We start from the raw sequence: 55339 nt of genomic DNA, 5'->3' as shown, positions 1-55339 counted from the left end.
GTCGAGGCGGCGTTCGGCAAGACGGCGATCCTCTATGTGACCGACGAGGCGGCGCAAGCCTATGCCGGGCAGCTAGCCGGCCGCCCGCGCTGGCTGCGTTCGCTGGCGCTGCGGCCGGACCATGACGACTGGATCTACTGGCAGTACCACAACCGGGGCCGCGTCGACGGCATCAGCGGCGACGTCGACCTGAACGTTCTCCAGGGCGGACCTGCGACGCTGGCCGCGTTGTTTGCCGCGGCGCCTGTAGCGATGTCGTCGAATTGACGCTATTCCTGTCCAACGAGAGCACCCTCGATGGCACGAAGACAGAGCGACGAAGCCTTCCCATGTAGCTATTCATATCGCGGGCGGCGCCGTACTAAGTGCATTTGATGCCGGAGCGCCCCTCATCAACCAATGACAGCAACGCCCCGCCTGCTGCGACGGACGGCGGCGACCCCCGCCTGGCATTTGTCTATGCGGAGGCGGTGGTGGCCTCCAACACCAGCAGGGCGTGGTTGAAAGTCTCAATGCGCGCGCCGGCAATCTGATCTTCGCAACCGCGTTCGCGAGTTCTCTCCTTGGAGGCAGGGCGCTCCTGGATGGCGTAGGGCCTTGGGACTGGCTGGCGCTGACATTGCTTCTTCTTATCGGACTGCTGGTCGCGATTATGGTGTGGCCATATTATAACTATACGTTCCGTTTCGATCCAGAGAAGCTGCTCCAGGACTTCGTCGATCAGCACCCTCCCGCAACCATGGAGGGATGCACCGAGCGCTTGCGCTGCGCATCAAATCCGACATGGCCAGCAATTGGCGGATCATCCAACGCCTGCGCGTTGCGCTGCAGCTTGCACTGTTTCTGTGGTTGCTGGACATCCTGGCCTGGTTGTTCGCGATTGCCCGAATCTAGGGCTTGCCGGCGGGCCTCATCCGACTCTATGTCTTCAGAAAAGTTTCTATCTGACTGAAGACATTGACGAACATCGCTTCCGTCAACACGCCGGTATTGGTGTTGTAGCGCGAGCAATGATAGCTGGAAAACAGCGTGATGCCATTGGCCTGCTGCTGCCCACCATGCCGGAACGGAAAGGCGGCGACGCGCTGGCCGAGCGCCCGCACGGTCGACTGGTGCGCGATCGAGCCCAGCGCCAGCACAGCGCGCAGGTTTGGAAACCGCGCAATCGTCGGTACCAGGAACGTCCGGCAGGTCGCTATCTCGGCGCCAACCGGCTTGTTATCCGGCGGCACGCAGCGCACCGCATTGGTAATCGCCGTACCGACAAGCTCCAGCCCGTCATCTGGTCGCGCTTTGAATTCGCCGCGCGCAAAGCCGTGCGCGATCAGTGTGTTGTAGAGCAGGTCGCCGGCAAAATCGCCGGTGAAGGGGCGCCCCGTCCGGTTCGCGCCGCGCAGGCCAGGCGCTAGCCCGACGATCAGCAGACGCACCGCATCCTCGCCTTCCGGCGGCAAAAAAGTCGGCACCGGCGCGTTGAACCAGGACGGCTCACGCCGCCGCCACTCGGCGATGAAGTCGTGCAGCCGCGGGCAGAGCGGGCAATCGCGATCGGGTTCGGGCGAGACGACCAGGGGCGCGGTCAAGGCAACGACCGTCAATAGTCTTCCTCGTCGACTTCGGCCGGCTCGGGCCGACGCACCGGCCGCTCCGACGGATCGCGGCCGACTTCATTCTTGAGCGTCATCAAGTCGATGAAATGGTCGGCCTGACGGCGCAGATCGTCGGAGATCATCGGCGGCTGCGAGGCCATGGTCGAGACGATCGACACCTTGCGCCCGCGCCGCTGTAGCGCCTCGACCAGCGTGCGGAAATCGCCGTCGCCCGAAAAGATTACATAATGGTCGACGACATCGGCAAGCTCGAGCGCATCGACGGTCAGCTCGATATCCATATTGCCCTTGATCTTGCGCCGGCCGGTCGAGTCGGTGAATTCCTTGGCCGGTTTGGTCACCACCTTGAAGCCGTTATAGTCGAGCCAGTCGATCAGCGGCCGTATCGAGGAGTATTCCTGATCCTCGACCAGCGCGGTGTAGTAATAAGCGCGCAGCAGATAGCCGCGTTTCTGGAAGCTCGCCAGAAGTTTGCGGTAATCGATGTCGAAGCCCAGCGCGCGCGAGGTGGCGTAGAGATTGGCACCGTCGATAAAGAGAGCGATTTTTTCACGAGGATCGAACATGGAAAAATGTCCTTTTTCGAAATAAGCGGTCGTCTAAATGCGTGGCGACTATCGGCCGGTCTGATAATAGACCTGTTGGCCTTCATCGTTCGAGATAACGCCAGTTTTACGGCAATCCAAGGCACCATGCCGCACCGCAAGCAATTGTGATCGGCGCTGTGTCGTCGCAGGCGGCCCGCGTCAGAGCTGCGCACCGCCATAAAAGCTTGTATTTTGGCGGCGTTCGGGTTATGGACCGCGCCTGTTTTCCATCAAATCCAGGCATGAAAGGGGCAACTCATGGCCCGCGTAACCGTTGAAGATTGCATCGACAAGGTCGACAACCGCTTCGAGCTGGTGCTCCTGGCCGGCCACCGCGCCCGTCAGATCAGCCAGGGCGCGCAGATCACCGTACCGCGCGACAACGACAAGAACCCGGTCGTTGCGCTCCGCGAAATCGCCGAAGAGACGCTGTCGCCGGACGACCTCAAGGAAGATCTCATCCATTCGCTGCAGAAGCATGTCGAGGTCGATGAGCCGGAAGCCGATGGCGAGGCGATTGCCGACCAGACCGGCAGCGCCGTTGCGGCCACCGATGCCGACGACGCCGAGGACAACGTCACCTTCGATCGCATGACCGAAGAAGACCTGTTGGCCGGCATCGAGGGCCTGGTGCCACCGGAAAAAAGCGACGATTATTGATCTTAGCGACAACTGCCGACACTTTCGCGTCGGCAGTTTCGTGGCTATCTATGACATGCGCCGTACGTCAGTGCGGCGCATGATTCATTTCAGCATTGCGAGATCCCGCCCATGATGCGGCAGTATGAGCTTGTCGAGCGCGTGCAGCGCTACAAGCCTGACGTCAACGAGGCGCTGCTCAACAAGGCGTATGTCTACGCCATGCAGAAGCATGGCCACCAGAAGCGCGCTTCCGGCGATCCCTATTTCTCGCATCCGCTCGAAGTCGCCGCCATCCTCACCGAAATGCACATGGACGAGGCGACGATTGCTGTTGCCTTGCTGCACGACACGATCGAGGACACCACGGCGACCAGGGCCGAGATCGACGAATTGTTCGGCCCGGAAATGGGCAAGCTGGTCGAAGGCTTGACCAAGCTGAAGAAGCTCGACCTCGTCTCGAAAAAGGCCGAGCAGGCGGAGAACCTGCGCAAGCTGTTGCTGGCGATCTCGGAAGACGTGCGCGTGCTTCTGGTCAAGCTCGCCGACCGCCTGCACAATATGCGCACCCTCGACCATGTGCCGGAAGCCAAGCGCCTGCGCATTGCCGAAGAGACGATGGACATCTATGCGCCGCTGGCCGGCCGCATGGGCATGCAAGGCATGCGCGAGGAGCTGGAGGAGATCGCCTTCCGCTTCATCAATCCCGAAGCTTATCGCGCCGTCACCGCACGGCTCGCCGAAATCTTCGAGCGCAACAAGGGCGTGCTGTCCGAAATCGAGAAGGCGCTCTCCACGCTGTTCGACAAGTATTCGATCAAGGCCGAGGTCAAGAGCCGGCAGAAGAAGCCGTGGTCGGTGTTCCGCAAGATGGAGGCCAAGGCGCTGTCGTTTGAGCAGCTGTCCGACATTTTCGGCTTCCGCGTCGTTGTCGAGACGGTCGAGGACTGTTACCGCGCGCTCGGCGCCATCCACACCACCTGGTCGATGGTGCCCGGCCGCTTCAAGGATTACATCTCGACGCCGAAGCAGAACGACTACCGCTCGATCCACACCACCATCGTCGGCCCGTCGCGCCAGCGCGTCGAATTGCAGATCCGCACCTACCAGATGAACAAGATCGCCGAATACGGCGTCGCCGCTCACTCGATCTATAAGGATACCGGCGGCAAGATGAACGGCGCCGCCCATGCGATCTCGAAGGAGACCAATGCCTATGCGTGGCTGCGCCGCACCATCGAGCAGCTTGCCGAAGGCGACAATCCCGAGGACTTCCTCGAAAACACCAAGCTGGAACTGTTCCAGGACCAGGTATTCTGCTTTACGCCGAAGGGCATGCTGATCGCGCTGCCGCGCGGCGCCACGCCGATCGACTTTGCCTATGCCGTCCACACCGATGTCGGCGACACTTGCGTCGGCGCCAAGGTCAATGGCCGCATCATGCCGCTGATGACGGAGCTGAAGAACGGCGATGAGGTCGAGATCATCCGCTCAAAGGCGCAGGTGCCGCCGGCGGCGTGGGAATCGGTGGTCGTTACCGGCAAGGCGCGCTCGGCCATCCGCCGCGCCACCAAGAACGCTATCCGCAAGCAATATTCGGGTCTCGGTATCCGAATTCTGGAGCGCGCCTTCGAACGGTCCGGCAAGACCTTTACCAAGGAAAATCTGAAGCCGGTGCTGCACCGGCTGGCGCGCAAGGATATCGAGGATGTGCTGGCCTCGGTCGGCCGTGGCGAACTTGCCTCCACCGATGTCATGAAGGCGGTGTTTCCCGACTACAAGGACGAGCGCGTCACGCTGGTCGCGCCCAAGCAGCGCGAGGAGGGTTGGTCGAAGATCCGCAACGCCGCCGGCATGCTGTTCCAGATTCCGGGCCGCGCCGCGCGCAAGGACAAGAACCAGCCGCGCGACGACGCGGTGCCGATCCGCGGCGTGCGCGGCGATCTGCCGGTGCGCTTCGCGCCGGAAGGGGCAGTGCCTGGCGACCGCATTGTCGGCATCGTGCAGCCGGGAACCGGTATCACCATCTATCCGATCCAGTCGCCGGCGCTGCAGGCCTTTGACGACCAGCCCGAGCGCTGGATCGACGTGCGCTGGGATATTGACGAGCGCACCAAGGAGCGGTTCCCGGCGCGCGTCTCTGTCACCGCCATCAACGCACCGGGTTCGCTCGCCGACATTGCACAAGTCGTCGCATCCAACGACGCCAATATCCACACGTTGTCGATGGTGCGCACGGCGCCCGATTTCACCGAAATGCTTATCGATCTCGAAGTGTGGGACCTCAAGCACTTGAACCGGCTGCTGTCGCAGCTAAAGGACAATTCGAGCGTCAGCGATGCAAGGCGCGTGAATGGGTGAATAGTGAATAGTGAATAGTGAATAGTGAATAGTGAATAGTTAAAGAGGGTGCTCTCACTACCATTCACCATTCACCATTCACCATGGACATGGGGCGAACCATGAATACCGACGAAGTGCTGGGCATTTTCCGCGAGGCCGGCGCCGTTCTCGAAGGGCATTTCATCCTGACGTCGGGCCTGCGCAGCCCGGTCTTCCTGCAAAAGGCGCGCGTTTTCATGCATGCCGACAAGACCGAGCGCTTGTGCAAGGCGCTGGCCGAAAAGATTCGCGCTGGCGTGCCCGGCAGGATCGACTACGTCGTCGGTCCGGCAATCGGCGGGCTGATCCCGGCCTATGAGACCTCGCGCCATCTTGGTGTGCCCGCGATCTGGGTCGAGCGGGAAGGGGGCGAATTCAGGCTGCGTCGTTTCGAGATCCCCAAGGGATCGCGCGTTGTCATTGTCGAGGACATCGTCACCACCGGCCTGTCGATCCGCGAGACCATCGACTGCCTGCGCGGCCTTGGCGCCGAGGTCGTTGCCGCCGCATGCATCATCGACCGCTCGGCCGGCAAGACCGATGTCGGCGTGCCGCTGATCGCGCTCGCCGAATATGAAGTTCCGGCCTATCCGGCCGACAGGCTGCCGCCCGAACTCGCCGCCATACCGGCGATCAAGCCCGGCAGCCGCAATATATGACGGAGGCGCTGCCGTGATTGCCGGCATCGATCATTTCGTGCTGACAGTTCGTTCGGTGGACGATACCTGCGCCTTCTATCAGCGCGTGCTTGGCTTCGAGCGCCTCGACGAGCCGGACCGACCAACGGCGCTGCTGTTTGGAACGCAAAAGGTCAATGTGCATCAGGTCGGGCGTACCTTCGAGCCGAAGGCCAAGGCGCCGACGCCGGGTTCCGGAGATTTCTGCTTGATTGCTGCCCGTCCGCTCGCCGAGATATGTGCCAGCCTCGCCGCCAATGGCGTGGTGATAGAAGTCGGCCCGGTCGAGCGTGCCGGCGCTCGTGGCGCGATGATATCGGTCTATTTCCGCGACCCGGACGGCAACCTCGTCGAGGTCAGCGAATATCGATCCTAAGCGGCGCTCCTTAAATTCGCCGCGATCATACCCTGTTCAGAACGGCGATACCCAGGGCTGGCGCGACCGGCCACCGAGCGGATGCCCTCGGCCTCGTTGTTCTTCGGCCAGCGCATCGCTATATCAACGTCGTAGTTGCTTTTCGGCGACCGCAGAGCGCAGCATGGGCTGTCGCGCCTGGCTGGAAAAGCCGGCGTGAAGCCATCGATGGAACTAGGAACAGGAACAGAGTGCTTTTTCGACGGCGCAAGCCTGATGCTTTTTTCGAGCGGGTGCGTACTTATTTGTGGCCGCGCCGCTCGTTCTCGCGCTCGCTGCGGTATTTTTCCAAGCGCATCCTGCGGCTTAGGGCCACGCCGCACGCAGTGGCCGCTGGTGTTGCGGCGGGCGTATTCGCGTCGTTTTTCCCGCTTGGCTTCCACTTCATCATTGCTGCCATCCTGTGCTGGCTGATCGCCGGCAATCTGGTCGCGGCAGCACTCGGCACGGTCTTCGGTAATCCCCTGACGTTTCCGCTGCTATGGGCCGCCTCCTGGGAGGTCGGCAAGCTGATCCTGCATGAACACCTGCCGGCGCATGGCCCGCCCGCGCATCTCGGCGACATGCTGCATAATCTTTCCTTTGCGCAGTTGTGGGGACCGGTGCTGAAGCCGATGACAATCGGCGCAATACCGCTCGGCCTGGCTTTCGGCCTGCTGTTTTACGGCATCACCCGCTGGGGCATGGTCACTTTCCAGGAGCAGCGCCGCAAGCGTCTGGCCGAAAGAGCGGCAAAGGCTGGAAAAGCCGGGCCGGAAGTTCCCGCCGAATGATTATCGGTATCGGCAGCGACCTCATCGACATCAGACGCATCGAGAAGTCGCTGGAACGCCATGGCCAGCGCTTCATCCAGCGCATCTACACCGAGATCGAACAGGCGCGCTCCGAAAACCGCGCGGCGCGTGCGGCCTCCTACGCCAAGCGTTTCGCTGCCAAGGAAGCCTGCGCCAAGGCATTGGGCACCGGTCTGGCGCAGGGTGTGTTCTGGCGTGACATGGGGGTCGTCAACCTGGCCAGCGGCAAGCCGACCATGGCGCTGACCAACGGGGCGGCAGCGCGGCTGGACGAAATCCTGCCTGAAGGGCACCGTGCCGTAATCCACCTCACCATCACCGATGATTTTCCGCTCGCTCAAGCCTTTGTGATCATTGAAGCGTTGCCGGTCGAAGAAGCGCCACATTGATTGCATCTGACCACCGGCATGACGTTGCCCAGCGCGCGCCGAGACTCTATACCATCCAACGCACAATCGAGGACGACATGAGCGTGGCTGAAAAAACCCAGAAGAAATCCGGCGGACTTGGCGAAACCGTCAGCGTCATCGTCCAGGCCCTGCTGCTTGCGCTGGTCATCCGCACGCTCCTGTTCCAGCCGTTCTCGATCCCGTCCGGCTCGATGCGGCCAACTTTGCTCGAAGGCGACTATCTCTTCGTCACCAAATGGTCCTACGGCTTCTCCCGCTATTCGCTGCCGTTCGGGCCGAACATCTTTTCGGGCCGCATCTGGGGCTCCGAGCCGAAGCGCGGCGATGTGGTGGTGTTCAAGTTTCCGCCGGATCCTTCCGTGGACTATATCAAGCGCGTCGTCGGCCTGCCGGGCGACAAGATCCAGGTCAAGGATGGCCAGCTCTTCATCAATGACGTAGGCGTGCCGCGCGTCAAGGTCGGGCAGATCGACAACCGCGACATCACCGAGGAGAATGGGCCGGTCGATGTCTATCGCGAGACGCTGCCGAACGGCGTCACTTACGACACGCTCGACCTGACGCAGGCTTCGATCGGCGACAATACCAAGGAGTTCAAGGTGCCGCCCGGTCACTATTTCATGATGGGCGACAATCGCGACAACTCGTCGGACAGCCGCTTCACCGTCGGCTTCGTGCCGGACGAGAATTTGGTCGGCCGCGCCAACCTCATTTTCTTCTCGATCGGCGGCAGCGCCAGCCCGCTCGAAATCTGGAAATGGCCGTCACTGATGCGCGCCTCGCGCCTGTTCCATTTCGTCAATTAGGGCCATGGCGGCGACGAAACGGCTGACCGCCGATGCGCTCGCCGAGGCGCTCAGGGAGCGCACTGGCCACAGTTTTGGCGACCATCAGCGCCTGCAGCGGGCGCTGACCCATGCCAGCGCTCGCGGCAGTCATGCCGGCATCGACTACGAACGTTTCGAATTCCTGGGCGACCGCGTTCTCGGCCTTGTCGTTGCCGATATGCTGCTGGCGGCATTTCCCGACGCCGCCGAGGGTGAGCTGTCGCTGAGATTGAATGCGCTGGTCAACGCGGAGGCCCTGGCGGATATCGCTGAGGAGATTGGCCTGCCGGAACTTATTCGCGCCGGTTCGGACGTACGCGGCCTCGATGGGCGCAAGCGCGTCAATCTGCGCGCCGATGCATTGGAATCGCTGATCGCCGTGCTCTATCTCGACGGCGGGTTGGAAGCGGCCCGTGCTTTCATCCACAAATACTGGCAGCCGCGTTCGCAAGCCATTGACGCCGCCCGTCGCGATGCGAAAACCGAACTCCAGGAATGGGCGCATCAGGCGGCAGGTGCAGTGCCGGTTTACATAATCGACAGCCGCGAGGGACCGGACCACGATCCGCTGTTCACCGTCAGCGTCAAGGTCGGCGCCTATCCGCCGGCGACCGGCAGCGGGCGCTCCAAGCGCGAGGCGGAGCAGGCTGCAGCCGCGGCACTTCTGCAGCGGGAAGGCGTCTGGCTCAATCAAGGGAGTGCCGCATGACCGCCACCGAAGCTCCGGCAACAGAAGCTCTCGCTACCCGCTCCGGCTTCGTCGCGCTGATCGGTGCGCCCAATGCGGGGAAATCGACGCTGGTCAACCAATTGGTCGGCGCCAAGGTGTCGATCGTGACGCACAAGGTGCAGACCACGCGCGCCATCGTGCGTGGCATTGCCACCCACAACAACGCGCAGATCGTCTTCGTCGACACGCCGGGCATATTCAAGCCGAAGCGCCGGCTGGACACCGCGATGGTGACCACAGCCTGGGGCGGTGCCAAGGACGCCGATGTCGTGCTGCTCTTGATCGACGCCGAGCGCGGCATCCGGGGCGATGCCGACGCCATCCTCGAGCGGCTGAAGGATGTCCGGCAGCCGATGGTGTTGATCCTCAACAAGGTCGATCGGGTCAAGCACGAGACGTTGCTGGCATTGTCGGCGGCAGCCAACGAAAGGGTGCCGTTCAAGCGCACCTTCATGGTTTCGGCGCTGACCGGGTCCGGCTGCAAGGACCTGCTCGACTATCTCGCCGAGACCTTGCCGGCCGGCCCCTGGTACTATCCGGAGGACCAGATCTCCGACCTGCCGATGCGCCAGCTCGCGGCCGAGATCACCCGCGAAAAGCTCTATCTCAGGCTGCATCAGGAACTGCCTTATTCGTCCCACATCGAGACCGAGAAATGGGAAGAGAAGAAGGACGGCTCGGTGCGCATCGACCAGACAATCTATGTCGAGCGCGACAGCCAGAAGAAGATCGTGCTCGGCCATAAGGGCGAGACGATCCGCGCCATCGGCCAGGCCGCGCGCATGGAGATCGCAGGCATACTCGAGCAAAAGGTGCACCTCTTCCTGTTCGTCAAGGTGCGCGAGAACTGGGGCGACGATCCCGAGCGCTACCGGGAAATGGGGCTCGAATTTCCGCACTGAGCCTGTTTGGGCGATCCGCCGAGCGGCCTGTTGGCCGCCTCAGGATGTTGAGCGATACCCAAGGGCCAGTGACACGCCGTCGACAAGATGTTCGGCGTCGGAGACGTTTTCGAACGGGATGCCCGTTCTTGCATAGTCGAGCGGCGAGAAATCGGAGCCGTCGGCGTTGATCAGCGCAGCCTGGCGCCTTGCCGCCTGCATGTCGCCCAGCTGAGCGTAACAGGCGGCAAGCCGGGTGCGGATCCACGGCGTCGGTCGCGTCGCCAGCTCCAGCGCCTCGGCAGCCGTGCGGTATTCGCCCAGCATGTATAGCGCGAGCGCGCGATCGTACTGACACCAATGGGGATGCAGCGGGTTGATGCGGCTGGCGCGCGCCAGCCAGGCCAGCGCGTCGAGCGGCCGGCCACGCATCGTCAACAGATGCCCCATCTGCTCGATACAGTCAGCGTCGCCAGGATTGAGCTCGAGCGCCATGCGTAAATGATGCTCGGCCGCCTCGTGGTCGCGCATATTGAGCCGCACCAGCGACTGGATGCGGTGTGCCGTTGCCTGATCCGGCGACAATGCGATGCCCCGGTCGGCCAGGTCGCGGGCCTTCGTCAGAACGGCGTCGCTGATAGGCCCGAATTCGCTGTTAAGCACATGCGACAGCGCCAGGTAGGTGTAAGCAAGGCCATAGGCCGGATCCCTGACGATCGCCGCCTCGAAAAACGCCGCCGCTTCTTTCAGTTCGCTTTGCGCTGGATCGCGCAGCAAGGCGACGCCGCGCAGCACCAGTTCATGGGCGGCGAGGCTGGCTACCGGCTGCCGCGAGGCACGTTGCAGGCCGGCATTGTTCACCCGAACCATCAGCCGGCCGACGATCTTTTCGACGATCTCCTGCTGGATGGCGGACAGCCCGGCGTAATTGGCCTGGTAGCGATCGCCCCAGAGCTGGGCAGCGCTGGCTGCGTCAACCAGATTGACCGCACAGACGATGCTATCTGCCTGCCGCCGCACCGAACCCTCGACGAGATAGTCGGCGCCGATGCGCGAGCGCACGACAGGCCATTCGCTGGGCGAATATGAGGCAAACGAGAAGCTCGAATTGCGCGCCAGGACCGTCAGCGTGCCGAAGCGGGCGAGGCCGTTGATAATGTCTTCGGCAATACCGTCGACGATCGCTTCGTCGGCCGGATCGGCGCCGTCATTGCGAAACCTGAGCACCGCCACGATCGGCTGTGCGCCGGGTTCGGGCACCGGTTCGATTTCAGGGATCAGCATGTAGCCGCGCTTCGATACGGTCCGTATCGTTTCCTCGCCGAGCACCTTGCGGATCTCGCGAATCGACTGTGTCAGCGAGTCCTCGGTGACGAAAACACCCGGCCAGACCGCATCCATCAATTCCGACTTCGGCACCACACGGCCGATATGGCGGGCGAGATGCGTCAGCAATGCGTAGGCTTTCGGCCGAAGGAAGGCCGGCTGTTCGGCCCGGCCGAGCGTACCTTTGCCCAGATCGAGTGTGAAACCGCCGAACTGAAAAACCTGATCAGTGGCCGAAACCGCCATCGAAACGGCCCGCTCCCTGAAGCCGTGCCTGTATTGGCCTACGGCTGGAGGGCTGGGTCAAGGTCTGTCGCCGCCGAAAGCGGTGTTTTGGATTTGGGCGCCGCAAATTAGACGGCGCCAGCGAGGGCGCGCTGCGGTGCCGACCTGCGGACGAAGCTCTCGGTGCCGTAGACGGCAACGATGGCTACCGCAGCCACCGCCCAGATCGCAACACCGATCCATTGCTGCTGCACATGGTCGGCGTCGATGAACACCTTGCCCAGAAAGCGTACGCTGTTCTGATGGGTGACATGCATCAGAATGGCGACAAGCACACTGCCGGTGTTCTGATAGAGCCAGGTGAACACCACTGCCGCTAGTAGGACGTTAATCGTGCCGTAGACGCTGAGGTCGCCGATCAGGCCGAGCGGAAAATGCCAGATCGCCCAGATCGCGCCGAGGATCAGGCTTCCGGCCAGCGCCGAATGCTTGCCAAGCAGACGCGGTGTTGCAAAGCCGCGCCATCCCGGCTCTTCGCCAAGTGGACCGCTGAAGACCGCATACAGCGCGATGATCGGCAGTATCTCAGTGACGGCTGGAATGTTGCTCCAGGCCGGCGTCGCCGAGCCGAACAGCGGATTGACCAGGATCGAGGCCAGCTGTGTGCCAAATGGCAGGCCGAATGCCACCAGATACCATAGTGGAGATACCCGCCACTTCACCATGGAAGCGAGAATACCCCTGACCGAAGTCCAGCCTCCGGAAACGGCTGCGACAACGAATCCGGACAGCATCGGGCCGAAGGTAAACCAGGGAATGCTATCGCCATTCGACAAGAAGAACGGGATGAAGGCAAACCAGGTCAGGACAAGCGTCAACGAAAAGAAGGCGGCCAACTGATGCTGCCGCACCAGGAGCAGGAAAGAAGTCATGTCGGGCCTCTCACGGGCAGATGACAATGAGAGGTCGCCGGGCTGCCCAATCGGTCGACTTGCATCTTGAACAGCCGGCCGAATCGTTCCGGGAGGCCATGCGCCGACCACCTCGGTCGACCGGTTTCTTATTGGCACCGGCGCGCCCCGAAATCCTGAGCGGGTTCTGAGAAATTTCCGATATTTCATGCAGAACCGGCCAGTCAGACCGGCTGGAGCACCTGCCGACACTGCGGTCGTCCAGCGTTCCCGTTTGTCGTCTCTCCGTCACACACCCTGCCTATAGGCTGTGCGAAAGACCCGCTTCCGAGCAAACCGGAACCGGCGGGCAAGCAGCCAGATCAGGACATGACCAGGACTTGGAATCGCTTCGACCCCATCCGTCAAATCGAGTTTGCAAACGTCGTCGCTGTTGAGGTCGAGCAGGCGCTGGCGCGGCAAAATGGGGTGACGAACAGCGATGCGATCCTTGCAGCGGGTAGGGTCGCCGGCGCCGTTGCCGCCGCCGTCGCCCTGCTTGCGCCGACCGACATCAGAGCGATCGACACCATGCAGGAAAGATTGCCCGGCATGGCTTCGCGGTTCGTGCGGATATTGGCGGCCGAAGCTGCGGAACGCAGTGCCCGGACGCGTCTGTCGAGCGCACACGGAGGCCAAGGGACGGACGTCCAACCGGCTGGAAGCGGCGACCTCGATGCGATGCGGGTCGAGGACTGGGCCGGTCGGGTCGCCGGATCGACGTTCCTGGAGCAAAATCTCGGCATATCGCGCTCGACCCTGCATCGCTGGCAGCGGAGCGGCACGGTCGTTGCGTTGCGCACCGGTGGCCGCAAACATGTATTTCCCCTGGCCCAGTTCGTCGACGGCAGGCCGGCTCCGGGTATCAAGGAAGTCTTGTCCGCGATGCCCGAGCCACGGCATGCCTGGGCGTGGCTGATCGGCCCCGCGCCCGGCCTCGCCGGACGTACTCCCATTGAAATGCTCAAGCAGGATCTGGTGGCGGAAGTCGTTCTTGCCGCACAGAACGCAGCGATGGCGAAGTTGGCTTGATCTCGCTGCCAACGTTAGAAGTCCATTCCAAAAAAAAGAACACGTAAAAGGAATGTCTGTCGGATTCCGATCGGTTTGCCGGCTAATGGTACAAGTATATTTTCGTACAATTGTGACGATGTCTCGTTTGTGCCGGGAGCGATTATGAAGAAAATATGAAGTGATATTTGTGCAACGTGGATTTCCTCTTTTATGAAAACATTGATTATTTTTATAATCGTCATTGAGACTGGAATGCCGATGAGTATGTTCGCCGCCTGAAGAGGGGGTGCGGTGCGCGCCTTTTTCGACGTGGGTGAGGCGTTCAGCCGTTCAACCATGGGTTCAAAGCCATTTTAACTTTGACTGGAGAGGTCAGAAAATGAATATCAAGAGCCTTCTTCTCGGCTCAGCCGCGGCATTCGTCGCGGTCTCCGGCGCGCGCGCCGCCGACGCTGTTGTGGTCGCCGAGCCGGAACCCGCCGAATACGTCAAGATTTGTGACGTCTACGGCGCCGGCTACTACTACATCCCCGGCACCGAGACCTGCCTGCGCATCGGCGGATATGTCCGCTATGACGCCAGCTTCGGCGACGGTGGCCGCGTTTTCGACGGCGCGACGACACACGACCTTATGGACGGTGACGAACAGCAGACCTGGAACAAGAATGCGCGCTTCAATTTGAAGACGTGGACAGGCCAGGAAACCGAGCTCGGCACTTTGAAGACCTACACCGAGACCCGTTTCAACTTCGGCAATACCAAACGCACCGTGAGCGGTGTTGATTTCAGCGTGCAGGACAACAAGGCGGTTACCCTGAACTTCGCCTGGATCCAGCTTGGAGGTTTCCGCGTCGGCAAGGATGAAACTGTCTATGATTCGTTCATCGGCTACGCCGGCAGCGTCGTCCAGGACACTATCATTCCTTACGGCACCAAGGACACCAACCTGATCAGTTACTATTTCGACGGCGGTAATGGCTTTACGGCAGTCGCCTCGGTCGAAACGGGCTCCGGCGCTGACCAGTCGATCGACAGCTACGTTCCGTTTGTCGTCGGCGGCGTGAAATACAAGGGTGACTGGGGTGCGATCACCGCGGTCGGCGCCTATAACAGCACGTCGGAAGAATGGGCCGGCAAAGCCCGCCTCGACGTCAAGCCGATTACTGACCTGACCCTGTTCGTGATGGCGGGCTACGGCAGCGACGACAACGTCGCAAAGAACTTCTACAAACCGTGGACTGGCAACTTTGCCGTCTGGGGCGGGGGCAGCTATGCCGTCAACAAGAAGACCGCTTTGAACGCCCAGGTCTCCTATACCGACGACAAAGACTTCGCCGTTGCGGCCAACGTCGCCTACACGATCGTTCCTGGTTACACGATCACCGCCGAAGTCGACTATTTCGACAATTTCGATGCCGACGATGCCGACGCAATCGGCGGCATCTTCCGCTTCCAGCGCTCGTTCTGATCAAACGACGATCTCGCCGAAACGGCCCGTAGCGATACGCTACGGGCCGTTTCGGTTTGCAGCGGATAGGTCGCTCATCTTGATTTCGCCATCGAACCGGTGACAAGCTCTCGTCATGGAATGGCGCGACGAGGGAATCATTCTCGGCACCCGCAAGCATGGCGAAACCAGCGCCATTCTCGAGGTGATGACACGTGCGCATGGCCGCCATCTCGGTCTCGTGCGCGGTGGCCGTTCGCGCAAGCAGCAGCCTGTCTTGCAGCCCGGCAACCGCGTCGACCTGTTGTGGCGGGCGCGGCTCGACGAGCATCTCGGCACCTTCCAGGTCGAGGCCATCGAGATGAACGCCGCCCGGCTGATGGACAGCGCCGTTGCCGTCTACGGCCTGCAGACGATGGCCGCGCATTTGCGTCTTCTGCCTGAGCGCGACGCCCATGGCGGTCTCTATGAGACGCTTGCGGTGATGATCGCTCATCTCGACGATGCCGATGCCGCCGGCGAGCTGGTGGCCCGCTTCGAGCTGCTGGTACTCGACGAACTCGGTTTCGGCCTCGATCTCAGCCAGTGTGCGGCGACCGGCACGAGGCAGGATCTTGCCTATGTCTCGCCGAAATCCGGCCGCGCCGTGTCGCGGGCGGCGGGCGCGCCGTGGCGCGACAAGATGCTGGCGCTGCCTGCCTTCCTGCAGCGCGGTTCGGGCCTGCGCGCCGATCCGGCGGCAATCGAGGACGCCTTCCGGCTCACCGGCTTCTTTTTGACCCGCCATGTCTACGAACCACGCGGCATCGAACCTCCCGGCGCCCGCGCCGGCTTCCTCGCCGCGTTGCGCAGGCACCATCCGCCCGGCCATGAATCCGGCAAGCCGAGCGCCGCAGAAACCGCCGCCGGGGAGACCACCAGATGAGCGACGTTGAACCTTATCCCGGCAACGTTTCGCCGCTCGGCCTTGGCACAAGGGCCGCACGCTGGCCGTTTCGGAAGCGGCGCTGAAGGACGCCAACGGCAAGCTGCTGGCTTTCGGCACCGAAATATGCTCGATCTTTCCGGCGGCCAATCTGGCGGCACGTTGAATGGACCGGCCGTTTGGCCGCCGCATTTGAATGTCACTGAAGATTGAATGTCAGTGACAACTGGCCTGGTTTGGGGGAACCGCCATGTTCGAAAGCCTGATCGGCCTGGTCGCCATCATCGCGCTGTTCGTGATCATTTCACGCCAGCAGAGCCGCATCGGCCTGATCGAGCGCGAGCTTGGCGCCTTGCGCAGCCTTGTGCTCTCAGGCGCGCCTGTGCTGCCGCCGCAAGCCAAGGAACCGGCTGCAAACGACAGCAAACCGACGGATGCCGTAATGCCGTCGGCGGCCGACATGGCCGTATCGCCAGGGACCGCAGCGGTAGCATCAGCCACAGAACCCGATGCCGATACAACGGCGCCGTCCGCACCGGAGCCGGCGCAACCGGCGGCAGCCGCGAAGGCCGCCCGCCAGTCCGACGTCGAAACGGCTCTCGGTACCCGCTGGGCGGTCTGGGTCGGCGGCATCGCGCTGGCGTTGGGTGGGTTGTTCCTGATCCGCTACACCATCGAGGCCGGCATTTTCGGGCCACGCGTGCGGCTTGCCATGGCGGCGGCACTCGGGCTGGTGCTGGTCGCCGGCGGCGAGTTCATCCGGCGCACCGGCTTCAGGGTGCCGGTGCAAGGTGCCGCCGGCGCCTATATCCCGGCGATCCTGACGGCGGCCGGCGCCTTCATCCTGTTCGGTACCGTCTACGCCGCGTACAGCATTTACGGCTTCATCGGCCCGACGCTCGCTTTCACGCTGCTCGGCGCCATCGGCGTGGCGACGATCGCGGCAAGCCTGGTCCATGGTCAGGCGCTGGCCGGCGTCGGCCTGCTCGGCGCCATGGTGACGCCGCTACTGGTCGCCTCGCAGGCGCCCAATCCGTGGGCGCTGTTTGGCTATCTGGCGATCGTGCTCGCCGCCACCGGCGTCATTGCCCGCATCCGCGACTGGAGGCTTTTGATGGCCGCAGCCTTCGTCGCCACGGGCATCTGGACCATCTTCTACATGACCGACGCGCCGGGGGCGAACCTTGCGGTCATCCTCTTTATCGACGGGACGACACTGGCCGTGCTCGCCTTCGTCTGGCTCGGCCGCCGCGGCGAAGCGGTCGCCGGCAGCAGCTTCGACTGGCCGTCGATCGCGCCGGGCTTCTTCGTCGCGCTTTCGGCGCTAGCCCTGTTCGTCGATCCGGTCTTTGCCGCCGCCGGCGATGCCTTGCAGGGCGCAGCCCTTGTCGCAGCCCTGGTGGCGGTGGCGCTCTACCGGCCGCGGGCGGTTGCACTGCTGCACGCCGCCGGGCTGGCGACTGTACTGGTCTATCTCGGCATCATTCCGCCGACCACGATCGCTTCCGATTTTTCGAGTGGCGCTCTCGGCGTCGACGGCATGCCGGTCGTGGCGTCCGATGCCTTGATGCTCAGGGTCGGCATCGCGCTGGGCCTGGTCTTCATCGGCGCTGGTTTTTGGGCGGCGCGCCGTTTTGCGGCCTCTGGCTGGCTGCGCGCCGCCACATGGGCGGCCTGGAGCGCTGTCGCGCCACTGGTCATCCTGCTGGCGCTCTGGTCTACCTTCGGCAATCTCGACCGTGACCTTGCTTATGCGGCGGTCGCAGCCGTTTTGGTCGGCGTCTTCGTCGCCGGCGGCGAATGGATAGCGCGCGGCGAAGCGCCGCCGCTGACCGGCGGCGCTGCCGTCTCCTTCGCGCTCGGCGGGGCGGCGATTGCCGGCCTGCTGATGCTGCACATGGCCTTTGGTTCGGGCTGGGAAACCATCCTGCTCGGGGCAGCCGCCGTCGCGCCGGCGCTGGCGACGCGCTGGCGTAACTATCCGGTGCTTGGCTGGATTTCCGTTGGTACGGTGATTGCAGTGCTCGGCCGCGTTGCCTTCGACCCGACCATCGTCGGTGCCGAGTTCCTGTCGAAGACGCCGGTGTTCAACTGGCTGCTGCTTCGATATGGCGTGCCGGCGCTCGCTTTCGGTTTTGCCGCCTGGCAGCTTGCCCGAACCACCAATGGCCGACCGCGCCTCGCCATGGAGGCCGGCGCCGCGCTGTTTTGCCTGCTCACCGTCGCCATGCTGGTGCGCCATGCCATGCATGGCGGCGTCATCGATACGGCTGCTGCGACGCTTGCCGAACAGGCGATCTACACGCTGATCGCCATCGGTGCCGGTGCCATCCTGGTCGCCATCGACATGCGCTCGCCAAGTTCGGTGCTGCGCTACGGCTCGATTGCAGCGGGCGTGGTCTCGGTCGCGTTCATCGTCCTCCAGCATTTTCTGGCGCTGAACCCGCTGCTGACGGATGAATCGACCGGCAGCATTCCAGTGTTCAACCTTCTGTTCCTCGCCTACCTCTTGCCGGCGGTTGCGGCAGGCGCACTGGCGCTTTATGCCCGCGACAAACGGCCGAAATGGTATGCGGCGATGCTGGCGGTGGCGGCGGCGGTGCTCGGCTTCGCCTATGCCACGCTGTCGGTCAGGCGCCTGTTCAAGGGCGAGTTCATTGGGCTGTGGAGCGGTCTCGGCCAGCTTGAGACCTATACTTATTCGGCACTGTGGCTGGTCATTGGCGTGGTGCTGCTCATCGCCGGTGTCTGGCTGAAGTCGCAGGTGCTGCGCATAGCGTCGGCGGCGCTGATCTCGATCGCCGTGCTCAAAGTCTTCATCTTCGACATGTCGGAGCTGGAAGGCGTGTTGCGGGCGCTGTCCTTCATCGGCCTCGGCGCGGTGCTCATCGGCATCGGCTTGTTCTATCAGCGGCTGCTGACAAGGGCGGCGAAAGCAAAGCTCGAGACGAGCAATAGCTGACGATTTCAATTTGGCCGGGAATAAACCTGCCACTGGCGGCGTTACTTAGTTGCTTGGGTGACCGGGGCGGCGGACCGCTTCGCGCTGGCCGCTTGCGCCGCGCTGCAAAGGCGCGTTCAATCACCACGGACAGGGGCCCCAGAACCAGCGGTCATGGACGAAAAGAAGGCAGCAATCCTTGGCGAAATACCGCGTCTGCGCCGCTATGCACGCTCGCTGTTGCGCGACCGTGATTCCGCTGACGATCTCGTCCAGGATTGTCTCGAGCGCGCACTTGTGCGGCTCGACAATTGGCAGACAGGAGAAAGCCCCAGGAGGTGGCTGTTTACGATCATGCACCATTTGTTCATCGACCAGATGCGCAAGGTGAACCGGCGCGGCGAGGCGGCGATGCTGCCGCTCGAGGCAAGCGAGGCGCAGGCAGCACCCGCCGAGCAGGTCGAGAGCATCGCCTCGCGCGAGATCGTCGACGCGCTGCAGGCGATCAGCCCTGACCGGCGGGCGGCACTTGTGATGGTCGCCATCGAAGGGTTTTCCTATGCCGAAGCCGCCAACATCCTTGGGGTTCCCGCCGGCACTTTGATGTCGCGCATCGCGCGCGGGCGTGAGGAACTGCGCGCGCTGCTGGATGATACCGCGCGCCGCCGCTCGATAAGGATCGTCTAGAAATGAGCCGGCGCGATTTCTCCGAACGCGATATCCACCTGGCTCTCGATGGCGAGTTGCCGGGCGACGAGCGGACGGCCTATGAGGCATGGCTCGAGGCCAATGCCGAGATGAAGGCCAAGAGCGCACGCTACGCCGCCGACCGGGCAGCATTGCGCGCAGCCTTTAACGGCGTGCTGGACGAACCCGTCCCGGTGCGGCTGAGCAAGGTGGTGCTTGGCGAGGCGCCAGCGGTCAGGGTGTCGCCGTCGCGCTCGCGTTGGTGGCTTGCGGCCGCCGCTGCCGTCATTCTGATGATTGGCGGCGCTGGCGGCTACCTTGCCGGCATCGGCCGCCTTGGCCTGGAAAATACGGCCGAGGACCAGCTTGCCGAAGAGGCGATCGCCGCCCACGTCATCTATGCCGCCGAAAAGCGGCATGCGGTGGAAGTGCCGGCAAGCGACAAGGATCATTTGCAGAGCTGGTTGTCGAACCAGGTGGGTTTGAAGCTGGTCGCGCCGGATCTGGCGGCGCAAGGGTTCCAACTGGTCGGTGGCCGGCTGCTGCCTGCAGGCCAGGGCAAGGCCGCGATGCTGCTTTATGAGGACGTCAAGGGTGAACGCATATCGCTCTTCGTCATCGCCGAATCAGCGGCCAAGGCCAAGGGCACCTATGGGTCTGAGGAAGATGGTCCTGAGGCCGTCTATTGGCTGGACAAGGGTTATGGCTGCGCCGTCGTCGGCTCGCTGCCGCGCGAGCAATTGGCCGCGGTGGCCAAGAGCGCCTATGGCCAGCTTCTGGCGGGCTTGCAAAGCTGAGCAGGCTCTCGTTTTCCGGAGCCGCGCCGATGCAGAAACACAGAGGTCGCTCAAAGCCTGTGCGCGACCTGCCTGCCGTCAAAACTGTCACAATTCGGCCCTAATCGAGGTGCGATAGCGCTTGCTGAATGCTGGCACTTCGGCTGGTGTGACCGATGTTTAGTCTAGGGCCTTTTCCACAACCCAATCGAGGTTTTCTGAGCCCGCATGCCTGCCGAGATTCGCAAGGCCCGCGCGTCCGACGTCGATGACCTCGCCGCCATCGAAAAAGCCGTTTTCTCGAGCGATCGCATTTCTCGCCGCTCCTTTCGCCAACTGATCGACCGCGACACCGCCGAACTGCTGGTTGGCGAAAACGATGGCCGAGTCGCCGGCTATGCAGTCGTGCTGTTTCGCAAGGGCAGCGGGGTCGCGCGGCTTTATTCGATCGCCGTCGGTCCATTTTTCGGCGGCCGCGGCGTTGGCCGCCTGCTGCTGGAACAGGCCGAGGCCGCCGCTTTCGAGCACGGCCGCATGATGCTTCGTTTGGAAGTCCGCGAGGACAACCCGCGCGCGATCCAGATCTACGAGCAGAGCGGCTACCGCAAGATCGGCCGCGAACCGGACTATTACGAGGATGGCGCCACGGCGCTGCGCTATGAAAAGACCTTGCGCGGCGACATTCCGGTCGCCACCGAAGTGCCGTTTTATCAGCAGACTTGCGAATTCACCTGCGGACCATGCTGTCTGATGATGGCGATGGCTTACTTCGGCCCCGGATTCGTGCCGGACCCGGTGATGGAAATCCGGCTGTGGCGTGAGGCGACGACCGTTTTCATGATGTCGGGGCCGGGCGGCTGCGAACCGTTCGGGCTGGCCGTCGCCGGCTATGAGAGCGGGCTTGCTGCTGAGATCTATGTGTCTTTCTACGGAGCGCTGTTCCTGCAGTCGGTGCGCAGCGAGGACAAGCGCCGGGTCATGGAGCTGGCGCAGGTCGACTTTCGCCGCCGCGCGGAACTTTACGGCATCCCGGTGAATTACCGTCCATTCGGGCTTGACGACATTCGTACCGCGATCGCAGAGGGAAAACTGGTGCTGGTCCTGATCAGCGGCTTCCTGATGTTCGGCAAGAAGGTTCCGCACTGGGTATTGGCCATCGGTGACGACGGCGACCATATCCTGATCCACGACCCCTGGGTCGAGGACGAGCGGCAGGAGACAATCCTCGATGCTGCCAATATTCCCGTGCCTTACGGCATCTTCATGAACATGGCGCAATTCGGCCGCGACGGATTGCGCGCCGCCATCACTCTCGGAAAGCGCGACAGCCAATGACCTGGGTCATCCTTACCGGCCGGCAGAACGATCTCGACCAGGTGGCGACGCCGCACAAGATCATCACCAATCGCGACTACCTTGCCCATCCGGCACTGTTTCGCGGTCAGCGGCCGAAGGTCATCAACCTGTCGAACAATTACGGCTACCAGAGCCGCGGCTATTACGCCTCGCTGCTTGCCGGTTCGCGCGGCCATAAGGTCATCCCGACGGTCGAAACGATGATCGACCTGTCGGAGCGCAAGCTCTATGAGCACGCGTTACCGGAACTCGAACTCGCACTCAACAAGTGCCGCAAGGACCTGGGCGGCGCCTTCCCGCAGAAGGTCTGCATCTTCTTCGGCATCGGACCGTCCAGGATCTGGGACCGCTTCGCCAAGCTGCTGTTCGACTGGTTTCGTGCCCCGGCGCTCGAGGTCCACATCAGGGACAGCGCCGAATGGGCCTCGATCCGCAAGATAGGCTTCCATCCCCTGGCCAGGATGACCGAGGACGAGGAAACGCACTTTCTCCAGTGCCTGGAAACCTACACCAACCGCGAGTGGCGCGACACCAAGGGACGTACGCCGGCGCGCTACACTTTCGCCACGCTGGTCGATCCGCATGAGGAACTGCCGCCGTCGGAGATTTCGTCGCTGCGCCACTGGGCCAAGATCGCTGAAAAGATGGGTGTCGAAATCGAGCCGATCACCAAGCGGGATCTGGCCAAGCTCGCCAATTACGACGCGCTGTTCATCCGCGAGACCACCTCGATCTCCAACCACACCTACCGCTTTGCCCGCCGCGCCCAGCAGGAAGGCATGCCGGTCATCGACGACCCGCTGTCGATGATCCGCTGCACCAACAAGGTCTATCTCAACGAGCTGATGACCTACAACAAGGTACCGGTGCCGCCGACGGTGATGATAGCCGGCATCTCGGATTTGGAAGTTGCGGCGCAGACACTGGGCTTCCCCCTGGTGCTGAAGATCCCGGACTCCTCGTTTTCGCGCGGCGTCAAGAAATGCGGCACCTTCGAAGAGTTGAAGACGCTCGCAACCGAATGGCTGGAAGATTCCGACCTCCTGATTGCGCAAAAATTCATTCCGACGGAATATGACTGGCGCGTCGGTGTCCTCGGCGGCCAACCTTTGTTTGCCGTCCACTATCTGATGGCCAAGAAACATTGGCAGATCGTCAATCATAAGGCCAACGGCAAGCCCGACCAGGGCGGCATCAAGACCTTCACCCTGAAGGAAGCGCCGGCGCATGTCGTCGAGACGGCGGTGAGCGCGGCGCGCTGCATTGGCGACGGCCTCTACGGCGTCGACCTCAAAGAAACCAGGGACGGCGTTTTCGTCATTGAGGTCAACGATAACCCCAACCTCGACCACGGCTGGGAAGACTCCGGCGAGAAAGACGAGGTCTGGGTGCGGCTAACGCAGTGGTTCCTGGAGCGGCTGGACCGGCCGGGGCGATAATATCCGAACTGAGGGCAAAAAAGATGCTGTTCTTCGTAACCGAGGATTTTCGCGGCTGCGACCGCAAGGAGATCTACCGCCGTTTCCGCGACCAGGGCCGCCTGAAGCCGGACGCGCTTGTCGTGCACCACAGCTGGATCGCGGCGGATATGAGCCGCTGCTTCCTCCTCGTGGAGGCCGCTGACGTCACGCTCCTGCAGCGGTGGGTCATCGAATGGGCGGATCTGGTCGAATTCGAGATCGTTCCCGTGGCGACGAACAAGGATATGGTGGAGGCATTGAGCGGGCACCTCTGACCCGCGCGCTTCGACGAGTAATATCCGGAAATTGTATTGATGGCAGAGCCGCCGGCTCGCCAGGCCGCCGTACTCAGCCGGATTGCCTGATCGTCGCGCTCGACCTCAGCAGCCGGTTGATGTCCGACGCCTTTGACGGCATGCCGATCAAATAGCCTTGAGCCTCGACACAGCCCTCCTTTTGCAGGAATTCAAACTGCGCCTCGGTCTCGACACCTTCGGCGGTGACGGTGATGCCCAGCTGTGCGCCAAGCCCGATGATGGTGCGCACGATCGCCGCGGTATCGCGGCTGTCGATATCGCTGATGAAGGAACGATCGATCTTGATCTTGTCGACGGGAAAGCGCCTGAGGTAGCCCAGCGAGGAATAGCCGGTGCCGAAATCGTCCAGCGCGATGCGGACACCCAGATCGCGTAGCTGCCTGAGTGTCTTGAGCACCAGATCGCTCTCGTCCATCAGCACCGTTTCGGTGATTTCCAGTTCAAGCCGGTTGGCCGGCACGCCCGAGAACGCCAGTGCCGAAATGACGCTGCGGGCAAAGGTACCGCTTTTGATCTGCACGGCGGAGACATTGACTGCGATGCGCCAAGACGCCCAGCCTGCCGCGGTCGTGCAGGCTTTTCGCAGCGCCCATTCTCCAAGCGGCACGATCAGCCCGGTCTCCTCGGCGGCCGGAATGAAGTCGTCCGGCCGTACCAGGCCGCGCACCGGCGAACGCCAGCGCATCAACGCTTCGGCACCGACGATCTCGCCGGAGGCGATGTTCATGATCGGCTGGAAATCCAGCTCGAATTCGCGGCGCGACAACGCTGCCCTGAGATCGATTTCGAGCGCCCGGCGTGCCCGCACCATCGCGTCCATGGCTGGTTCGAAGAAGCGGTAGAGGTTGCGCCCTTCGCTCTTTGCCCGATAGAGCGCCATATCGGCGTTTTTCAGCAACGTGTCGGCGTCCTTGCCGTCATTCGGAAACAGCGCGATGCCGAGACTGATGCCGACGCGCATGTCGTGTCTTTTGTCGCGAAACGGCTTTCCAATGATCTCGACGATGCGTTTGGCCAGCTTTTCCGCGTCGCCCGGGCTTTTGAGATTGAACTGGATTATGACGAATTCGTCGCCGCCGAAGCGGGAGACAACGTCCGTTTCATTGCGCAGGCACCGTTGCAGCCGTTCCGCCACGCATTTCAGCAGCCAGTCGCCGGCGGGGTGTCCCCAACTATCGTTGACTGCCTTGAAGTGATCGAGGTCGAGCGAGAATATCGCCAGCGATCCGTCGCTCGTCTCGCTCAGGGCTTGGTCGAGCCTTTCGCGAAGCATCGAGCGATTGGGCAGGTTGGTCAGTGTGTCGTGGTGCGCTAGATGGGTCATGCGCTCTTCGACGCGCCTGCGCTCGGTGACGTCGTCGAACGTCGCGACCCAGCCGCCGCCGCTCATCGGCCGGCGTGCAACCAGCAGCGTCCTGCCGTCGGCGAGATGGCGATGCGTTACGTGTGTTTTCCCCGCCCGCAGGCAGGCTTCGATTTGCGAGATTTCGCTGTCGGGGTCGAGCTTTGTGTAAATGCCCAGTTCCAGCAGCCGCTTGAACGCATCGTGGTGACTCATGCCAAGCGGGAAGTCGGCCGGCCTGACATGATAAAGCTCCAGGAAACGTTCGTTGCGCACGATCAGCTTGCCGTCCGCATCGTACATCAAAAGGCCTTGCGACATGTTGGCAAGTGCGGCGTCGAAACGGCGGTGCTGCTCCTTCAACTCCTGCTCGGCGCGCCGTTGCTCGGTGATGTCCTCGTAGATCGAGACCCAACCACCTGACGCCAGCGGCCGGTGCGAAATGTTGACGATGCGCCCGTCCGCAAGCGTTTCCTCATAGGTGGAAGGTTTTGCCTGGTCGATATAGGGCTTGCGGATCGCATAGAGTTGCTCGGCGCTTTGCGAGGCGATGCCGATATCCACGCTATGCTGGAGGATGTCGAAAAACCGGATGCCGGGCCGCACCACTTCGGCGTCGAGGCGAAAGATGCTGATGTAGTTCCTGTTGCAGATGATCATCCGTTCATCGGCATCGAACATGCACAGGCCATGCGACATGTTCTCGACCGCTGCCGAAAAACGCTCGTTCTGTTCGCGCAGCTCGTCTTCAATGGGTTGCGGCAGACCAACGCCTTTGGCCCTCCGTCGGCGGACGGACGAACCAGCCTTGATACCGGCAACGGGCATGAGGGCAGCCTATGGACCATGGTTAACCACGGCACTGTTGTCCCTGCCGGTTAATTTACCGTTTTCAGCCGGCTGGAACGGCAGTCTGGCGTCGCGACCTTTCGATGGCCGCAAAGCGCTTGAGAAAGGCATTCTGCGCCCAGGTCACCGAGCGGGGCGTGACATCGAAGCGCTCGGCGTTGAAGCCGCGCGGCCTGCCGAAGAACTCGGTCGCCTCTGCCGTCGAAAAACCTGCAAGCAGCGTCGCTTCGAAATAAGCGGCGATCTGATCCGCTCGCTTGATTTCCTTGCGCAGCCCCGCGTCGAGTTCCGCCGGCAGTGAGAAGCGCAGATGGATGGCGCGCTGCAGCCTGATCTCGCAATCCCTGTAGCTGCCGCCCATCACGGACTTGAATGGCGAGATCATATCGCCGATGACATATTCCGGCGCGTCGTGCAGCAGCGCCGCCAACCGCGCGTCGGCGTCGGCATCCGGCATCAGTTCGCCGACAAGCGTTTCGACCAGCAGCGAATGCTGGGCGACCGAAAAGGCGTGATCGCCTCTGGTCTGGCCATTCCAGCGTGCGACGCGGGCAAGGCCATGGGCAATATCGGAGATCTCGATGTCGAGCGGCGAGGGGTCGAGCAGGTCGAGCCGGCGGCCAGACAGCATGCGCTGCCAGGCGCGCGGCGGCGCCCCGGCGCGATCGGCAGCCATCAGGCGTCCTCCGCGCCGACGGCTTCCTGCGGAAAGCTGAATTTCGCCCAGGACGGGATAGCGAGCGACACGGCGACGTCCTCCGCCAGGATCGGCTGGCCGGCGTCGAGCGCTGCCTTAACCCGGTCGATGCGGGCAATGGCAAGGCCTGTCCTGCCGGCGGTCGAGCCAAGCGTGCCGACCGGTCGCCCCTCCACCGTCAACTCTGCGCGCGAAGTAGGCAGGGGGCGTTCGGCCGAGACAATCAACACCCGGCGCCTGGCAGTGCCGCGATGCTGCATGCGCGAGACGACCTCCTGGCCGACGTAGCAGCCTTTCTTGAAGCCGACACCGCCGATCTCGTCGAGCAGCACGTCATGCGGAAACGCGTCGCCGAGATGATAGTCGCTGCCGCTTTCGGCAATGCCATGGGCGATGCGAAAGGCTTGCCATGCGGCAAGGTCGCCGCCATCTGCGGCGCCACCATAGAAGCGCTTGACGGCAGTATCGACAAACCGCGCATCGGCAAACGGTGCTGATTCAAATTGCGAAGTGGTTGAATCGCCTCCCCATGCGACGGCCACAACCGGCTGATCCAGCTTGGCAATTTCGACTTTGGCGCGCAATTTGTAGAGCGTCAGCCGGCGCATGAAATCATCGGCGGTCTCGGTACGGCATTCAAGTCGGAAAGCATTTTCGCCGGCGCGCGAGATCAGGAAGTCGAAAAGGATCTTGCCTTGCGGCGTTAGCAGCGCGCCTGGCTTTGCTTCGCTGCTGCCGAGCACGTCTAGGTCGGTGGTCAAGATGTTCTGTAAAAAGTGCTCGGCATCCGGCCCGGACACGGAAACGAGTGCGCGATCTCTGAGCGAGGCAAAGGGCATGGTGGGAAACGAGCCTGATCTTGCAAAACTATCGGCCATTACGTAAGCCCCTGGCACTTCCCCCGCAAGAGACCGGACCCGCATGGCCCCCATCTACGATCTCATCCTGACAGGCGGCATCGTGATCAACCATGACGGCGAGGGTTTTCGCGACGTTGGCATCAATGGTGGGCGCATCGCTGCCATCGGCGACCTCCGCCAGGCGTCGGCCGGTGAGACGATCGACTGCCGCGGGCTGCACATCCTGCCGGGCGTCGTCGACAGCCAGGTGCATTTCCGCGAGCCGGGCCTGGAGCACAAGGAAGATCTCGAGACGGGCTCGCGGGCAGCGGTGCTCGGCGGCGTCACCGCCGTCTTCGAGATGCCGAACACCAATCCGCTGACCACCAGCGAGGCAACCCTTGCCGACAAGGTGCGGCGTGCCACCGGCCGCATGCATTGCGACTTTGCCTTCTGGGTCGGCGGCACCCGCGACAATGCGAAAGACGCCGGCGATCTCGAGCGGCTGCCGGGTGCGGCCGGCATAAAAGTGTTCATGGGCTCGTCCACCGGCGACCTGCTGGTCGAGGACGACGAAGGCGTTGCCTCGATCCTGAGGAACACACGCCGCCGCGCCGCCTTTCACTCCGAGGACGAATTCCGGCTGCGCGAGCGGCTTGGCGAGCGCATCGCGGGCGATCCGTCTTCACATCCGGTGTGGCGCGACGAGATCGCTGCGTTGCGCTGCACGGAGCGCCTTGTGCGAATCGCGCGCCAGGTCCGCGCCCGGATCCATGTGCTGCACATCTCGACCGCCGAGGAGATAGGCTTCCTCGAACAGCACAAGGATGTCGCGACCTGCGAGGCGACGCCGCATCATCTGACGCTGAGCGCCGATGATTATGCGCAGTTGGGCACCCTGATCCAGATGAACCCGCCGGTGCGCGCCACGCGCCATCGCGACGGGGTCTGGCACGGTGTTGCCCAAGGCATCGTTGATGTGCTCGGCTCCGACCATGCGCCGCACACGCTGGCCGAGAAGGCAAAGCCTTATCCGGCGTCGCCGTCCGGCATGACCGGGGTGCAGACTTTGGTGCCGATCATGTTGGACCATGTCAACGCCGGCCGGCTGACGTTGCAGCGCTTTGTCGACCTGACCAGCCACGGCCCGCAGCGTATTTTCGGCATCGCCAGGAAAGGCCGTATTGCCGCCGGCTACGACGCCGATCTGACCATCGTCGATCTGAAGCGCCGCGAGACCATCGCCAACGCCCAGCAAGGCTCCAAGGCCGGCTGGACGCCTTATGACGGCAGGCAGGTGACCGGCTGGCCGGTCGGCACCATCGTTCGCGGCCGGCGCGTGATGTGGGAAGGCGAGATCGTCGCGCCGGGCCAGGGTAGGGCGGTGGAGTTTTCCGAGGCGTTGGCGGGCTAAGCTCCCTGCCTCGATAAGGGACAGGCTAAAACCACTCAATCCCCAGCGACGAAGAACGTCCATTGTCCGGTCGGCGTGATGCCGACTCGGTAGAAGATGTACGCACCGAACTGCTTCATATCGTCATAGTCGCTGGCGGTGACGATCTTGAACAACTCGACCCGCTGCTTGGCATCGAGCTTGTCCAGCGGCAGGGCGAAGAAATAGGGCCAGACATAGAGATCCTGCGGAGTGCCTGCATCGACGTGGACATAGCCGGCATTGAGCACCTCTTCCAGGATGGCGAGGATTTCCTGGCCCTCCGAGTCGCCGGAAAGGCCTTTCAGGAAGGCGATCGGGTCGCCCTCCATGTCGCCCAGCGACAATTGGGTCATCATGTTACCCGTGCCGATCAGCGGCCGCAGTCTTTCGATGTCGCCGCTTTTGCAGGCCTCGACGATCAGATCGTGCATGCGCCTGACCGGTTCCGGCAACTTGGCAAGGTCGTAGACGACTTCGGGCACAGGCGCATCCGGATCGACATGCGGATTGGCCATGCCACCATCGTCCGCTGGCCCTTTCGGCTCGGTTTGCTCCGGCCCGTCGGACGGAGTCGGCTGGCTGGCTGCAGGTGGCGTCGTGCCGAGCGGGCCGGGCATCGGCACTGTACTTCCAGGCGGCGACATGTCGCCGTCGGGCGGAGGCGTGACCGGCGAGGGCAGGTCTTCGCGCTTGATCTCGCTGAGGGCGTGAGCGGGACTGCTCGCAAGTAGCAGTGCAAGGGGAATTGTGGCGCAGGAAGCAGTAAGCCAAATGCTGAGGACCAGGCCGCGCGGCTTGCCTGATATCGAAAAATTCACCGCCTGCTACTCCCTGGTTCCAGCCCATCCATGTGCCCGGACATGATGTCCGGCGGCGCGCCGTCGTCAAAGAACCGGGGTCAGTGCCGCAGTCTTTCGGGCTCGAAGGCCCCGGCAATCACCTTTTCACGCATGCGATCCAGCAGGGCAAGCGCCGAGGTCTCGCCATTGGTGCGCAGCATTTCGCCGAATGCCGTTTCGAGGGCTGCCTCGGCGATGATTTCCGGCTCGATCCCTGCCGACAATCCTTCTGCCCAGGCTTCGCTGTGGCTTTCCACGGCGGTCAGGCGCTTTTCTTCCCTGACCAGCGCGTCGATGTCGTTGACGCCATGTTCCATTGCGATGTCCACCCTTTCAAGCGGTGATCCGTTGGATAGGGATCAAGCTTGAGTTGTCCCTTTTACACGCAGGCGCAGTAAGTATTTGTAAATACGACATTTTTTTGGTCGTCTTCTACAAATTCCGTCGCGTCCAGCAAACCTGCGTCCGATCCGTTTCAAACTTAGCCGATTAGGCCGGCCAAGGGGACGGAAACCTTCAGTTTGAGTTAATTTCACATCTGCGCGCTAATGTTTCGTTAACATAGTTGCAAAAGTGCAACATCAGGTTTGCACCAAGACCTCACCCGAGGCAAGCGGAGAAGTGTCGAATGCGTCCGCCGCCCACAGCGCCGGCGCTTGATGCCGGTTTGCCGGAACGGCAGCTGCCGCCGTCAGTTTCCGTAGCGAGAGGCTATGTCGCGAGACAGCGTCTCGCCTTCCTTCATGTAGCGGCTGATGGCTTCCGTCGCCGAGGCCGTGCATTGCGTATAAGTGCCGCCGAACGACCGGTAGCCGCGGTTGAAGCTGGCGATGAAGCGGGCGCGCCGCTCCGGGTTCGGATTTTCCGATGCGATCAGTTTTTCCATCTCGGCTCGCCACCGGTCTCCCTTCTCGCCGCACAGATTGCGCAGGAAATGCAGTGAGCCGAGCACTTCCGCCAGCCGCATCAGCCCGGGCTCGAACGGGGCTTCGGCGGCAATCGCCGGGCGCGCGCCGACAACCACACTGACGGCGAGGCATGCGGCGAGAAACGAAGACGTGCGGCTCATGAGTCCTTGTGCTGAAACAATTTGTCGCCTGCAAGGCGATTCTCTGGCTCAGGTCTCGCCGTCTTTGTTGGGACCGAGTAGATCGTCGGCAATTTCAAACACCGCATCGGCGAGCGGCATCGCTGTCATTTCGGCCAGCGTATAGAAAGCCGCGGTTTCGGCGTCGTCGCTGGCAACCGCCTCGCCGCCGGCATAATCGGCCCCAAACACCGTCAGCCAGTAGTCGACCGGATGCCCGTCGCCGCTGCCGTCGATGTGGATTTCCCGCAGCGGCCGGTAGCTGCGCGCCTGCAATCCGGTCTCTTCCAGCAATTCGCGCCGTGCTGCCTGTGCCAGCGTCTCGCCGGCTTCGACCTTGCCGCCGGGAAAGGCATAGAGGCCTTGCGAGGGCGGCCTGGCCCGCTTGACCAGCAGCACCGTGTTCTCGCGCACGACGCAGACCGAGACTGCCGGAATGATCTTGCGTGCTTCCATGGGCTCCGGATCGCTCGATTGGCATAGCCCGTTGTGGACCGGCCGTCGGCGAACAGCTTTAGCGGTTGCGAAAGGCGGGTTCCATGGCCACTTTCACATGCCACCAATTCGAGAGCTGAATTCATGTGCGGACGCTTTGCTTTGACGGCCACTCCGGACCAGACCACCGCCTTTCTCGGCCTGGCGGAACTTGAGGGGTTTCCTGCCCGCTACAACATCGCGCCGACGCAGCCGGTGCTGATGGCGCTCGCCGGATTGCCGCGGGCGCCGGGCTCGAACCTGCCCGACCGCCGCTCGATGCTGGTGCGATGGGGCCTGATCCCGGCCTGGGTCAAGGATACGCGCAACTTCCCGCTGCTGTTCAACGCGCGTTCCGAGGGGGCTTTGGAAAAGGCATCATTTCGCGCTGCCATGCGCCATCGCCGCGCCCTGGTACCGGCTTCGGGATTCTACGAATGGCACCAAACCGGTGGCAGAAGAGGGCAGCCCTATTGGGTGCGGCCAAGGCGTGGCGGGCTTGTCGCCTTCGCCGGGCTGATTGAGACCTATGCCGAGCCGGGCGGCTCGGAAATGGACACCGGCGCCATTCTGACCGCCCACGCCAATGCCGATACTGCCCATATCCACGACCGCATGCCGGTAGTGATCCATCCCGAGGACTTCGCGCGCTGGCTGGATTGCCGCACGCTCGAGCCGCGCGATGTGGCCGATCTGCTGAGACCCGCCCAGTCCGATTTCTTCGAAGCGATCCCGGTTTCCGACCTCGTCAACAAGGTCGTCAATACTGGGCCGGAGATTCAGGAGAAGGGCGTCGTCGAGCCTGAGCCCGAGAAGGTCAAGCGCCAGAAGTCCGGCGCAAACGACAGGCAGATGAGTTTATTTTAGCAAAAGCTACTATTTCTGGTTCGCCGTGAGCGCCTCAATCTTTTCCGACGGCATTCTCAGGCAGCGCGCGGCGAAACGATTTTCTGCGCCGGCTTCTTCTTCTTCGCGGTGTGCAAAAGAGCTGCGACGATTGCTGCCGGGCCGATCGCCCGGTAGTGGCTGGCGAGCGCCGGTTGCTTGGCGCGGTTGGATTCTTGCTTAGGCATTGTTCTCTTCCCTGGTAACGTCTTCGTGTCTGCGTTTGCTGGCCGAATCCGACCAAATCATGACGCTTGCTGATCTAGCCGCGAATGTTTCATGACAGTGCCGACCTGTTTAATAAAATGTTTCAATGGCTCAAATCCTGTGAGCCAACGATATTTTTGGCGAAGGTAGCGACTTGACGGCAACACCGGGCAAGGCGATAAAGCCGGCCATGAGAACGTCTTTCGCCATTTGTGGCATTTGCATTATCGGCTAGCCTCGCGCTGGTCCTGGACGTTTTCGCCTCATCTCCTCCAAGATTGGACAAACGCCCCGGCCAGCAGGCTGGACCCCGATTTGCGCCTCGGCGTAACCGACTCCATCCAGAGCACGATCCCAAAAGATCATGCCAAAGTACGCACCGGGAACGCACGTATGTCTGACGCATCGAAGAGCCTGCGCCTCTACAACACGCTAACGCGGAGCAAGGAGGATTTCTTCCCGATCGATCCGCGCAACGTGCGCATGTATGTCTGCGGCCCGACGGTCTATGACTTCGCCCATATCGGCAATGCGCGGCCGGTGATCGTCTTCGACGTGCTGTTCCGTTTGCTGCGCCATCTCTACGGGCAAGCGCACGTCACTTACGTCCGCAACATTACGGACGTCGACGACAAGATCAACGCCCGCGCACTGCGCGATTTCGGCGGCGAGATTGCCTCTGGCAAGTTGTCGCTGAACGAAGCGATCAGGCGGGTCACCGAAAAGACCGCCGACCAGTTCCACAAGGACGTTGCGGCGCTCGGTTGCCTGGAACCGACGGTCGAGCCGCGCGCCACCGAGTTCGTCGAGCCCAGGCCCGACGGCAAGGTCGACATGATCTTCTTGATTCAGCGCTTGATCGAACGCGGCCATGCCTATGTCGCGGCTGGAGAAGTCCTGTTCGACACCGCTTCCATGCCGGACTACGGGCAGTTGTCGAAGCGCAATCTCGACGAGCAGCAGGCCGGCGCCCGCGTCGCCGTCGATGCGCATAAGAAGAACCCGCAGGATTTCGTGCTGTGGAAATTGTCTTCGCCCGAGGAACCGGGCTGGGACAGCCCGTGGGGCAGGGGCCGGCCCGGCTGGCACATCGAGTGCTCGGCGATGTCGGCCGCCTATCTCGGCGAGGTGTTCGACATCCATGGCGGTGGTATCGACCTGATCTTTCCTCACCACGAGAACGAGATCGCGCAGTCGCGATGCGCCCACGGCACCGAAACGATGGCCAAGGTGTGGATGCACAACGGCTTCCTGCAGGTCGAGGGCCAGAAGATGTCCAAGAGCCTGGGCAATTTCTTTTCGATCACCGAATTGCTGGAGACGGAGACCTTTGGCGGCCGCAAATGGCCGGGCGAGGTGCTCAGGCTGGCGATGCTGATGACGCACTATCGCGAGCCAATCGACTTTTCCGTGCGCAAGCTGGAAGAGGCGGAGAATACGCTGCGCAAATGGAAGCGGGCGGCCGATCTGGCGCCGCCGACGGCAAAGCCGGTGCCGGCGGATGTGATCGAAGCGCTGTCGGATGACCTTGCCACCTATGCCGCATTCCAGTTGCTGACGCAGTTGGCTGGCGATGCTGTTGATCTCAACACTGGTAGTGGCAACGCAGCCGCCGAAGGCAACGATGCTGCCGCTTCACTGAAGGCATCGCTGTTGTTCCTCGGCTTCGACGTTGCAACAGCCAAGGTGGATGAAGACGCCATTGCCAAGGCGATCGCCAAACGCCTCGCATTGATCGCCGCCAAGAACTGGGCCGAGGCCGACCGCATCCGCGACGAGTTGCTGGCGCAAGGCATCCAGTTGAAGGACGGCAAGGACCCCGTCACCGGCGAACGCATCACCACCTGGGAGGTAAAAAGATGATCGATCATCTCGGCATCACCGTTTCGGATTTCGACGCGTCGAAGGCTTTTTATGACAGGGCGATGGCGCCGCTCGGCGCCTCGCTGCTTTACATGGTGCCGCTGGAATATACCGGCGGCGCCAAGGTCGGCGGCTACGGCCGCGACCGGCCGGTGTTTTGGCTGCATGCCGGCAAGGACAAGCCGAAGGATCATCAGCATGTCGCTTTCACCGCGCGCAGCCGCGCCGAGGTCGATGCCTTTCACGCCGCGGCGATCGCCGCCGGCGGCAAGGACAATGGCGAGCCGGGCCTGCGACCGCACTACCACCCCAACTACTACGCTGCCTTCGTCTTCGATCCCGACGGCAACAATGTCGAGGCGGTCTGCCATGCTCCGGAGTAATGCGCGATGAGCCTCGACAACAAACCGGTGTATTCAGGCGGCTGCCAGTGCGGCGCGGTGCGCTTCCGCGTCGAAGGCGCGCTCGGCGATGCTTCCGTCTGCCATTGCCGCATGTGCCAGAAGGCGAGCGGCAATTTCTACCTGCCGCTGGTCTCGGTGCGCGGCGCAAGGCTGGACTGGACGCGCGGTGAGCCCAAACGCTTCCGCTCGTCCAACGCGGCTTTGCGCGGTTTCTGCGCCGAATGCGGTACGCCGCTGACCTTCGAAGCGCCCGACGGCGTGGCGCTCGCCATCGCCGCATTCGACCACCCCGAGGAGATCGCGCCGACCATCCAATGGGGTGTCGAAGCCAAGCTCCCCTACGTAGATCACGTCCACGAATTGCCCGGTGAGGAGACAATGGCCGACGTTTCGTCTGCCTCCTATCTCGCCGATCTCGTCTCCTACCAACATCCCGACCACGACACCGAACAATGGCCGCCGGAGGAAAAATCATGACCGAAACCGTTCGTACCGGCGGCTGCCAGTGCGGCGCCGTGCGCTTCCGCATCCACGGCGCCCTCGGCCGCCCGTCCATTTGTCATTGCCGCATGTGCCAGAAACAGTTCGGGTCGTTTTTCGGCGCGCTGGTGACAGTGCCGAGCGACGGCGTCGAATGGGTGCGCGAGGAGCCGAGTTACTTTCAGTCGTCGGTCAACATCGATCGCGGCTTCTGCGCCCGCTGCGGCACACCGCTGACCTACCGCCAGCCCGGTGCGCTGGAGATCGCCATCGGCGCCTTCGACGACCGTTCCGATCTGGCGCCGCAGATCCAGGTCAACTACGCCGCCAGGCTGCCCTGGGTCGAGACGATCTTCGACGCGCCGATCCACGACGACCCGGATTTCTATGCGCGGCAGGAATCCATCATTTCCTTCCAGCATCCCGATCACGAGACGGCCAACTGGCCGCAGCAGGGCCTGAAACTATGAGCAGCGAATTCCGCACCCTCTATCCCGAGATCGAAGCCTTCGAATCCGGCATGCTCGACGTTGGCGGTGGCCATCAGGTCTATTGGGAGCGCTCCGGCACCCGCGGTGCCAAGCCGGCTGTATTCCTGCATGGCGGGCCGGGCGGCGCTATTTCGCCAAAGCACCGGCGGTTGTTCGATCCGAAGCTGTACGATGTCATCCTGTTCGACCAGCGCGGCTGCGGAAAATCGACGCCCAATGCCTCGCTTGAAGCCAACACCACCTGGCATCTGGTCGCCGACATCGAGCGCCTGCGAAAAATGTGCGGCTTCGACAAATGGCTGGTGTTCGGCGGTTCTTGGGGTTCGACGCTGGCGCTGGCCTATGCCGAGACCCACCCCGAGCGGGTCAGCGAACTGGTCGTGCGCGGCATCTATACGCTGACCCGCGCCGAACTCGAATGGTACTACCAGTTCGGCGTGTCAGAGATGTTCCCCGACAAGTGGGAGCGGTTTCTGGCGCCAATCCCGGAGGCTGAGCGCGGCGACATGATGGCCGCCTACCGCAAGCGCCTGGTTGGCAGCGATCCTGTGGCGCGGGTCGAGGCCGCTCGCGCCTGGAGCCTGTGGGAGGGCGAGACGATCACGCTGCTGCCGGAACCGGAAACCAGTGGTCCCTTCGGCCAGGATGATTATGCCCTGGCTTTCGCCCGCATCGAGAACCACTATTTCGTCCATGCCGGCTGGCTGGAAGAGGGACAGCTGCTGCGCGATGCATGGAAGCTTAAGGATATCCCGGGTACCATCGTTCACGGCCGCTACGATATGCCGTGCCCGGCGCGCTATGCCTGGGCGCTGCACAAGGCGTGGCCGAAAGCGGATTTCCATCTGATCGAAGGCGCCGGCCACGCCTATTCGGAGCCGGGCATCCTCGACAGGCTGATCCGCGCGACGGACATGTTTGCCGGGAAATGACCATGGCTCGCGAGCGCCTTTATCTGTTCGACACCACGCTGCGCGATGGTCAGCAGACGCCGGGTATCGACTTTTCCGTCGAGGACAAGATCGCCATCGCCAAGCTGCTCGACGAGTTCGGCATCGACTACGTCGAGGGCGGCTACCCCGGCGCCAATCCAACCGACACCACCTTCTTTGCCGAGCGTCGCACGGCCGATGCCAAGTTCGTTGCCTTTGGCATGACCAAACGGGCAGGAGTGTCGATTTCGAACGATCCTGGGCTTGCCGCGCTGGTCCAGTCGAAGTCGGACGCCATCTGCTTCGTCGCCAAGAGTTGGGACTACCATGTCCGCGTCGCCCTCGGCTGCACCAATGAGGAGAACCTCGAGGCGATCAAGGCCTCGGTCGAGGCCGCGCTCACGGCCGGCAAGGAGGCGATGGTCGACTGCGAGCATTTCTTCGACGGCTTCAAGGCCAACCCCGATTATGCGCTGGCCTGCGCCAGGACGGCCTACGATGCCGGCGCGCGCTGGGTGGTGCTGTGCGACACCAATGGCGGCACGCAGCCCTCCGAGTTGCGCGCCATCGTCGAAAAGGTGATCGCGGCCGGCATACCGGGCGACCATCTCGGCATCCACGCCCATGACGACACCGGCCAGGCGGTGGCAAATTCGCTTGCCGCCGTCGAGGCCGGCGTGCGCCAGATCCAGGGCACGCTGAACGGCATCGGCGAGCGCTGCGGCAACGCCAACCTGATCTCGATCGTGCCGACATTGGCGTTGAAGCCGGCCTTTTCGGGCCGCTTTGCCACAGGCATTTCGGCAGAGGCGTTGACCGGTATATCGCGCCTGTCCCGCGCCTTCGACGAGTTGCTGAACCGTGCGCCGGAAGCGCAGGCGCCCTATGTCGGGGCCTCCGCTTTCGCCACCAAGGCCGGTATCCATGCCTCGGCGCTGGCCAAGGAGCCGGCGACCTACGAGCATGTTCCGCCAGAAACTGTCGGCAACCGCCGCCGTGTCATGGTTTCGGACCAAGGCGGCAAGGCCAATTTCCTGGCCGAGCTGAAGCGGCGCGGCATCGACATGCCCCGGGACGACCATCGCCTCGACGCGCTGATCGCCGTGGTCAAGGAGCGCGAGGCGGAGGGCTACGCTTACGAAGGCGCCGACGCCAGCTTCGAGCTTCTGGCGCGCAAGATGCTGCACGGCCTGCCGGAATTCTTCCGCGTCACCTCGTTCCGCTGCATGGTCGAGCGCCGTTTCGACGCCAACGGCCAGCTGAAGACGGTCTCGGAGGCGATTGTGAAAGTGCTGGTCGAGGGCGAGGAGAAGATGTCGGTCGCCGAAGGCCGTGGCCCGGTCAACGCGCTCGACATTGCGCTGCGCAAGGATCTCGGCAAATTCCAGAGCGAAATCGCCGATCTCGAGCTGGCCGACTTCAAGGTGCGTATCCTCAATGGCGGCACCGAGGCGATCACCCGCGTCCTGATCGAATCGCATGACGGCACCGGCGCGCGCTGGTGGACGGTCGGCGTCTCCGAAAACATCATCGATGCTTCGTTCCAGGCGCTGATGGACTCGATCGTCTACAAGCTGATGAAGAACCGCGACATGGCGGGATTGGTAGCGGCGGAGTGAGGAAATGGGCTTCACGATAAGCTGGGTCGCATTCAATGGTCTGCCACTCGCGAAGGCAGCGCTGGCTTTCGGTCTGGCTCAAAGCGGACAATCGGACGAGGTTTTTGATTTTGACTACAATGGCGTGACGGTTGGTCAAAATTGGTCTGTCGTCATTTTTAACGACGTGAACATGGACCTGGTGGACGAGAAGCGCCTAGCAAACCTTTCGACGGGCAGGGACATTGTCGTCGTTCACAATATCGACACGGTCATGCTGCAATGGGCCGAACAGTGGCGCGACGGGCACGAAGTCTGGAGCATACGACACACCAGCGCAGACGGTGCGCGCAACCTAGAAGCGACAGGAAACCTTCCATCCTGTTTCGAGGAGATTCGCCGCGAGCGCTTCGCAGATCAGGATCGCGAGGACGCCGGTGCTGCCACTATAGACTTTATCGCAGATATTCCGATCGAGGTGGCAGAATGCGTGACGGGCTTTCGCCACGACACCGTTGGAGCGGAATTCATGGAATTGGTGCCTGCGCCCGGCGAAACCAAATGACTGCGGGCTTCGCGCATCTCAATGAACTGGTGAAAACGCCGGGTTCTTGAACCATCAGCGAGACTCCATTGATCCATCAGCAATTTGCGATGGTTTTGGGCAAGCCGCTGGCGCATAGCCTTGGGCCATGACTACCCAAGCACTTCAAATCGAGGCCGGCACCAAAGCTCGTCGCGGCTTCCTGCTGGCGCTCGGCGCCTACCTGCTTTGGGGGCTGCTGCCCTTCTATATGAAGGCTGTCGCGCATCTGCCTCTGGCCGAAGTCATCGCCCACCGCATCGTCTGGTCGGTGCCGATCGCGGCCGCTGTCCTGGTCTGGGCCGGCCGCACTGCCGATTTCAAAGCGGCAGTTCGTTCGCCGCGCATCATTTCGATGGCGGTGCTGACGGCGGCGCTAATCTCGGTCAACTGGGGCATCTATGTCTGGGCGATCGCGGTCGACCGCACCATCGAGACGGCGCTCGGCTACTACATCAACCCGCTGGTCAGCGTCGTTGTCGGCGCGCTGCTGCTCGGCGAGCGGCTCGACCGCCTGCAGATTGCGGCGGTGGTGCTGGCGGCAATCGCGGTCGCGGTGCTGACCATCGACGCCGGCAAGCTGCCCTGGGTGTCGCTGGTGCTGGCCTTTTCCTTTGCCGCCTATGGCTTCTTCCGCAAGACGCAGCCGATCGGCCCGAGCCAGGGCTTCCTGCTTGAAGTGCTGCTGCTGTCGGTGCCGGCACTCGGCTACATCATCTTCCTGATCGCCACAGGACAGGATCATTTCGTCTCCAGCTCGCTGAACGACACCGCCTTGCTGATCGGCTGCGGCCCGGTCACCGCCGTGCCGCTGCTGTTGTTTGCGTTCGGCGCCAGGCTGCTGCGCCTCTCCACCATCGGCATCATGCAGTATATCGCGCCGACAATCGTCTTTTTGATCGCGGTGCTGATTTTCGGCGAACCGTTCGGCAGCGTTCAGGCCATAGCCTTTGGGCTGATCTGGGCGGCGCTGGCGACGTACTCCTGGTCGATGTTTTCTACGGCGCGCAAGACCGTTGCCGCATCCGCTCGAGCCGCCTAACGAAGAAAGGCGGCTGGCCGGTCCTAAAGGCCGGCTGCCGCCTCTTTTCACGATCGCTCAGCGCTTCGGCCCGAAGCCGGGATAGGGTTGCAGCGGCACGACGGCGGCAATGTCCATCATGCCGGCCTTGACCAGCGGTAAAGTTGCGAGATGGTTGCGCACATCGGCATCGCTGCCGGCTTCGAACATCATGCCGCTGCCGGGAATGTCGCCCCGATTCCACACCTGACGGACGGCGCCTTCGGCATAGAGCGTGCGGCGCTGCTCGGCCTCGCCAGGCAGCAGCGGCGCGAAATCGGCGTCGGTAAACTTTTCGGTGTTGCGCGCAAGAAGGGCAAAGAACTGCATCGGAATCTCCTGATGTTGGCCATTGGAATGGCGGAAATATTCGCTTCTGCTGGCCAGACAGTCCAAGACTGATTAGGCTAAAGTTGAGACCTCACGGGACTTGAGCATCGAGGGAACAATGTTCGACCTGCGCCAGCTCCGCTATTTCATCGCGGTGGCCGAAACCGGCAACGTCGGGCGTGCCGCCGAGTTGCTGCACATCTCGCAGTCGCCACTCAGCCGTCAGATCATGCAGCTGGAGGAGCAGCTGGGCGTCGCACTGTTCGAGAGGGCGAGGCAGCGTGTTCATCTCAATGCCGAGGGCCGCGCTTTTCTTACCGAGGCGCGTGCGCTGCTGGCCCATGCAAGACGACTGGAGGAGCTCGGCCGCAATCTCGCCGGCGGTACGGTCGGCCGTCTCGCCATCGGCTATGTCGAAGGTGCGGTCCATGCAGGGCTTGTCGCTCGAATGCTGCGCCAGTTTCGCCGCGACCGGCCCGAATTTCATCTTCAACTGAAGGGTCAGCGTTCCGCCGCGCAGATCGAAGCGCTGCGCGAACGATCGCTCGATCTGGGCCTCGTGTACACGCCTCCTTCTGCCGACGATCCCGACATCGCCGCCATGCTCATCATGCGCGAGCCGCTGGTTCTGGCGATGCCGGAAGGCGATTCATTGGCTGAAATCGCGGAGATACTGCCGCAGCAACTGGACGGACGTACCTGGATCACGGTGGTGCGCCAGCCTGACGACACCAACCGCAGCCAATTTCTCGCCGCCTGTGCGAAGGCCGGCTTCCTGCCCGACATTGCCTATGAGACGACCGATCCGTTGACGTCGTTGGGCCTGGTCAGCGCCGGGCTTGGGCTGGCGACGGTGCAGGCCAGCCTGCGGAGTGCCGCGCCGCCTCAGATCGTGTTTCGCGATCTGCCGTGGTTCGAACGCACCGTCTCGATCCATCTCGCCTGGCGGCGTCAGGACAAGCGCGCGGTCATTGCGGACTTAAGGAAGGCGGTAGGGAAGGAGTGAATAGTGAATAGTGAATAGTGAATAGTGAATAGTCAGTAGTCAGTAGGCAGGTGCCGATTCGGAAGGTCTTGTATTTCGCTATTCACTAGTCACCATTCACTCTACATCTTTTCAATCACCGACTGCACGCCCTCCGTCGGTGCATCGACGGAGGATCCCGCCACCATGATAGCGGCGACGATTGCTTCCGGATCCTCGACCACCAGCGGCTTGACCCGTTGCGCCGTGTGGATGAAGCCCTCCGTTGCCATGTGATCGAGCAACGCCAGCATCGGATCCCAGAACCCTCCGACGTTGCCGAAAACGATCGGCTTGCGGTGATGGCCGAGCTGCGCCCAAGTCATGATTTCGACGATCTCCTCGACGGTGCCGATGCCGCCGGGCAGCGCCACAAAGGCGTCGGATTTCTCGAACATCCTGTGTTTGCGCTCGTGCATATTATCGGTGATGACGAGCTCGTCGAGCCGGTTAAGCGCGGTTTCGGTCGCCTCCCGGTTGATCAGAAAACGTGGAATTATGCCGGTTACCTTGCCGCCGGCCTTTAACGCCCCTTCAGCGACGGCACCCATGATACCTTTAGTGCCGCCGCCATAAATCAGACGCAGGCCGGACTTGGCGATCGAGCGGCCAAGCAGGTGTCCGGCCCTGATATAGGTTTCATCTCGGCCCGGGGAGGAGCCGCAATAGACGCAGACAGATCGAATCGTGTTCATGTTATGATTGGTGATAGGGACTATTGGCATGGTCAAGCCCTGGGGCGGGCTTTTTCTTGTCGGCTTTGGCAAAACAGGCTAGACCGAAATTAGGTGGCTAAGGGGCAGGGAAACATGGCAATTAATCCGTTGAAGGCGTTTTTGTTCGCGGCTGGCGGCTCTGTCGCCGCGGCGGGAACCGCCTATGTATCGGGCGCACTCGACCCGTATCTCAATTCTACCCGGCCTGCGGAGGTCGCGGCGCTGACGCCGCCGGCTTCGAAACCGGCCGCTCCGGCGACCGAGGGCCGGCTGCCGCCTGCGCCCGCTGCGTCCACCGATGCCGCAGCGCCCGCCGCGCCGGCCGCAGCAGGTGCAATCGTGCCGACCTTCGACATCGTGCGCGTCGAAAGCAACGGCTCGATCGTCGTCGCCGGCAATGCGGCGCCCAACGCCAAGGTCGAGATTCTCAACGGTTCGGCTATACTCGGCTCGACGGTCGCCGGCCCTGACGGCGCCTTTGCCATTATTCTCGACGATCCGCTGAAGCCCGGCGACTACACGATCACGCTGCGCTCGACGGCTGGCAATGTCGTGACCGCCTCGGCGCAGACCGCCGTCGTTTCGATCCCCCAGAATTCCACCGGTCAGGTTCTGGCAATGGTCGAGGAGCCGGGCAAGCCGTCCGAACTGCTCACTGTTCCGGCCCCTCAAGCGAAATCTGACGCCTCGCCGCCTGTCGGCGAGCAGGCGGCCGTTCAGCCACCCGCCACCGGCACCGAATTGCCGGCTGCCGCAGCGCCTGCGGCTGATGTTCCAGCAGCGCCTGCTCCTGCCGCGCCGGCCGCTGTTGAAGCCGCGCCGACTCCGGCAGCACCCGCCACATCGGCAGCGCCCGCTACTCCCGCGGTGGAGCCGAAGATCGTCGTCGAAGCTGTCGAAATCGACGGCAACAAGATTTTCGTTGCCGGGCTCGCCGATCCCGGCCGCAAGGTGCGCGCCTATGCCAACGATATCCTGCTCGGCGACGCGAAGACCTCGCCCGACCGCCACTTCCTGGTCGAAGCGACACGTGACATCCCGGTCGGCACCTACACCATCCACGTCGATGCGCTCGGCGCCGACGGCGTGACGGTGGTGGCCCGTGCCGCTGTGCCGTTCGAGCGCGAGCCTGGTGAGGCGGTTGCCGCCGTGGCGCCCGCCGAGCCGAATGCTCCGGCGACCAAAGCGGCGCCGGCAACGGCCGTCGAAACGCCCGCAACTGCCCCCACTCCTACAACCGAAGCCCCGGCCGAAATGGCCGCCACAACGCCTTCGGGCGAAACCCCCGAGACCGTGGCTCCAAAGCTCGAACATGCCGATGGCGCAGTCATTATCCGCCGCCATGACACGCTGTGGCGGATTTCGCGGCGGGTCTATGGCCAGGGCATGCGCTACTCGACCATCTATCTCGCCAACCAGGACCAGATCAGCAATCCGAACCGCATCTGGCCGGGGCAGGTGTTCAAGGTGCCGGAGAAATCGAAGGAAGGCGAACCCGCCGATCTCAAGGCAATGGGCGACCAGATGACGACGGCGCCAGCCAAGGCCGAGTAGCGTTCTGCCCATCAGGATAGCTTGCGGCAGGGCCGGTCATCGTTTATCGCCGATGGACGATGACCGAATCCCCCCTCGTGACGGACCGACGCCGCGCAGCAGATGAACACGCGCCGGCCAACTGCATGCCGGCCAACTGTACGCCGGATAGCCGCGCCGTCGCTGTCCGGCTCGCGGCCCTTTCGCATCCGGCGCGGATCGAAATTCTCAAACACCTTTCCGCAAGCCGTTCCTGCTGCTGTCGCGAGGTTGTCGAGCATCTCGACCTGGCGCAGTCCACTGTTTCCCAGCATTTGAAGATCCTGGTCGAGGCCGGGCTGATCCGCTTCGAGCCTGACCGCCAGCGCTCGCGCTATGAACTCGACCGCGCCGCGCTCGCCGATGTTTCGGCATCGCTGGCCGCGCTGGTCGATTCCTGCTGCTCCGGCCGCTAAAATCATAAAGGTAAACAAGAATGGCCGAGAAAACCGTTTCCGCCGATTCCGGCTCGACCTTTAGAACGTTGCGCAATCTCTGGCCCTATATGTGGCCGGCCGACCGCGCCGACCTGAGGGCGCGGGTGGTGTGGGCCACCGTGCTGCTGGTTGTCGCCAAGCTGACCCTAGTGGCCGGACCCTATTTCTTCAAATGGGCGACCGACGCACTGGCCGGCGATAGCAAATCGCCGCCGCCGCTGCCGGCCTTCCTGCTGGCGCCGGTCATGCTGGTCGTCGCCTACAATGCCGTGCGGCTGGTGCAACTCGGCTTCAACCAGTTGCGCGACGCCCTGTTTGCACGGGTCGGCCAGCATGCGGTGCGCCGGCTCGCCTTCCGTACCTTCGTGCACATGCACGAACTGTCGCTGCGCTTCCACCTCGAACGGCGCACCGGCGGACTGTCGCGCGTCATCGAGCGCGGCACCAAGGGCATCGAGACGATCGTCCGCTTCACCATGCTGGCCACGGCGCCGACAATCGTCGAATTCGCGCTCACCGCCGGCATCTTCGCCGTCACCTATGGCTGGCTATACGTCTTGGTGATCGCGGTCACGGTCTGGCTCTATGTCTGGTTCACCGTCAGGGCGAGCGATTGGCGTATTTCGATCCGCCGCGAGATGAACGACAGCGACAATGAAGCCAGCACGAAGGCGATCGATTCGCTGCTCAACTACGAAACAGTCAAATATTTCAACAACGAAGCCATGGAGGCCGAGCGCTTCGACCGGTCCACGGCGCGCTATGAGGTGGCGGCGACCAGGACCTGGACCTCGCTTGGCTGGCTGAACTTCGGCCAAGGGGTGATCTTCGGCATCGGCATGACCGTCGTCATGGTGCTGTCGGCGCTCGAGGTGAAGGCAGGCACACAGAGCGTCGGCGATTTCGTCTTCGTCAACGCCATGCTCATGCAGCTTTCGGTGCCGCTCAATTTCATTGGCATGATCTACCGCGAAATTCGCCAAGGCCTGACCGATATCGAAAACATGTTCGATCTGCTCGACGTCAAGCGCGAGATCGTCGATCGGCCGGGCGCCAATCCACTGGTCGTCGAAGCCGGCAAGATCGAGTTCCGTGACGTGCATTTTTCCTACGACCCCAACCGCAAGATCCTGAAGGGCATCAGCTTCGAGGTGCCGGCCGGCAAGACGGTGGCCATCGTCGGCCCCTCCGGAGCCGGAAAGTCGACCATTTCGCGGCTTTTGTTTCGTTTCTACGACATTCAGCGCGGCAAGATTCTGATCGACGGCCAGGACATTCGCGACGTCAAACAGGAGAGCTTGCGCGCCGCCATCGGCATGGTGCCGCAGGACACGGTGCTGTTTAACGACACCATCGCCTACAACATCCGCTACGGCCGTATCGGCGCCAGCGAGGAGGATGTGCGCAAGGCGGCAGAACTGGCCCAGATCGGACCGTTCATCGAGCGGCTGCCAGACGGCTATCGCTCAATGGTGGGCGAGCGCGGGCTGAAACTGTCCGGCGGCGAGAAGCAGCGGGTGGCGATCGCCCGTACCATCTTGAAGGCTCCGCCGATCCTGATGCTCGACGAGGCGACCTCGGCGCTGGACAGCCACACCGAGCAGGAGATCCAGGCGGCACTCGACCTGGTCAGCCAGGGCCGCACCACCCTCGTCATCGCCCACCGGCTGTCGACGGTGATTTCGGCCGACGAGATCATCGTCCTGCAGGACGGCCAGATCGCCGAGCGCGGCACCCATGTCGCCTTGATAGCCAAGCGCGGCCTTTATGCATCGATGTGGGACCGCCAGCGCGAGGCAAGTGAGGCCGAGGAGCGGCTGCGCATTGCCCGCGAAAGCGACGAGTTCGGCGTCGTTGTCCGCCGCCGCACCTCGGAGGTGAGCTGAAAATTTGTGCTTGACCTCAACTTAAGTTGAGATCGTAGGCCGTTTTGGATCGCAGCAAGATGCGTCGTTCAAAACGGAGACAATCGATATGAATGGGATAAATCAGTCAGTCAGTGGCGGCAGCGTATTCCGGGTGGACAAGTTTGTTGTTCCGGCCAATGCCCGCGAGGAGATTCTTGCCAAGGTCCGGATGACGCATGAATTGCTGCGCCAACAGCAAGGGTTCGTCCAGGATTTCCTGCTCGAGCAATTCTCGGGGCCGGGCGAGTTCAACCTCGTGACCATTGTCGAATGGGAAGGGCAGGCCGCTGTCGACAAGGTCGTGCCGATCATCAAGGCTGCGCATGAGCGCAGCGGCTTCAATCCTCAGGAGACCATTGCGCGACTTGGCGTCAAGGCCGATATCGCCAACTATCAGCGGATCCCCGGGATGTAAGCTCTCTACGGCCAGCCGGCGCCCGGCGCGATAGCCTCGACGCTGAGCACTTGGCCGGTACGGGCATCGCTGATCATATGTTCGAAGCCGCGCCATTCGGCGGCGACGATGAACAGCGTTTTTCCGTCGCCGCCGCCGAGCATGCAGGCAAAACAGCCGCGATCGACGTCGACGCTTTCGAGCATTGCGCCGCCCTCGCGCACCCGCACGCAATGCCGGTTCGGAACGTCGGCGTACCACGCCGCACCTTCGGCATCGAGGCAGATGCCATCCGGAAAACCGTTGCCGAGATTGGCCCAGACCCTTCGGTTGGAAAGGCCACCATCGGCAGCGATGTCGAAGGCGGTCAGCCTGTTTGCGTGGGACTCGGCAACGATCAGCGTCTTGTTGTCAGGCGTCACCGCCATGCCATTGGCGAAGGCGAGGTTCTCAGCCACCTGCTGAACCGAGCCATCAGGTGCGACTTGCACGATGGTGCCGGGGCCGAAATGCTGGCCGGGAGCCGGAGCAGGCCCACCGCCATTGACGTAGATATTGCCGCGCCCATCGACCACGATCTCGTTCCACGGGCTCTTCGACAGGTGTCTCAGATCGGCATGGGTGACCAGCCTCCCGCCTGCCTCCTGCCTGAGGACCAGCCCTTCGCGGCCGGAGACGACAAGCAGGCGCCCGTCCGGAAGCCAGTCGATGGAATAGGGCAGGGTGGCCGGCACGGTGAGCACGATCTCGCTGTTGCCTTGGGCGTCAACGGCGATGATCTGGCCTGTGCCCCAGTTGCAGAACCACAGCCGGCCATCGTGCCAGCGCGGCGACTCGCCGAAGGCCAAGCCGTTCATCACCACTCGCACTTGCCTAGCTGCTGATTTCTGCATGGGCCGAGAACCTCCGGGTTGGCGCAAATCGTCCTGGCCGAAAGGCCAATGAGAGGCGCTGTCTTACCAAGGACGGGCGAGAGTGCTGCGTTCCGACAACGAGGATTGCGACGGCGTCGTTTATATTTGACCTGAGTAGCCGCACGGAACCGCGCGATGCGCCGTGCGCATCCACGGTCGCTGTCGACCTCTTGCTGCGCAGGGCCGGGTTCGATCCGACCGATGCTGTCGTCTCTGCGAACTCGGTCGTGCCTATGGAAGGCGGCGCGGTTGTGAACTGGGTGGTTATGGCCGACGAGCATGTATTCCTCCTCCAGTCGACCCCGAAAGGCGGCGTGCTACGCGGCAGCCACGAAGAGAGCTTGGCGGAGGCCGATCGGCGCGAGCTCGAGGAGTATTTCGACCAAGCGGCGGCAGCGGGCGCCTGAGTGGATTTCGCTTGGCCGTTCTGAGACGGCGGCGACCGCCACCTTCAAGCGCTCCCATTGTCGCGTTGCGAGCGCGGGGTGTTTCCGCTATTGAGGCCGGACTTGGAACCAAGGTTATCCTCATCCCATGAGCCTCGTCGACACGATCAAGAATGCGTTCGTTCCGATCCATCGCGAGGGTTATCCCTTTATCGCTGCGTTCGGCGCGGCGACGCTCTTTCTCGGCTATTTCTCCTCGACCCTGTTCTGGATCGGTCTCATCCTGACCGCCTGGTGCGCCTATTTCTTCCGCGATCCCGAGCGTGTCACGCCGATCGACGACCGGCTGGTTGTCAGCCCTGCCGACGGCATCGTCTCGGCGGTCGGCCCGGCCGTGCCGCCGCGCGAGCTTGGCCTCGGCGGCGGTGAAATGACCCGCATCTCGGTGTTCATGAACGTCTTTTCCTGCCACGTGAACCGCTCCCCGGTGCGCGGCCGCATTTCCAGGATCGAGCATCGGCCAGGAAAATTCCTCAATGCCGAACTCGACAAGGCAAGCACCGAGAACGAGCGCAACGGGCTGGTCATCGAAAGCCCCAATGGAACAGTCGCCGCGGTGCAGATCGCCGGCCTGGTAGCGCGGCGCATCGTCTGCTGGGCCGAGCCCGGCGGCGCCATCGGCACCGGCGAGCGCTTCGGGCTGATCCGCTTTGGCTCGCGCGTCGATGTATTCCTGCCCTCGACCGCGACGCCGCGCGTCGCCGTCGGCCAGACCGCGGTCGGCGGTGAGACGGTGCTGGCGGAATTCGGCGGCGTTGCCGCAACGCCGCTCGTGCGGATCTCCTGACCGGTGGCGCCGCCGTTCAAGAAATTCGAGGCGCATGGCGGCGGTGGCCCGCGCATTCGCGAAATCCCGATGCGCATGGTGCTGCCCAATCTGGTGACTGTGCTCGCCATTTGCGCCGGCCTGTCCGGTATTCGCTTCGGCTTTGAGGGCCGCTTCGAGCCAGCGGTGGTGATGGTGCTGCTCGCCGCCTTCCTCGATGGTATCGACGGCCGTCTGGCGCGAATGCTGAAGGCGACTTCCAAATTCGGCGCCCAGATGGATTCGCTGGCCGATATCGTCAATTTCGGCGTGGCACCGGCGCTGGTGCTCTATGCCTTTCTGCTCGACAGGGCAGGTTCGCCGGGCTGGATCGCGGCGCTGCTGTTCACTATCGCCTGTGGGATGAGGCTTGCCCGCTTCAACGTGCTCGACGAAGAGCTCGACCGTCCGCAGTGGCAGACCGAATATTTTGTCGGCGTGCCGGCGCCGGCGGGTGCGGTGTTGGTGATGCTGCCGCTCTATCTGTTCTTCCTCAGGCTTGGCCTTGAACCCAGCCGCCTGGCAGCCTTCATTGCCACCGGCTTTACAATATTGGTGGCATTCCTGCTGGTCAGCAGACTGCCCGTCTATTCCGGCAAGAGCGTCAGGATACCGGGCGACAGGGTGCTGCCGATCATCCTCGCAGTCGTCCTCTACGTCCTGCTTTTGATGACCTATCCCTGGTATACGCTGACGGCCTCGGTTGCCGGCTATCTGGTCTTCTTGCCGTTCAGCGTGCGCGCCTATTCGAGACGCGCCAAGCGCGAAGGCGAGAAGGTGCCGTCCTCGGATATTGGCTGACAGATTTGGTGCCAGTTCGCGCGTTGCGCCTGGCAGCGCATGATTCCGAAAAGGGTCATCCTTTTAGACTTAGGACCGGCTCGCAGAGCGAGCGGCGCCGTGGAATGCACCTCAAAAACCCCGTTTTCGGAACTTGCCGGGCGGCTAGACCGTTTGTGTTTGGTAGGTCCGTTTTAAGCGGCAGCTGGTAGTGCGCGGTCAGCGTCGCGCAAGCTGCCGCATCGGGCGCAGAACATCGGAAACGAGGAGAAATGGCTGTCATCCTCATCGGCGCGTTACTGACTGTCGCCGGCCTCGTCTATATGGCGGTTGCAGCCATCATGCGCGGGCGGCTTAGTGAGCCGGCCGCTGTCTCCACCGCGCCGGACAGTGTGACGCCCAATCTCGCAACACCAGGTCCGACTCTGGAGCCGCGGCGGCGCGGGCTCCGTTTTCTCGGCCTGTCGCAGAACTGGCCGGGCCTGCTGATGATGGCCGTCGGCGCCATTCTGCTGTTGTCGGTGGTGGTCTTCTAATGCATGTCGCGCAAAAGTGTGCAGCGGTTTTGCGATTACGGCATGCATAAAAGCAAGAATCCAAGGCGCGTCGCACAAGGCCGGTCAAACGCGACGCGCTCTAGAGTTTTCGACAGCAAACCTCAGGCGGCTGCGCTCAGTCCCAGCCTCTCTAGTGCCAGCTTTCTAGTCGAGACATAGTCGGTCTTGCCCGAGCCCAGTACCGGGATCTCCTCGACCTTGACGATGTCGTTCGGCACCATCAGTTCGGCCGCGCCGGCTTTCTTGCCGAATTCGCGCAATTCGTTGGGATCGGCATTGTCGGCGGTGGTGACCAGAACGAGGCGCTCGCCGCGCCGCTTGTCCGGCACTGCCACCACGGCGTGATGCTCTTCCGGCCACAGCGACTGCACCAGCATCTCGACCGCGCCAAGCGATACCATCTCGCCGGCTATCTTGGCGAAGCGCTTGGCGCGGCCTCGAATGGTAATGAAGCCTTCGCGATCGACCGAAACGATATCGCCGGTGTCGTGCCAGCCTTCGAGCGGCTGCAACTCGCCAGGCCGGTCGCCGGTCATGTAGCCCATCATCAGGTTCGGCCCGTCGAGCCACAGCCGGCCGGCGTCGCTGATGCCTTCGACCGGTTCGAGTTTCATGCGCATGGCCGGCAGCAGCCGCCCGACGGTTCCGTCGCGGCCGTGGATGGCGGTGTTGACGGCAACCACCGGTGCGGCCTCGGTCAAGCCAAAACCTTCGATGATCTCGGCCTGGAAGCGCTCACGGTAAACCCGGCGCGTCTCCGGCTTCACCGCCTCGGCACCGGCGACGACGAAGCGCAGGCTGGAAAAATCGCCGTCCTTGGCGGTGCGGGCATAGTTGGCGAGGAACGTGTCGGTGCCGAACATCACCGTCGGCCGGACCTTGCGCGCCACCTCCGGAATAAGTTTGTAATGGAGCGGTGAGGGGTAGAGGAACAGCTTTACTCCGGTGACCAGCGGCAGGATGGTGCCGCCGGTCAACCCGAACGAGTGGAATACGGGCAGCACGTTGAGCAGGATGTCGACCGGCGAGATAGTGATGCGGGCTTCCGCCTGCATCGCATTGGCAAGAAGGTTCCGGTGCGACAGCACCACGGCCTTGGGCGTGCCTTCCGAGCCGGAGGTGAACAGGATCACCGCCGGCTTGGCTGCATCCTGGCGCTGCAACGGCCAGCGCCACAGCAAGCCGGCTGCGGCCTTGTCCAGCACGGTCACGCTTGCGCGAATATCCTCCAGCCACAGCAGTTTCGCCCCGCCCTTTTCCACCGCCTCGACGATGTCGGCGAGGTTAGCCTTTTCGACAAAGGCGCGTGAGGAGACCACTGTGCGGATCATCGCCGTGCGGATGGCGGCGGTGACGCTGGCCGGGCCGGCGGTATAGTTGATCATTGCTGCGACCCGAGCAGCCGACAGAAGTCCGACGAACGACAGCACGACGCCATTGGCGTTGGGCAGGAGCAGCCCAACCGCTTCGCCCGGCGCTGTTATTGCCTCAAAGCGGCGGCCCAAAACCCTGGCGCCGATGAACATTTTCCGGTAGCTCAGCGCACCGCCAATGACGTCCTCGATTATTGGGTGCGAAGCGCCAACACGGTCGGCCGCATCGCGCATGGCGAGGAACAGCCCTCGGTCGAGATCACTGCCGAAAAGCCTGGCCTCGGCGAAGCGATCAAACAGCGCATTGGTGTTGGAGGCCTGATCTGGGTTCCGCGCCACCAGCTCGGCGATGGTCATCGGCTCCAGCGCGCTGATCGACAGCTGCGGAAACCAATGGCGCGGCGCCTTGTCCGCCGGCGTCAGCGAGGCCGGCAGGCCGCGTGCGCCGGCGACGAAGATCGGCACGATGCGGGCGTCGGCCTGCATGGCGATACGGGTGATGGCGCGAAACAACCGAAACGACTTGACGTCGGGCTCGACCGCATCCGGCAGGTAAACGGCGAGCCGGCCCTTGCCCTTCAGCACCCGCACGAGTCTGCGGCTGACGAAGACATGCTCGGCGTTGAAGGCGATGGTACGGCCGAGCTCGCGCCACGGCTCCAGCCACGGCGATCTGGCCGAAGCCTGGTCGAGGATGTGCAGCGTGTCCTCCGGCAGCAGCGACAGCATCAGCGCCGGCTCAATGCGTGACTGATGCCAGATGACGTAGATGACGGGGGCCGCCGACCTGCGGGCAATCTTGATGCGCTCGTCGCTGATCCGGTAGGCGAGCTTGAACGGCACGTAGAGCAGCGCCTGGCTCAAGCGCAGGCCGAGGCGGAACTTCTCCACCACGCCGATCAGCAGCCAGGCCGCGACAAGACCCGCAAGCAGCGCCAGTGTCAGGATCATCGCCGCATCTCCCAACAATCTCACGTCGCGGCTCTTCACTGGCCGCTTCGGGTGAGAACCTAGCCGAAGTTGGATCAACGTCAATGCGGCTCCATTTTTCCTTCTCTCCTGTCATCACTTGGCTCGGCTGCCTATCGCAGCTACGCCGCTTTCATCCTTCCGCTGATGAAGCGGAATTCCTGCGTCTTGCCGCCAAAGCCATAGGCGGCCGCAGGCACTTCATGCACGAGGGCGTAGCTTTCCTCATGCACCTTGCCCAGCAGCCGGCCGAATGCCGCGAAAATTGCCTGCAGATACGCCTCCAGTTCGAGCTTGGTGTTGGTGCCGTCGACAACCTTGATGTCGAGCCAGGCCGTGTTGGTGCCATGCTCGGCCAGCGACTTGCCGCCGGCGAACCAGTGCTCGGGGTCGTGATAGGACATGGCAACAGCTGTGATCGTCGCGTCCTTGCGCAGATGCGTGGCCGTCAGTTCGGTCACTTCCTTGGCAATGGCGGCGGACAAAGCGGCATCAGGCTTGCCGGTAACGCTGACATTGATAATCGGCATATTTCTTCTCCTCGGTTTCAAGCGGCGTCTCTTCGCCGTCGAGAAAATCATGCCATCGTCCTTTGACCAAAAAAATCGAATTGTTTTTGATAAATACTTTGATAATATCGAATTATGCAGGTGTTCGATCCCGACCTCCTCAAGACTTTCCTCGCTTTCGTCGATGGCGGTTCCCTGGCGCGGGCTGCGTCGATCGTCGGCCGCTCGCCGTCCGCAGTGACCGCGCAGATGCAGCGGCTGGAGGATGTTGTCGGCGAACCGCTGCTGGTGCCGCAGGGGCGAGGGCGCGGCCTGGCGCCGGCAGGCGAGGATCTGGTCGGCCACGCGCGTCGCATCCTTGCCGCACATCGCGAGGCGTGGCTGGCCCTCAAAGGGGCGCACGCCGACGGGCGCGTCGCCATCGGCACGACGCAGGATTTCGCCGACAGCGGCTTGCCGCAGCTGCTCAGGGCTTTTGCTGTCAGCCATCCGCGCGTCAGGATCGAACTGCGCGTCGGCCGTTCCGCCGAACTGGCGCAGGCTTTGCAGGCCGGCACCCTTGATCTGGCCATTGCCATGCGGCAGGTGCCGACACGGGACGAAGTCGGTGTGCTCAAGGAACCAATGATCTGGCTTTGCTCACAGAACGGGCTGGCCACCCGCCACGACGAACTGCCCTTGGCGCTGCTCGATCCCCATTGCGGGTTTCGCGAAGCGGCGACCAGCGCACTCGATGCGGCCGGCCGTCGCTACCGCATTGCTGCCGGCAGTGCCAGCCTTGCCGGCCTGCGCACGGCGGTGCACGCCGGCATCGCCTTGACGTTGAGGACGGCGCGCTTCGCTCATTCCGGCATCGTCGAGGCGCCGCGCGATCTTGATCTGCCGCCGGTGCCGGTCGCCGAATTCGCCGTCCGCTTGCGTGAGGATGCCGACCGGCCGGCGCAGGATCTGGCCACGTTGTTGAGCGGCAACCTGGCCCTGGCCAATTAAGACAGCAAAGAAAAAGCCGACCTTGCGGTCGGCTTCTGAGTAAGACGGGCCGAGGGGTTTGGGGGGACTTGGGGTGGCCCGTCGCAGCCATAATGCCTGAGCCCTATGATGGTTCCATGACTTTTCAAATTTATTTTCAGGAACGGATTTCTCGTGATCGAACCACCAACTCGCCCTCGGACGCGGCAAGTATTGGTCGTGCCTCCGCTGCGCGTTGCCTGGCCATCAGCCAGTCGCGGCCGGCGTGAGCGAACACCGCGCAAAGCACGATGGCGCCGCCGACCATGCTGGCTGCCGGCGGGATCTCCGCCAGGAACAGGAAGGCAAACAGGATCGCGAATGGCACTTCTGCCGAACCCAGCAATCCGGACTCGGCCGCCGGAATAAGCCGGGTGCCCTCCGTCCACAGGATCGAAGCCAGCGCGAACGAGGCGCCGAAGGTGGCTAGAAGCACAGCGTCCCTGGCCGAGACAGCCAGCGGATCGGCGACGAACCAGCCGAGCACGAACAGAAGGAATGCCGACACCGCACCCGCCCACACCACCGGTGTGTCGCTGAAGGCGCGCACCATGATCATGTAGAGGGCGCTGCCGATCGTCATCAGCAGCGCCAACCCGTCGCCGAACAGATGGCCGGTGCCGAAGCCGGACCAGACCATGATCGCCACCCCGCATAGTGACACAGCAGCGGCGGCAAGCGTCTGCAGCCGGAACGGTTCGCGGACCAACAGGAGGGCCAGCAGCGCGGTGACGAAAGGGGCGGTGGCATAGATGATCGCGACATTGGCGACAAAGGTGAACTTGAATGCCGAGATGAAGGCGATGCTGGCGAGCGCGCCCTCGATCGCCAGCAGCCAGCCTCGCCAGCCGAGCCGCAAGCTGTCGCGACCGCCGGAGCGCTGGCGGCGCCAAAGCACATAGAGGCTGATCAGGATCGAGCCGACGAAGCCGCGCCAGCAGGTAATGGTCAGCGGGTCGGCATGGATCGATGTGGTCAGCACGCCGGTGAGGCCGAAGACGGCCGCCGATGCCGAGACCAGGATGATGCCGAGGGTACGTTCGCGGGCGCTTTCCACAGTGCCTGGCATGTCCAGCGATTCCGTCATCTCACCAGCTTACGCTGCCCCGTCCTGACACCATAGTGTCAGCTTGATCGAGGCGTCGTGCATCGAAACAGCAGACCCGGTGAACAGGGATGCCGGCGAAACCCTTTCGCGCCTTTCCAGGATGGCCATGTCGGCAATTGTCCGGCGGCCTTACGAAAGTGTTGCGAGAGACGGTTTGAAGGCGTTGGATGTTCCGTGTCGTCAGGCTATACGGGCAAAACCCTGCCAAGCGCTACGCCAGCCGGGACTTGCGTTTGGGGCAGGAGGCATAGCCGTAAAGCAGCGAAGCCAGGGCAATTATGGGAGAGAAATGAAATGGATGCGATCGCATTGAAGGCCATGCAGGCGCCGCTGAAGGAGGCCTATCGCGACGACGCCTCGCGCGCGCTGATTACTCTCCGCGCCAAAGGCTCGATCGACGGCCAATCGATCGCCTGCAAGGTCGAGACAGGCAGGGCGATCGCCATTGCCGGGCTGCATCCGGCGACCGGCGGCACCGGGCTCGAACTCTGCTCCGGCGACATGCTGCTGGAGGCGCTGGTGGCTTGCGCCGGCGTCACTCTGAAGGCGGTAGCGACGGCGCTGGACTTCAAGCTTGGGGCAGCCACGGTGGAAGCCGAAGGCGATCTCGACTTTCGCGGCACGCTTGGCGTGGCGAGAGATGCGCCGGTTGGCTTCCGCGCCATCCGGCTGACATTCGGCCTCGACACCGACGAGCCGCAGGAGCGCATCGATGCGCTGCTCAAACTGACCGAGCGCTACTGCGTGGTGTTCCAGACCATCAGCCAGAAACCGGAGCTGACGGTAAGCGCGCGACGCTGAGGCTGCTGATCTCCCCCCTTGAGGGGGAGATGTCGCCGAAGGCGACAGAGGGGGTTGTCTCGCGTGAAGCGCCAACCGCTGCAGCAGGCCGAGCCCGGTCGGACCAACCCCCTCTGGCCTGTCGGCCATCTCCCCCTCAAGGGGGTGTTTGGACCGGGGACATCGCGAACAGGTGTGCGAGGACATCGCGAACAGTTTGGCGCGTTTTGCGCTGGGGGGTTCGGGATGCCATTCGAGGACACGAGCGC

60 protein-coding genes (1 of these 60 cut by a window edge) are annotated in these 55339 nt (G+C 62.8%); 41 read left to right on the top strand and 19 right to left on the bottom strand.

What is annotated here, in order from left to right:
- Positions 1-267, top strand: the 3' end of a protein-coding gene (locus NKI19_RS29015) for a GH25 family lysozyme (RefSeq protein ID WP_352566171.1). 462 nt of this gene lie to the left of the window's left edge; the window shows 267 of its 729 coding nt (coding positions 463-729); its start codon lies off the left edge, out of view; it ends in the stop codon at positions 265-267.
- A gap of 190 nt (positions 268-457) precedes the next feature.
- Here NKI19_RS29015 and NKI19_RS29010 read toward each other — a convergent pair whose 3' ends face one another.
- A complete protein-coding gene (locus NKI19_RS29010) occupies positions 458-727 on the bottom strand; it encodes a hypothetical protein (RefSeq protein WP_352490893.1) in 270 nt (89 codons plus the stop codon).
- Between the two features lie 20 nt (positions 728-747).
- Between NKI19_RS29010 and NKI19_RS29005 the strand changes: the two genes are divergently transcribed.
- Entirely contained in the window at positions 748-894 is a 147-nt protein-coding gene (locus NKI19_RS29005; protein ID WP_352490894.1) for a hypothetical protein, read from the top strand.
- A gap of 26 nt (positions 895-920) precedes the next feature.
- On the opposite strand, the gene NKI19_RS29000 is transcribed toward NKI19_RS29005, so the two are convergent.
- Both NKI19_RS29000 and NKI19_RS28995 read right to left on the bottom strand, forming a co-directional pair.
- On the bottom strand, positions 921-1598 hold the full coding sequence (locus NKI19_RS29000) for a uracil-DNA glycosylase (protein ID WP_352490895.1): 678 nt from the start codon (positions 1596-1598) through the stop codon (positions 921-923).
- A complete protein-coding gene (locus tag NKI19_RS28995; RefSeq protein WP_023677774.1) occupies positions 1595-2176 on the bottom strand; it encodes a LabA-like NYN domain-containing protein in 582 nt (193 codons plus the stop codon). The genes NKI19_RS29000 and NKI19_RS28995 overlap by 4 nt, the downstream gene beginning before the upstream one ends.
- Before the next feature lie 279 nt (positions 2177-2455).
- Between NKI19_RS28995 and rpoZ the strand changes: the two genes are divergently transcribed.
- The 9 genes from rpoZ (at position 2456) to era (ending at position 9973) form a co-directional block, all read left to right on the top strand.
- Positions 2456-2857: a DNA-directed RNA polymerase subunit omega gene (gene rpoZ / locus NKI19_RS28990; RefSeq protein ID WP_023677773.1), complete on the top strand. Its 402-nt coding sequence runs from the start codon at positions 2456-2458 to the stop codon at positions 2855-2857.
- A 111-nt stretch (positions 2858-2968) separates the two neighbouring features.
- A complete protein-coding gene (locus NKI19_RS28985) occupies positions 2969-5197 on the top strand; it encodes a RelA/SpoT family protein (protein WP_023719889.1) in 2229 nt (742 codons plus the stop codon).
- Between the two features lie 101 nt (positions 5198-5298).
- Complete coding sequence (gene pyrE / locus NKI19_RS28980; RefSeq protein ID WP_352490896.1) at positions 5299-5877, top strand: orotate phosphoribosyltransferase; 579 nt, start codon at positions 5299-5301, stop codon at positions 5875-5877.
- 13 nt (positions 5878-5890) lie between these two features.
- A complete protein-coding gene (locus NKI19_RS28975) occupies positions 5891-6271 on the top strand; it encodes a VOC family protein (protein WP_352490897.1) in 381 nt (126 codons plus the stop codon).
- Positions 6272-6501: 230 nt separating this feature from the next.
- A complete protein-coding gene (locus NKI19_RS28970) occupies positions 6502-7083 on the top strand; it encodes a DUF2062 domain-containing protein (protein ID WP_352490898.1) in 582 nt (193 codons plus the stop codon).
- Positions 7080-7493, top strand: a complete 414-nt coding sequence (acpS, locus tag NKI19_RS28965) for a holo-ACP synthase (RefSeq protein ID WP_023719885.1) — start codon at positions 7080-7082, stop codon at positions 7491-7493. The genes NKI19_RS28970 and acpS overlap by 4 nt, the downstream gene beginning before the upstream one ends.
- Before the next feature lie 77 nt (positions 7494-7570).
- A complete protein-coding gene (lepB, locus tag NKI19_RS28960; protein ID WP_352566173.1) occupies positions 7571-8320 on the top strand; it encodes a signal peptidase I in 750 nt (249 codons plus the stop codon).
- A 4-nt stretch (positions 8321-8324) separates the two neighbouring features.
- Positions 8325-9050 carry a ribonuclease III gene (gene rnc, locus NKI19_RS28955; protein WP_352566175.1) on the top strand — a complete coding sequence of 242 codons (726 nt, stop codon included), beginning with the start codon at positions 8325-8327 and terminating at the stop codon, positions 9048-9050.
- The gene (era, locus tag NKI19_RS28950) at positions 9047-9973 is read left to right on the top strand and encodes a GTPase Era (protein WP_352490901.1); all 927 of its coding nucleotides are present in this window, start codon (positions 9047-9049) and stop codon (positions 9971-9973) included. The genes rnc and era overlap by 4 nt, the downstream gene beginning before the upstream one ends.
- Positions 9974-10012: 39 nt before the next feature.
- Here era and NKI19_RS28945 read toward each other — a convergent pair whose 3' ends face one another.
- Positions 10013-11524: a winged helix-turn-helix domain-containing tetratricopeptide repeat protein gene (locus NKI19_RS28945; RefSeq protein WP_352490902.1), complete on the bottom strand. Its 1512-nt coding sequence runs from the start codon at positions 11522-11524 to the stop codon at positions 10013-10015.
- Between the two features lie 107 nt (positions 11525-11631).
- Positions 11632-12435 carry a CPBP family intramembrane glutamic endopeptidase gene (locus tag NKI19_RS28940; protein WP_352490903.1) on the bottom strand — a complete coding sequence of 268 codons (804 nt, stop codon included), beginning with the start codon at positions 12433-12435 and terminating at the stop codon, positions 11632-11634.
- A 348-nt stretch (positions 12436-12783) separates the two neighbouring features.
- Between NKI19_RS28940 and NKI19_RS28935 the strand changes: the two genes are divergently transcribed.
- The 9 genes from NKI19_RS28935 to NKI19_RS28895 all read left to right on the top strand — a co-directional run bounded on the left by NKI19_RS28935 (position 12784) and on the right by NKI19_RS28895 (position 23334).
- Positions 12784-13485, top strand: a complete 702-nt coding sequence (locus tag NKI19_RS28935; RefSeq protein WP_352490904.1) for an antitoxin Xre/MbcA/ParS-like domain-containing protein — start codon at positions 12784-12786, stop codon at positions 13483-13485.
- 361 nt (positions 13486-13846) lie between these two features.
- Positions 13847-14935, top strand: a complete 1089-nt coding sequence (locus NKI19_RS28930) for a porin (RefSeq protein WP_352566177.1) — start codon at positions 13847-13849, stop codon at positions 14933-14935.
- A gap of 115 nt (positions 14936-15050) precedes the next feature.
- On the top strand, positions 15051-15839 hold the full coding sequence (gene recO, locus NKI19_RS28925) for a DNA repair protein RecO (RefSeq protein ID WP_352566179.1): 789 nt from the start codon (positions 15051-15053) through the stop codon (positions 15837-15839).
- Positions 15840-16089: 250 nt separating this feature from the next.
- A complete protein-coding gene (locus NKI19_RS28920) occupies positions 16090-18801 on the top strand; it encodes a DUF2339 domain-containing protein (protein ID WP_352566181.1) in 2712 nt (903 codons plus the stop codon).
- Positions 18802-18954: 153 nt separating this feature from the next.
- Positions 18955-19467, top strand: a complete 513-nt coding sequence (locus tag NKI19_RS28915; RefSeq protein WP_292657948.1) for a sigma-70 family RNA polymerase sigma factor — start codon at positions 18955-18957, stop codon at positions 19465-19467.
- A 2-nt stretch (positions 19468-19469) separates the two neighbouring features.
- Positions 19470-20264, top strand: a complete 795-nt coding sequence (locus NKI19_RS28910) for an anti-sigma factor family protein (RefSeq protein ID WP_352566183.1) — start codon at positions 19470-19472, stop codon at positions 20262-20264.
- A gap of 207 nt (positions 20265-20471) precedes the next feature.
- Positions 20472-21578 (top strand): peptidase C39 family protein, encoded by a 1107-nt coding sequence (locus NKI19_RS28905; RefSeq protein WP_352566185.1) that lies wholly within the window; start codon positions 20472-20474, stop codon positions 21576-21578.
- Positions 21575-23038 (top strand): RimK family ATP-grasp domain-containing protein, encoded by a 1464-nt coding sequence (locus NKI19_RS28900; protein WP_023719872.1) that lies wholly within the window; start codon positions 21575-21577, stop codon positions 23036-23038. Before NKI19_RS28905 ends, NKI19_RS28900 begins: the two co-directional genes overlap by 4 nt.
- Before the next feature lie 23 nt (positions 23039-23061).
- A complete protein-coding gene (locus tag NKI19_RS28895; RefSeq protein WP_352566187.1) occupies positions 23062-23334 on the top strand; it encodes a DUF3303 domain-containing protein in 273 nt (90 codons plus the stop codon).
- A gap of 73 nt (positions 23335-23407) precedes the next feature.
- On the opposite strand, the gene NKI19_RS28890 is transcribed toward NKI19_RS28895, so the two are convergent.
- The 3 genes from NKI19_RS28890 to ygfZ form a co-directional block, all read right to left on the bottom strand.
- A complete protein-coding gene (locus NKI19_RS28890; protein ID WP_352566189.1) occupies positions 23408-25546 on the bottom strand; it encodes a putative bifunctional diguanylate cyclase/phosphodiesterase in 2139 nt (712 codons plus the stop codon).
- A 64-nt stretch (positions 25547-25610) separates the two neighbouring features.
- On the bottom strand, positions 25611-26243 hold the full coding sequence (locus tag NKI19_RS28885; RefSeq protein ID WP_352566191.1) for an HD domain-containing protein: 633 nt from the start codon (positions 26241-26243) through the stop codon (positions 25611-25613).
- Positions 26243-27103, bottom strand: coding sequence for a CAF17-like 4Fe-4S cluster assembly/insertion protein YgfZ (gene ygfZ / locus NKI19_RS28880; protein WP_352566212.1), 861 nt, complete (start codon positions 27101-27103; stop codon positions 26243-26245). The genes NKI19_RS28885 and ygfZ overlap by 1 nt, the downstream gene beginning before the upstream one ends.
- 82 nt (positions 27104-27185) lie before the next feature.
- Here ygfZ and NKI19_RS28875 point away from each other — a divergent pair, with 82 nt between their 5' ends.
- Positions 27186-28517, top strand: a complete 1332-nt coding sequence (locus NKI19_RS28875) for a dihydroorotase (protein WP_352490913.1) — start codon at positions 27186-27188, stop codon at positions 28515-28517.
- Between the two features lie 35 nt (positions 28518-28552).
- Here the strand turns inward: NKI19_RS28875 and NKI19_RS28870 are convergent, their stop codons facing one another.
- The 4 genes from NKI19_RS28870 to NKI19_RS28855 all read right to left on the bottom strand — a co-directional run bounded on the left by NKI19_RS28870 (position 28553) and on the right by NKI19_RS28855 (position 30920).
- Positions 28553-29356: a hypothetical protein gene (locus tag NKI19_RS28870; protein WP_352490914.1), complete on the bottom strand. Its 804-nt coding sequence runs from the start codon at positions 29354-29356 to the stop codon at positions 28553-28555.
- Between the two features lie 80 nt (positions 29357-29436).
- Positions 29437-29694 (bottom strand): hypothetical protein, encoded by a 258-nt coding sequence (locus tag NKI19_RS28865; protein WP_023677749.1) that lies wholly within the window; start codon positions 29692-29694, stop codon positions 29437-29439.
- Positions 29695-30068: 374 nt separating this feature from the next.
- Positions 30069-30446, bottom strand: a complete 378-nt coding sequence (locus NKI19_RS28860; RefSeq protein WP_023677748.1) for a TIGR02301 family protein — start codon at positions 30444-30446, stop codon at positions 30069-30071.
- 48 nt (positions 30447-30494) lie between these two features.
- Positions 30495-30920, bottom strand: coding sequence for an NUDIX hydrolase (locus tag NKI19_RS28855; protein ID WP_352490915.1), 426 nt, complete (start codon positions 30918-30920; stop codon positions 30495-30497).
- A 123-nt stretch (positions 30921-31043) separates the two neighbouring features.
- Here NKI19_RS28855 and NKI19_RS28850 point away from each other — a divergent pair, with 123 nt between their 5' ends.
- Positions 31044-31805 (top strand): SOS response-associated peptidase, encoded by a 762-nt coding sequence (locus NKI19_RS28850; protein WP_352490916.1) that lies wholly within the window; start codon positions 31044-31046, stop codon positions 31803-31805.
- A gap of 56 nt (positions 31806-31861) precedes the next feature.
- Here NKI19_RS28850 and NKI19_RS28845 read toward each other — a convergent pair whose 3' ends face one another.
- Entirely contained in the window at positions 31862-32011 is a 150-nt protein-coding gene (locus NKI19_RS28845) for a hypothetical protein (RefSeq protein WP_023677745.1), read from the bottom strand.
- Between the two features lie 412 nt (positions 32012-32423).
- On the opposite strand from NKI19_RS28845, the gene cysS reads away from it, so the two are divergent.
- From cysS to rarD, 8 genes are all read left to right on the top strand, one after another.
- Entirely contained in the window at positions 32424-33893 is a 1470-nt protein-coding gene (gene cysS / locus NKI19_RS28840) for a cysteine--tRNA ligase (RefSeq protein ID WP_352490917.1), read from the top strand.
- Positions 33890-34276 carry a VOC family protein gene (locus NKI19_RS28835; protein ID WP_352566193.1) on the top strand — a complete coding sequence of 129 codons (387 nt, stop codon included), beginning with the start codon at positions 33890-33892 and terminating at the stop codon, positions 34274-34276. Before cysS ends, NKI19_RS28835 begins: the two co-directional genes overlap by 4 nt.
- Positions 34277-34282: 6 nt before the next feature.
- Positions 34283-34774, top strand: coding sequence for a GFA family protein (locus NKI19_RS28830; protein ID WP_352490919.1), 492 nt, complete (start codon positions 34283-34285; stop codon positions 34772-34774).
- Positions 34771-35247 carry a GFA family protein gene (locus tag NKI19_RS28825; protein ID WP_352448982.1) on the top strand — a complete coding sequence of 159 codons (477 nt, stop codon included), beginning with the start codon at positions 34771-34773 and terminating at the stop codon, positions 35245-35247. Before NKI19_RS28830 ends, NKI19_RS28825 begins: the two co-directional genes overlap by 4 nt.
- Complete coding sequence (pip, locus tag NKI19_RS28820) at positions 35244-36200, top strand: prolyl aminopeptidase (protein WP_352490920.1); 957 nt, start codon at positions 35244-35246, stop codon at positions 36198-36200. The genes NKI19_RS28825 and pip overlap by 4 nt, the downstream gene beginning before the upstream one ends.
- Positions 36197-37819, top strand: coding sequence for a citramalate synthase (gene cimA / locus NKI19_RS28815; RefSeq protein WP_352566195.1), 1623 nt, complete (start codon positions 36197-36199; stop codon positions 37817-37819). Before pip ends, cimA begins: the two co-directional genes overlap by 4 nt.
- Positions 37820-37823: 4 nt before the next feature.
- Positions 37824-38363, top strand: coding sequence for a hypothetical protein (locus NKI19_RS28810; RefSeq protein WP_352490922.1), 540 nt, complete (start codon positions 37824-37826; stop codon positions 38361-38363).
- 127 nt (positions 38364-38490) lie between these two features.
- On the top strand, positions 38491-39423 hold the full coding sequence (gene rarD / locus NKI19_RS28805) for an EamA family transporter RarD (protein ID WP_352490923.1): 933 nt from the start codon (positions 38491-38493) through the stop codon (positions 39421-39423).
- A 57-nt stretch (positions 39424-39480) separates the two neighbouring features.
- Here the strand turns inward: rarD and NKI19_RS28800 are convergent, their stop codons facing one another.
- On the bottom strand, positions 39481-39771 hold the full coding sequence (locus NKI19_RS28800) for a muconolactone Delta-isomerase family protein (protein WP_352490924.1): 291 nt from the start codon (positions 39769-39771) through the stop codon (positions 39481-39483).
- A gap of 118 nt (positions 39772-39889) precedes the next feature.
- On the opposite strand from NKI19_RS28800, the gene NKI19_RS28795 reads away from it, so the two are divergent.
- Positions 39890-40777: a LysR family transcriptional regulator gene (locus tag NKI19_RS28795; protein ID WP_352490925.1), complete on the top strand. Its 888-nt coding sequence runs from the start codon at positions 39890-39892 to the stop codon at positions 40775-40777.
- A 101-nt stretch (positions 40778-40878) separates the two neighbouring features.
- Here NKI19_RS28795 and NKI19_RS28790 read toward each other — a convergent pair whose 3' ends face one another.
- On the bottom strand, positions 40879-41490 hold the full coding sequence (locus NKI19_RS28790; RefSeq protein ID WP_352566197.1) for an LOG family protein: 612 nt from the start codon (positions 41488-41490) through the stop codon (positions 40879-40881).
- A 114-nt stretch (positions 41491-41604) separates the two neighbouring features.
- Between NKI19_RS28790 and NKI19_RS28785 the strand changes: the two genes are divergently transcribed.
- The 4 genes from NKI19_RS28785 (at position 41605) to NKI19_RS28770 (ending at position 45842) form a co-directional block, all read left to right on the top strand.
- Complete coding sequence (locus tag NKI19_RS28785) at positions 41605-43065, top strand: LysM peptidoglycan-binding domain-containing protein (RefSeq protein ID WP_352566199.1); 1461 nt, start codon at positions 41605-41607, stop codon at positions 43063-43065.
- A gap of 59 nt (positions 43066-43124) precedes the next feature.
- On the top strand, positions 43125-43499 hold the full coding sequence (locus NKI19_RS28780; protein ID WP_502899348.1) for an ArsR/SmtB family transcription factor: 375 nt from the start codon (positions 43125-43127) through the stop codon (positions 43497-43499).
- A 20-nt stretch (positions 43500-43519) separates the two neighbouring features.
- The gene (locus NKI19_RS28775) at positions 43520-45406 is read left to right on the top strand and encodes an ABCB family ABC transporter ATP-binding protein/permease (RefSeq protein WP_352490928.1); all 1887 of its coding nucleotides are present in this window, start codon (positions 43520-43522) and stop codon (positions 45404-45406) included.
- 88 nt (positions 45407-45494) lie between these two features.
- A complete protein-coding gene (locus NKI19_RS28770) occupies positions 45495-45842 on the top strand; it encodes an antibiotic biosynthesis monooxygenase (RefSeq protein WP_352490929.1) in 348 nt (115 codons plus the stop codon).
- A gap of 5 nt (positions 45843-45847) precedes the next feature.
- On the opposite strand, the gene NKI19_RS28765 is transcribed toward NKI19_RS28770, so the two are convergent.
- Positions 45848-46714 (bottom strand): SMP-30/gluconolactonase/LRE family protein, encoded by an 867-nt coding sequence (locus tag NKI19_RS28765; RefSeq protein ID WP_352566200.1) that lies wholly within the window; start codon positions 46712-46714, stop codon positions 45848-45850.
- 248 nt (positions 46715-46962) lie between these two features.
- On the opposite strand from NKI19_RS28765, the gene NKI19_RS28760 reads away from it, so the two are divergent.
- The 4 genes from NKI19_RS28760 to NKI19_RS28745 all read left to right on the top strand — a co-directional run bounded on the left by NKI19_RS28760 (position 46963) and on the right by NKI19_RS28745 (position 49302).
- Positions 46963-47142: a hypothetical protein gene (locus tag NKI19_RS28760; RefSeq protein ID WP_352490931.1), complete on the top strand. Its 180-nt coding sequence runs from the start codon at positions 46963-46965 to the stop codon at positions 47140-47142.
- A 127-nt stretch (positions 47143-47269) separates the two neighbouring features.
- Entirely contained in the window at positions 47270-47968 is a 699-nt protein-coding gene (locus tag NKI19_RS28755; RefSeq protein WP_023677729.1) for a phosphatidylserine decarboxylase, read from the top strand.
- A gap of 3 nt (positions 47969-47971) precedes the next feature.
- A complete protein-coding gene (locus NKI19_RS28750) occupies positions 47972-48787 on the top strand; it encodes a CDP-alcohol phosphatidyltransferase family protein (RefSeq protein ID WP_023677728.1) in 816 nt (271 codons plus the stop codon).
- A 251-nt stretch (positions 48788-49038) separates the two neighbouring features.
- Positions 49039-49302, top strand: coding sequence for a hypothetical protein (locus tag NKI19_RS28745; protein WP_352490932.1), 264 nt, complete (start codon positions 49039-49041; stop codon positions 49300-49302).
- 122 nt (positions 49303-49424) lie between these two features.
- Here NKI19_RS28745 and NKI19_RS28740 read toward each other — a convergent pair whose 3' ends face one another.
- Complete coding sequence (locus NKI19_RS28740) at positions 49425-51647, bottom strand: AMP-binding protein (RefSeq protein WP_352490933.1); 2223 nt, start codon at positions 51645-51647, stop codon at positions 49425-49427.
- A 140-nt stretch (positions 51648-51787) separates the two neighbouring features.
- Positions 51788-52195, bottom strand: coding sequence for a tautomerase family protein (locus NKI19_RS28735; RefSeq protein WP_352490934.1), 408 nt, complete (start codon positions 52193-52195; stop codon positions 51788-51790).
- Between the two features lie 114 nt (positions 52196-52309).
- Here NKI19_RS28735 and NKI19_RS28730 point away from each other — a divergent pair, with 114 nt between their 5' ends.
- On the top strand, positions 52310-53164 hold the full coding sequence (locus tag NKI19_RS28730; protein ID WP_352490935.1) for a LysR substrate-binding domain-containing protein: 855 nt from the start codon (positions 52310-52312) through the stop codon (positions 53162-53164).
- Between the two features lie 136 nt (positions 53165-53300).
- On the opposite strand, the gene NKI19_RS28725 is transcribed toward NKI19_RS28730, so the two are convergent.
- Positions 53301-54251 (bottom strand): DMT family transporter, encoded by a 951-nt coding sequence (locus tag NKI19_RS28725; protein ID WP_352490936.1) that lies wholly within the window; start codon positions 54249-54251, stop codon positions 53301-53303.
- A 333-nt stretch (positions 54252-54584) separates the two neighbouring features.
- Between NKI19_RS28725 and NKI19_RS28720 the strand changes: the two genes are divergently transcribed.
- Positions 54585-55091 carry an OsmC family protein gene (locus tag NKI19_RS28720; protein ID WP_352490937.1) on the top strand — a complete coding sequence of 169 codons (507 nt, stop codon included), beginning with the start codon at positions 54585-54587 and terminating at the stop codon, positions 55089-55091.
- The last annotated feature ends 248 nt before the right edge of the window (positions 55092-55339 follow it).

It is taken from the genome of Mesorhizobium sp. M0751 (assembly GCF_040320265.1).
Taxonomy (GTDB): Bacteria; Pseudomonadota; Alphaproteobacteria; order Rhizobiales; family Rhizobiaceae; genus Mesorhizobium.
The sequence above is the reverse complement of the archived record's forward strand: the minus strand, read 5'-3'. Positions and strand labels throughout refer to the sequence as shown.

Coding starts and splice junctions, on each gene's coding strand:
- NKI19_RS29005 (WP_352490894.1), top strand. CDS start 748: ATGCACCGAGCGCTTGCGCTGCGCATCAAATCCGACATGGCCAGCAAT.
- NKI19_RS28995 (WP_023677774.1), bottom strand. CDS start 2,176: ATGTTCGATCCTCGTGAAAAAATCGCTCTCTTTATCGACGGTGCCAAT.
- rpoZ (WP_023677773.1), top strand. CDS start 2,456: ATGGCCCGCGTAACCGTTGAAGATTGCATCGACAAGGTCGACAACCGC.
- NKI19_RS28985 (WP_023719889.1), top strand. CDS start 2,969: ATGATGCGGCAGTATGAGCTTGTCGAGCGCGTGCAGCGCTACAAGCCT.
- pyrE (WP_352490896.1), top strand. CDS start 5,299: ATGAATACCGACGAAGTGCTGGGCATTTTCCGCGAGGCCGGCGCCGTT.
- acpS (WP_023719885.1), top strand. CDS start 7,080: ATGATTATCGGTATCGGCAGCGACCTCATCGACATCAGACGCATCGAG.
- lepB (WP_352566173.1), top strand. CDS start 7,571: ATGAGCGTGGCTGAAAAAACCCAGAAGAAATCCGGCGGACTTGGCGAA.
- rnc (WP_352566175.1), top strand. CDS start 8,325: ATGGCGGCGACGAAACGGCTGACCGCCGATGCGCTCGCCGAGGCGCTC.
- era (WP_352490901.1), top strand. CDS start 9,047: ATGACCGCCACCGAAGCTCCGGCAACAGAAGCTCTCGCTACCCGCTCC.
- NKI19_RS28945 (WP_352490902.1), bottom strand. CDS start 11,524: ATGGCGGTTTCGGCCACTGATCAGGTTTTTCAGTTCGGCGGTTTCACA.
- NKI19_RS28940 (WP_352490903.1), bottom strand. CDS start 12,435: ATGACTTCTTTCCTGCTCCTGGTGCGGCAGCATCAGTTGGCCGCCTTC.
- NKI19_RS28935 (WP_352490904.1), top strand. CDS start 12,784: ATGACCAGGACTTGGAATCGCTTCGACCCCATCCGTCAAATCGAGTTT.
- NKI19_RS28930 (WP_352566177.1), top strand. CDS start 13,847: ATGAATATCAAGAGCCTTCTTCTCGGCTCAGCCGCGGCATTCGTCGCG.
- recO (WP_352566179.1), top strand. CDS start 15,051: ATGGAATGGCGCGACGAGGGAATCATTCTCGGCACCCGCAAGCATGGC.
- NKI19_RS28920 (WP_352566181.1), top strand. CDS start 16,090: ATGTTCGAAAGCCTGATCGGCCTGGTCGCCATCATCGCGCTGTTCGTG.
- NKI19_RS28915 (WP_292657948.1), top strand. CDS start 18,955: ATGGACGAAAAGAAGGCAGCAATCCTTGGCGAAATACCGCGTCTGCGC.
- NKI19_RS28910 (WP_352566183.1), top strand. CDS start 19,470: ATGAGCCGGCGCGATTTCTCCGAACGCGATATCCACCTGGCTCTCGAT.
- NKI19_RS28905 (WP_352566185.1), top strand. CDS start 20,472: ATGCCTGCCGAGATTCGCAAGGCCCGCGCGTCCGACGTCGATGACCTC.
- NKI19_RS28900 (WP_023719872.1), top strand. CDS start 21,575: ATGACCTGGGTCATCCTTACCGGCCGGCAGAACGATCTCGACCAGGTG.
- NKI19_RS28895 (WP_352566187.1), top strand. CDS start 23,062: ATGCTGTTCTTCGTAACCGAGGATTTTCGCGGCTGCGACCGCAAGGAG.
- NKI19_RS28890 (WP_352566189.1), bottom strand. CDS start 25,546: ATGCCCGTTGCCGGTATCAAGGCTGGTTCGTCCGTCCGCCGACGGAGG.
- NKI19_RS28885 (WP_352566191.1), bottom strand. CDS start 26,243: ATGGCTGCCGATCGCGCCGGGGCGCCGCCGCGCGCCTGGCAGCGCATG.
- ygfZ (WP_352566212.1), bottom strand. CDS start 27,103: ATGCCCTTTGCCTCGCTCAGAGATCGCGCACTCGTTTCCGTGTCCGGG.
- NKI19_RS28875 (WP_352490913.1), top strand. CDS start 27,186: ATGGCCCCCATCTACGATCTCATCCTGACAGGCGGCATCGTGATCAAC.
- NKI19_RS28865 (WP_023677749.1), bottom strand. CDS start 29,694: ATGGAACATGGCGTCAACGACATCGACGCGCTGGTCAGGGAAGAAAAG.
- NKI19_RS28860 (WP_023677748.1), bottom strand. CDS start 30,446: ATGAGCCGCACGTCTTCGTTTCTCGCCGCATGCCTCGCCGTCAGTGTG.
- NKI19_RS28855 (WP_352490915.1), bottom strand. CDS start 30,920: ATGGAAGCACGCAAGATCATTCCGGCAGTCTCGGTCTGCGTCGTGCGC.
- NKI19_RS28850 (WP_352490916.1), top strand. CDS start 31,044: ATGTGCGGACGCTTTGCTTTGACGGCCACTCCGGACCAGACCACCGCC.
- NKI19_RS28845 (WP_023677745.1), bottom strand. CDS start 32,011: ATGCCTAAGCAAGAATCCAACCGCGCCAAGCAACCGGCGCTCGCCAGC.
- cysS (WP_352490917.1), top strand. CDS start 32,424: ATGTCTGACGCATCGAAGAGCCTGCGCCTCTACAACACGCTAACGCGG.
- NKI19_RS28835 (WP_352566193.1), top strand. CDS start 33,890: ATGATCGATCATCTCGGCATCACCGTTTCGGATTTCGACGCGTCGAAG.
- NKI19_RS28830 (WP_352490919.1), top strand. CDS start 34,283: ATGAGCCTCGACAACAAACCGGTGTATTCAGGCGGCTGCCAGTGCGGC.
- NKI19_RS28825 (WP_352448982.1), top strand. CDS start 34,771: ATGACCGAAACCGTTCGTACCGGCGGCTGCCAGTGCGGCGCCGTGCGC.
- pip (WP_352490920.1), top strand. CDS start 35,244: ATGAGCAGCGAATTCCGCACCCTCTATCCCGAGATCGAAGCCTTCGAA.
- cimA (WP_352566195.1), top strand. CDS start 36,197: ATGACCATGGCTCGCGAGCGCCTTTATCTGTTCGACACCACGCTGCGC.
- NKI19_RS28810 (WP_352490922.1), top strand. CDS start 37,824: ATGGGCTTCACGATAAGCTGGGTCGCATTCAATGGTCTGCCACTCGCG.
- rarD (WP_352490923.1), top strand. CDS start 38,491: ATGACTACCCAAGCACTTCAAATCGAGGCCGGCACCAAAGCTCGTCGC.
- NKI19_RS28800 (WP_352490924.1), bottom strand. CDS start 39,771: ATGCAGTTCTTTGCCCTTCTTGCGCGCAACACCGAAAAGTTTACCGAC.
- NKI19_RS28795 (WP_352490925.1), top strand. CDS start 39,890: ATGTTCGACCTGCGCCAGCTCCGCTATTTCATCGCGGTGGCCGAAACC.
- NKI19_RS28790 (WP_352566197.1), bottom strand. CDS start 41,490: ATGAACACGATTCGATCTGTCTGCGTCTATTGCGGCTCCTCCCCGGGC.
- NKI19_RS28785 (WP_352566199.1), top strand. CDS start 41,605: ATGGCAATTAATCCGTTGAAGGCGTTTTTGTTCGCGGCTGGCGGCTCT.
- NKI19_RS28780 (WP_502899348.1), top strand. CDS start 43,125: ATGACCGAATCCCCCCTCGTGACGGACCGACGCCGCGCAGCAGATGAA.
- NKI19_RS28775 (WP_352490928.1), top strand. CDS start 43,520: ATGGCCGAGAAAACCGTTTCCGCCGATTCCGGCTCGACCTTTAGAACG.
- NKI19_RS28770 (WP_352490929.1), top strand. CDS start 45,495: ATGAATGGGATAAATCAGTCAGTCAGTGGCGGCAGCGTATTCCGGGTG.
- NKI19_RS28765 (WP_352566200.1), bottom strand. CDS start 46,714: ATGCAGAAATCAGCAGCTAGGCAAGTGCGAGTGGTGATGAACGGCTTG.
- NKI19_RS28755 (WP_023677729.1), top strand. CDS start 47,270: ATGAGCCTCGTCGACACGATCAAGAATGCGTTCGTTCCGATCCATCGC.
- NKI19_RS28745 (WP_352490932.1), top strand. CDS start 49,039: ATGGCTGTCATCCTCATCGGCGCGTTACTGACTGTCGCCGGCCTCGTC.
- NKI19_RS28740 (WP_352490933.1), bottom strand. CDS start 51,647: ATGATCCTGACACTGGCGCTGCTTGCGGGTCTTGTCGCGGCCTGGCTG.
- NKI19_RS28735 (WP_352490934.1), bottom strand. CDS start 52,195: ATGCCGATTATCAATGTCAGCGTTACCGGCAAGCCTGATGCCGCTTTG.
- NKI19_RS28730 (WP_352490935.1), top strand. CDS start 52,310: ATGCAGGTGTTCGATCCCGACCTCCTCAAGACTTTCCTCGCTTTCGTC.
- NKI19_RS28725 (WP_352490936.1), bottom strand. CDS start 54,251: ATGCCAGGCACTGTGGAAAGCGCCCGCGAACGTACCCTCGGCATCATC.
- NKI19_RS28720 (WP_352490937.1), top strand. CDS start 54,585: ATGGATGCGATCGCATTGAAGGCCATGCAGGCGCCGCTGAAGGAGGCC.